At 71.2% G+C, this 44,618-nt stretch carries 44 protein-coding genes; 33 read left to right on the top strand and 11 right to left on the bottom strand.

Going from position 1 to position 44,618, the window contains the following annotated elements; translation table 11 throughout:
• Positions 1-125 precede the first annotated feature (125 nt).
• Both ACFE76_RS18015 and ACFE76_RS18010 read left to right on the top strand, forming a co-directional pair.
• On the top strand, positions 126-962 hold the full coding sequence (locus tag ACFE76_RS18015; RefSeq protein ID WP_375433161.1) for a spermidine synthase: 837 nt from the start codon (positions 126-128) through the stop codon (positions 960-962).
• 261 nt (positions 963-1,223) lie between these two features.
• Entirely contained in the window at positions 1,224-1,649 is a 426-nt protein-coding gene (locus ACFE76_RS18010; RefSeq protein ID WP_375433160.1) for a hypothetical protein, read from the top strand.
• Here the strand turns inward: ACFE76_RS18010 and ACFE76_RS18005 are convergent.
• Positions 1,641-2,801: a pyridoxal phosphate-dependent aminotransferase gene (locus tag ACFE76_RS18005; RefSeq protein WP_375433159.1), complete on the bottom strand. Its 1,161-nt coding sequence runs from the start codon at positions 2,799-2,801 to the stop codon at positions 1,641-1,643. The genes ACFE76_RS18010 and ACFE76_RS18005 overlap by 9 nt on opposite strands.
• Positions 2,802-2,839: 38 nt before the next feature.
• Between ACFE76_RS18005 and ACFE76_RS18000 the strand changes: the two genes are divergently transcribed.
• Genes ACFE76_RS18000 through ACFE76_RS17990 form a run of 3 tightly spaced genes read left to right on the top strand, consistent with a single transcriptional unit; the run spans position 2,840 to position 5,526 of the window.
• The gene (locus ACFE76_RS18000) at positions 2,840-4,312 is read left to right on the top strand and encodes an NAD-dependent succinate-semialdehyde dehydrogenase (RefSeq protein ID WP_375433158.1); all 1,473 of its coding nucleotides are present in this window, start codon (positions 2,840-2,842) and stop codon (positions 4,310-4,312) included.
• Positions 4,313-4,362: 50 nt separating this feature from the next.
• Entirely contained in the window at positions 4,363-4,776 is a 414-nt protein-coding gene (locus ACFE76_RS17995; RefSeq protein WP_375433157.1) for a VOC family protein, read from the top strand.
• A gap of 27 nt (positions 4,777-4,803) precedes the next feature.
• Positions 4,804-5,526 (top strand): class E sortase, encoded by a 723-nt coding sequence (locus ACFE76_RS17990; protein ID WP_375433156.1) that lies wholly within the window; start codon positions 4,804-4,806, stop codon positions 5,524-5,526.
• Between the two features lie 72 nt (positions 5,527-5,598).
• On the opposite strand, the gene ACFE76_RS17985 is transcribed toward ACFE76_RS17990, so the two are convergent.
• Positions 5,599-6,924 carry an aspartate aminotransferase family protein gene (locus tag ACFE76_RS17985; protein ID WP_375433155.1) on the bottom strand — a complete coding sequence of 442 codons (1,326 nt, stop codon included), beginning with the start codon at positions 6,922-6,924 and terminating at the stop codon, positions 5,599-5,601.
• 80 nt (positions 6,925-7,004) lie between these two features.
• Here ACFE76_RS17985 and pyrE point away from each other — a divergent pair, with 80 nt between their 5' ends.
• The 3 genes from pyrE (at position 7,005) to ACFE76_RS17970 (ending at position 9,459) form a co-directional block, all read left to right on the top strand.
• Positions 7,005-7,580 carry an orotate phosphoribosyltransferase gene (pyrE, locus tag ACFE76_RS17980; protein ID WP_375433154.1) on the top strand — a complete coding sequence of 192 codons (576 nt, stop codon included), beginning with the start codon at positions 7,005-7,007 and terminating at the stop codon, positions 7,578-7,580.
• Positions 7,581-7,678: 98 nt separating this feature from the next.
• Positions 7,679-8,497 carry a LemA family protein gene (locus ACFE76_RS17975; RefSeq protein ID WP_375433153.1) on the top strand — a complete coding sequence of 273 codons (819 nt, stop codon included), beginning with the start codon at positions 7,679-7,681 and terminating at the stop codon, positions 8,495-8,497.
• A gap of 8 nt (positions 8,498-8,505) precedes the next feature.
• On the top strand, positions 8,506-9,459 hold the full coding sequence (locus ACFE76_RS17970; RefSeq protein WP_375433152.1) for an aldo/keto reductase: 954 nt from the start codon (positions 8,506-8,508) through the stop codon (positions 9,457-9,459).
• Positions 9,460-9,496: 37 nt separating this feature from the next.
• On the opposite strand, the gene ACFE76_RS17965 is transcribed toward ACFE76_RS17970, so the two are convergent.
• Positions 9,497-10,156 carry a DedA family protein gene (locus ACFE76_RS17965; RefSeq protein WP_375433151.1) on the bottom strand — a complete coding sequence of 220 codons (660 nt, stop codon included), beginning with the start codon at positions 10,154-10,156 and terminating at the stop codon, positions 9,497-9,499.
• A 26-nt stretch (positions 10,157-10,182) separates the two neighbouring features.
• Between ACFE76_RS17965 and ACFE76_RS17960 the strand changes: the two genes are divergently transcribed.
• From ACFE76_RS17960 to ACFE76_RS17940, 5 genes are all read left to right on the top strand, one after another.
• Positions 10,183-10,818: a TrmH family RNA methyltransferase gene (locus ACFE76_RS17960; protein WP_375433150.1), complete on the top strand. Its 636-nt coding sequence runs from the start codon at positions 10,183-10,185 to the stop codon at positions 10,816-10,818.
• A 35-nt stretch (positions 10,819-10,853) separates the two neighbouring features.
• The gene (locus tag ACFE76_RS17955; protein WP_375433149.1) at positions 10,854-11,234 is read left to right on the top strand and encodes a VOC family protein; all 381 of its coding nucleotides are present in this window, start codon (positions 10,854-10,856) and stop codon (positions 11,232-11,234) included.
• Between the two features lie 718 nt (positions 11,235-11,952).
• Entirely contained in the window at positions 11,953-12,156 is a 204-nt protein-coding gene (locus tag ACFE76_RS17950) for a hypothetical protein (protein WP_375433148.1), read from the top strand.
• Between the two features lie 31 nt (positions 12,157-12,187).
• Entirely contained in the window at positions 12,188-12,400 is a 213-nt protein-coding gene (locus ACFE76_RS17945) for a helix-turn-helix domain-containing protein (RefSeq protein ID WP_375433147.1), read from the top strand.
• Between the two features lie 20 nt (positions 12,401-12,420).
• The gene (locus tag ACFE76_RS17940; RefSeq protein WP_375433146.1) at positions 12,421-12,990 is read left to right on the top strand and encodes a Clp protease N-terminal domain-containing protein; all 570 of its coding nucleotides are present in this window, start codon (positions 12,421-12,423) and stop codon (positions 12,988-12,990) included.
• Positions 12,991-13,063: 73 nt separating this feature from the next.
• Here the strand turns inward: ACFE76_RS17940 and ACFE76_RS17935 are convergent, their stop codons facing one another.
• The gene (locus ACFE76_RS17935) at positions 13,064-14,116 is read right to left on the bottom strand and encodes an SIS domain-containing protein (protein WP_375433145.1); all 1,053 of its coding nucleotides are present in this window, start codon (positions 14,114-14,116) and stop codon (positions 13,064-13,066) included.
• Positions 14,117-14,204: 88 nt separating this feature from the next.
• On the opposite strand from ACFE76_RS17935, the gene ACFE76_RS17930 reads away from it, so the two are divergent.
• The 9 genes from ACFE76_RS17930 (at position 14,205) to purB (ending at position 23,455) form a co-directional block, all read left to right on the top strand.
• Positions 14,205-14,978 (top strand): GntR family transcriptional regulator, encoded by a 774-nt coding sequence (locus ACFE76_RS17930; RefSeq protein WP_375433144.1) that lies wholly within the window; start codon positions 14,205-14,207, stop codon positions 14,976-14,978.
• Complete coding sequence (locus tag ACFE76_RS17925; RefSeq protein WP_375433143.1) at positions 14,979-15,506, top strand: hypothetical protein; 528 nt, start codon at positions 14,979-14,981, stop codon at positions 15,504-15,506. It begins immediately after the preceding gene.
• 105 nt (positions 15,507-15,611) lie between these two features.
• Positions 15,612-16,637: a class II fructose-bisphosphate aldolase gene (gene fbaA / locus ACFE76_RS17920; protein WP_375433142.1), complete on the top strand. Its 1,026-nt coding sequence runs from the start codon at positions 15,612-15,614 to the stop codon at positions 16,635-16,637.
• Between the two features lie 10 nt (positions 16,638-16,647).
• Positions 16,648-17,673, top strand: a complete 1,026-nt coding sequence (locus tag ACFE76_RS17915) for a magnesium transporter CorA family protein (protein WP_375433141.1) — start codon at positions 16,648-16,650, stop codon at positions 17,671-17,673.
• 67 nt (positions 17,674-17,740) lie between these two features.
• Positions 17,741-18,256, top strand: a complete 516-nt coding sequence (locus ACFE76_RS17910) for a DUF3151 domain-containing protein (protein ID WP_375433140.1) — start codon at positions 17,741-17,743, stop codon at positions 18,254-18,256.
• A 108-nt stretch (positions 18,257-18,364) separates the two neighbouring features.
• A complete protein-coding gene (locus tag ACFE76_RS17905) occupies positions 18,365-19,648 on the top strand; it encodes an adenylosuccinate synthase (RefSeq protein WP_375433139.1) in 1,284 nt (427 codons plus the stop codon).
• 59 nt (positions 19,649-19,707) lie between these two features.
• Positions 19,708-20,748, top strand: coding sequence for a LacI family DNA-binding transcriptional regulator (locus ACFE76_RS17900; protein ID WP_375433138.1), 1,041 nt, complete (start codon positions 19,708-19,710; stop codon positions 20,746-20,748).
• Between the two features lie 20 nt (positions 20,749-20,768).
• Complete coding sequence (gene purD / locus ACFE76_RS17895) at positions 20,769-22,022, top strand: phosphoribosylamine--glycine ligase (RefSeq protein WP_375433163.1); 1,254 nt, start codon at positions 20,769-20,771, stop codon at positions 22,020-22,022.
• A gap of 2 nt (positions 22,023-22,024) precedes the next feature.
• Positions 22,025-23,455, top strand: coding sequence for an adenylosuccinate lyase (gene purB, locus ACFE76_RS17890; protein WP_375433137.1), 1,431 nt, complete (start codon positions 22,025-22,027; stop codon positions 23,453-23,455).
• Positions 23,456-23,558: 103 nt separating this feature from the next.
• Here purB and ACFE76_RS17885 read toward each other — a convergent pair whose 3' ends face one another.
• Positions 23,559-23,744, bottom strand: a complete 186-nt coding sequence (locus tag ACFE76_RS17885; protein WP_375433136.1) for a PspC domain-containing protein — start codon at positions 23,742-23,744, stop codon at positions 23,559-23,561.
• 139 nt (positions 23,745-23,883) lie between these two features.
• On the opposite strand from ACFE76_RS17885, the gene ACFE76_RS17880 reads away from it, so the two are divergent.
• The 5 genes from ACFE76_RS17880 to purL are packed head-to-tail and all read left to right on the top strand — an operon-like array spanning position 23,884 to position 29,940.
• On the top strand, positions 23,884-24,753 hold the full coding sequence (locus tag ACFE76_RS17880) for a phosphoribosylaminoimidazolesuccinocarboxamide synthase (protein WP_375433135.1): 870 nt from the start codon (positions 23,884-23,886) through the stop codon (positions 24,751-24,753).
• Between the two features lie 9 nt (positions 24,754-24,762).
• On the top strand, positions 24,763-25,023 hold the full coding sequence (purS, locus tag ACFE76_RS17875; protein ID WP_375433134.1) for a phosphoribosylformylglycinamidine synthase subunit PurS: 261 nt from the start codon (positions 24,763-24,765) through the stop codon (positions 25,021-25,023).
• A complete protein-coding gene (purQ, locus tag ACFE76_RS17870; protein ID WP_375433133.1) occupies positions 25,020-25,703 on the top strand; it encodes a phosphoribosylformylglycinamidine synthase subunit PurQ in 684 nt (227 codons plus the stop codon). The genes purS and purQ overlap by 4 nt, the downstream gene beginning before the upstream one ends.
• Positions 25,703-27,652: a hypothetical protein gene (locus ACFE76_RS17865; RefSeq protein ID WP_375433132.1), complete on the top strand. Its 1,950-nt coding sequence runs from the start codon at positions 25,703-25,705 to the stop codon at positions 27,650-27,652. The genes purQ and ACFE76_RS17865 overlap by 1 nt, the downstream gene beginning before the upstream one ends.
• A 5-nt stretch (positions 27,653-27,657) precedes the next feature.
• On the top strand, positions 27,658-29,940 hold the full coding sequence (gene purL, locus ACFE76_RS17860) for a phosphoribosylformylglycinamidine synthase subunit PurL (protein ID WP_375433131.1): 2,283 nt from the start codon (positions 27,658-27,660) through the stop codon (positions 29,938-29,940).
• 24 nt (positions 29,941-29,964) lie between these two features.
• On the opposite strand, the gene ACFE76_RS17855 is transcribed toward purL, so the two are convergent.
• Positions 29,965-30,747, bottom strand: a complete 783-nt coding sequence (locus ACFE76_RS17855; protein WP_375433130.1) for a sugar isomerase domain-containing protein — start codon at positions 30,745-30,747, stop codon at positions 29,965-29,967.
• 34 nt (positions 30,748-30,781) lie between these two features.
• On the opposite strand from ACFE76_RS17855, the gene ACFE76_RS17850 reads away from it, so the two are divergent.
• Positions 30,782-32,125: a dipeptidase gene (locus tag ACFE76_RS17850; RefSeq protein WP_375433162.1), complete on the top strand. Its 1,344-nt coding sequence runs from the start codon at positions 30,782-30,784 to the stop codon at positions 32,123-32,125.
• Between the two features lie 68 nt (positions 32,126-32,193).
• Here ACFE76_RS17850 and alc read toward each other — a convergent pair whose 3' ends face one another.
• Complete coding sequence (alc, locus tag ACFE76_RS17845) at positions 32,194-33,276, bottom strand: allantoicase (protein ID WP_375433129.1); 1,083 nt, start codon at positions 33,274-33,276, stop codon at positions 32,194-32,196.
• 2 nt (positions 33,277-33,278) lie between these two features.
• Positions 33,279-34,649 carry an allantoinase AllB gene (allB, locus tag ACFE76_RS17840; RefSeq protein WP_375433128.1) on the bottom strand — a complete coding sequence of 457 codons (1,371 nt, stop codon included), beginning with the start codon at positions 34,647-34,649 and terminating at the stop codon, positions 33,279-33,281.
• 93 nt (positions 34,650-34,742) lie between these two features.
• Between allB and zwf the strand changes: the two genes are divergently transcribed.
• Both zwf and ACFE76_RS17830 read left to right on the top strand, forming a co-directional pair.
• Complete coding sequence (zwf, locus tag ACFE76_RS17835) at positions 34,743-36,242, top strand: glucose-6-phosphate dehydrogenase (protein ID WP_375433127.1); 1,500 nt, start codon at positions 34,743-34,745, stop codon at positions 36,240-36,242.
• 155 nt (positions 36,243-36,397) lie between these two features.
• The gene (locus ACFE76_RS17830) at positions 36,398-36,733 is read left to right on the top strand and encodes an Lsr2 family protein (protein WP_375433126.1); all 336 of its coding nucleotides are present in this window, start codon (positions 36,398-36,400) and stop codon (positions 36,731-36,733) included.
• 295 nt (positions 36,734-37,028) lie between these two features.
• Here the strand turns inward: ACFE76_RS17830 and ACFE76_RS17825 are convergent, their stop codons facing one another.
• The 3 genes from ACFE76_RS17825 to ACFE76_RS17815 are packed head-to-tail and all read right to left on the bottom strand — an operon-like array spanning position 37,029 to position 41,502.
• Complete coding sequence (locus tag ACFE76_RS17825) at positions 37,029-38,300, bottom strand: DUF6986 family protein (RefSeq protein WP_375433125.1); 1,272 nt, start codon at positions 38,298-38,300, stop codon at positions 37,029-37,031.
• Positions 38,297-39,748 (bottom strand): 8-oxoguanine deaminase, encoded by a 1,452-nt coding sequence (locus tag ACFE76_RS17820; RefSeq protein ID WP_375433124.1) that lies wholly within the window; start codon positions 39,746-39,748, stop codon positions 38,297-38,299. The genes ACFE76_RS17825 and ACFE76_RS17820 overlap by 4 nt, the downstream gene beginning before the upstream one ends.
• Positions 39,745-41,502, bottom strand: a complete 1,758-nt coding sequence (locus tag ACFE76_RS17815) for a CDP-glycerol glycerophosphotransferase family protein (protein WP_375433123.1) — start codon at positions 41,500-41,502, stop codon at positions 39,745-39,747. The genes ACFE76_RS17820 and ACFE76_RS17815 overlap by 4 nt, the downstream gene beginning before the upstream one ends.
• A gap of 75 nt (positions 41,503-41,577) precedes the next feature.
• Between ACFE76_RS17815 and purF the strand changes: the two genes are divergently transcribed.
• From purF to ACFE76_RS17800, 3 genes are all read left to right on the top strand, one after another.
• Positions 41,578-43,152 carry an amidophosphoribosyltransferase gene (gene purF / locus ACFE76_RS17810; RefSeq protein ID WP_375433122.1) on the top strand — a complete coding sequence of 525 codons (1,575 nt, stop codon included), beginning with the start codon at positions 41,578-41,580 and terminating at the stop codon, positions 43,150-43,152.
• Positions 43,149-44,219 carry a phosphoribosylformylglycinamidine cyclo-ligase gene (gene purM / locus ACFE76_RS17805; RefSeq protein ID WP_375433121.1) on the top strand — a complete coding sequence of 357 codons (1,071 nt, stop codon included), beginning with the start codon at positions 43,149-43,151 and terminating at the stop codon, positions 44,217-44,219. The genes purF and purM overlap by 4 nt, the downstream gene beginning before the upstream one ends.
• Before the next feature lie 129 nt (positions 44,220-44,348).
• Positions 44,349-44,546, top strand: coding sequence for a DUF3073 domain-containing protein (locus ACFE76_RS17800; protein WP_375433120.1), 198 nt, complete (start codon positions 44,349-44,351; stop codon positions 44,544-44,546).
• The last annotated feature ends 72 nt before the right edge of the window (positions 44,547-44,618 follow it).

The following is a 44,618-nucleotide window of genomic DNA, read 5'->3' as shown; positions in this document are numbered from 1 at the left end:
CACTCATGATCAACACCTCTCAGTCAGGTGTTGCACCAATTCCTTGAATCTGAGGGCTCATCCCGGCCCGAAATGGGCTTCTCGGGGTCGATTCTCAGGGCGACTGCCGGAAGAGGGGCGGCAGCGTGAGCGGCGACCTCGTGCTGCGAACCGGCGAGAACGAGGCGGTGCTGGTCCGCGACCGGCTGTACCCGCAGGCCTACACCCTGCAGGTCGGCCGGACCGACCAGTCCTACGTCGACCTCGACGACCCGCTCCGGCTGGAGTTCGACTACGTCCAACGGATGGCCGACGTGCTCGAGAGCATCGCGCCGGCCGGTGAGCGGTTGGGCGTCGTGCACGTCGGCGGGGCGGCTCTCACGCTGCCCCGCTACGTCGCCGTCACCCGGCCCCGGTCGGCGCAGGTCGTGCTCGAGCCCGACGGCGAGCTGACCGCTTTCGTCCGCCAGCACCTGCCGCTGCCCAAGCAGAGCGGCATCAAGGTGCGCGACACCGACGGTCTCGCGGGGATCGCGGCCCTACGTAACGCGTACGCCGACGTCGTGCTGGTCGACGCCTTCGCCGGGGCGCAGGTGCCCGCCGAGCTGACCACCGACGCCTTCTTCGCCGACGTCCGCCGGGTCGTCACCGAGCGCGGGATCTTCATGATCAACATCACCGACCGCGGCCCTTTTGCCTACGGGCGGCGGGTCCTGGCGGGTGTCCGGTCGGTGTTCCCCGACGTGGTCTGGTGCACCGAGCCGTCGACGATCAAGGGCCGACGGTTCGGGAACGTGATCATCGTCGGTTCGGGCCAGCCCCTGCCGCTGATCGAGATCGCCCGCCGGGCCGGCAGCTCGCCGTACCCGTACCGCGTGCTGCACGGGCCGCGGCTCGACCAGCTGCAGGCCGGTGCGGCCCCCTTCACGACCGCCGACGCCCAGCCGTCGCCCGCGCCCCCGGCGGACCTGCTGTTCGGCTGATACCGGTAGCCCCCAGCGCCTACGCTGGAGCGCATGTCGCAGGGGCCAACGTCACCGGTTGCTGGGCCGTCGCCGTCCGGGCCCCCGCAGTTCCAGCCCCCGCCCGCCCCGTACGGCCCCGCCTCCTACGGGCCCGCCTCGTACAGGCCAGCCTCCTACGGCCCACCGCCCGCGTACCCCGTGGTCCCCGTGCCCTGGGTGCCGGCCCCGGTTCCGTACCGAGGAGTTTCCGCAGCTGACGGCCCGCCGCAGCGGCCGGCGGTGGTCGCACTCGCCTGCACGCTCGCGGTGGTCGCCTCGCTGCAGTGGATCTGTGGCCTCAGCCTGCTCTGGGTGGCCGCGGCCGTCGGGTCGAACACCTTCGACGCCGCCGGCGACAACGGCGCCGTCTTCCACATCCTCAGCCGCTTCGAGTACCGGATGATCGACGGTCTCGCCGTGCCGCTCTACCTTTTCCCGCTGGCGTCGCTCGTCACCGGCTTCCTGGTCCTCAGCCGGCGCCCCTGGGCAAGGCTCGCGCACACCGTCGTCGGGTTGGCCGCGCTGGCTTGGGCAGCGTGGTGGCTGCAGGACAACCTGCTCTGGTGGTTCAGCGCCGCCTGGTACGTCGTGGTCGGCTGCCTGGTGCTGTGGACGCCCGGCGCCACGGCCTGGTACCGCTGGCGCGAACAGTCACGGTCAGCGTAGGCGCGCCAACCGAGCGACCGCCTCGTCCAGAACGCCGTCGGCCTTGCAGAACGCCCACCGCACGTACGGCCGGCCGGCCTCCACCCGGTCGTAGAACACGGCGTGCGGGATCGCGACCACCCCGCAGCGGTGTGGCAGCTCGCGGCAGAAGGCGACCCCGTCGTCGTAGCCGAGCGGTCGCACGTCGGTGGTCAGGAAGTACGTGCCCTGGGAGATCGCGGGCGTCAGCCCGACCGAACGCAGCCCGGCCGCGAGCCGGTCGCGCTTGCCCTGCAGCGCCAGCCGGTTGCCCTCCACCCAGGCCTCGCCCTCGGTCAGCGCCCGGGCTACCGCCGGCTGGAAGGGCGCCCCGGAGACGAAGGTGAGGAACTGCTTGACCGCGGTCACCTCGGTGACCAGGTCGGCCGGGCCGAGCGCCCAGCCGATCTTCCAGCCGGTCGCCGAGAAGGTCTTGCCCGAGGACGAGATCCGGACCGTCCGCTCACGCATCCCCGGCAGGGTGGCCAGCGGCACGTGCTCGGCGTCGTCGTAGACGAGGTGCTCGTAGACCTCGTCGCAGACCACCAGGACGTCGTGGGCGATGGCCAGCCGGGCCACCTCGGCCAGGTCGGCGTGGTCGAGGACGGTCCCGGTCGGGTTGTGCGGAGAGTTGATCAACACCAGCTTGGTGCGGTCGGTGAGCGCGGCCGCCAGCTCGGCGTGGTCGAGCCGAAAGTCCGGTCCGAAGAGCCCGACCCCGACCAGGCGGCCGCCGGCCAGGGCGACCGAGGCAGCGTAAGAGTCGTAGAAGGGCTCGAGCGCCACCACCTCGTCGCCCGGGTCGACGAAGGCCAGCATCGCCGCCGCGATCGCCTCGGTGGCGCCGGTGGTCACCAGTACCTCGGTCGCCGGGTCGTACTCGAGTCCGTAGTGGCGCCGGCTGTGGTCGGCGATGGCCTGCCGCAGCGGGGCGATGCCGCGGGCCGGTGGGTACTGGTTGACCCCCGCCGCGATCGCCGCCCGCGCCTCGTCGAGCATGAACGCCGGTCCGTCGGAGTCGGGAAAGCCCTGTCCGAGGTTGACCGAGCCGGTCTCGAGCGCCAGCGCCGACATCTCGGCGAAGATCGTGGTGGTCGACGACGCAACCCGGTCGGCTTTCCACCGTGAGGCCATGGCAAGCACCTTATCCAGCCTCGCTACAGTCTTCAGACATGTCGGAATCCTCGGAACGCTCACTGCTGGAGTCAGTCCCCGACGGGCTGCTGATCGGTGGCGAGTGGCGACCGGCCGCATCCGGCCGGACGCTCGCCGTCGAGGATCCGGCGACCGGAGCGGTGATCAAGACGATCGCGGACGGCGGGGTCGCGGACGGTGCCGCCGCTCTGGACGCCGCCGCGGCCGCCGGTCCGGCCTGGGCCCGGACCCCGCCCCGGGTGCGGTCGGAGATCCTCCGCCGGGCCTTCGACCTGGTGCAGGTCCACCGCGACGACCTCGCGCTGCTGATGACCCTCGAGATGGGCAAGCCGCTGGCCGAGTCTCGGGCCGAGGTGGCCTACGGCGGTGAGTTCCTGCGCTGGTACGCCGAGGAGGCGGTCCGGATCGCCGGTCGCTACGGCGTCAACCCCGAGGGCACCGGTCGGATGACCATCAGCCAGCACCCGGTCGGGCCGTGCTACCTGATCACGCCCTGGAACTTCCCGCTCGCCATGGCCACCCGCAAGATCGCGCCCGCGCTGGCCGCCGGCTGCACGGCGGTGGTCAAGCCGGCCGAGCTGACCCCGCTGACCACGCTCTACGTCGCCCAGCTGCTGGTCGAGGCCGGCGTGCCCGCCGGCGTCCTCAACATCGTGGTCACCTCGACCGCCGCCGAGGTCTCGGCCCCGATCATCGCCGATCCGCGGCTGCGCAAGGTGAGCTTCACCGGGTCCACCGCGGTGGGGAAGAAGCTGTTGACCCAGGCCAGCGAGAACGTGTTGCGGACCTCGATGGAGCTGGGCGGGAACGCGCCGTTCCTGGTCTTCGAGGACGCCGACCTCGACGCGGCGGTGGACGGCGCGATGCTGGCCAAGTTCCGCAACGTCGGCCAGGCGTGCACGGCCGCGAACCGCTTCCTCGTGCACGAGCAGGTCGCCGCAGAGTTCGCCGACCGGGTCACCGCCCGGGTGGCCGCCATGGCCGTCGGCCGCGGCACCGAGGACGGCGTCCAGGTCGGCCCGCTGATCAACGCGGCCGCCGTCGAGAAGGCCGAGGACCTGGTACGCGACGCCGTCGACCGCGGGGCTCAGGTCCGTACGGGGGGCCAGCGGATCGACCGGCCGGGCACCTTCTACGCCGCCACCGTGGTCACCGACGTCCGACCGGGCAGCGACATCATGCGCCAGGAGATCTTTGGACCGGTGCTCAGCGTCTCGACCTTCACCGACGAAGCCGAGGCGATCCGGCTGGCCAACGACACCGAGTACGGCCTGGTCGGCTACGCCTTCACCCGCGACGCCGACCGCGGGCACCGGCTGATCGACGGGCTCGAGACCGGCATGATGGGCCTCAACGTCGGGGTCATCTCCAACGCCGGCGCGCCGTTCGGCGGCGTGAAGCAGTCCGGGGTCGGCCGGGAGGGTGGCCTCGAAGGCATCCACGAGTACCTCTCGACGAAGTACACGCTGAGCCCCGACCCCTACCGCTGACCCCGGTCCTTGGCGGTGGGGAGGAGGATCAGCCAGCGCATACTGACAGCGTGCCGATCCCCACGACCGCCTACGCCCACGTTCGTCTCACCGTCACCGACATCGACCGCTCCCGGGCGTTCTACGACGACGTCTTCGGCCTGCCGGTGGCCTACGAGCTGCCCCCCGAGTCCGACGAGGCGACGCGCGAGCAGCTCGGCTTCCTCTTCGGCGGCGTGATCTACCACCTGGGTGACTCCCTGCTCGGGCTGCGGCCGGTCGCGACCGACGACTTCTCCGAGAACCGGACCGGGCTGGACCACGTCTGCTTCGCCGTCGGCTCTCACGCCGACCTGGTCGACGCCGTCACCACGCTGGATGGGCGCGGCGTCCCGCACGGGGGCATCAAGGACATCGGTGCCGGCTACATCCTCGAGTTCCGCGACCCCGACAACATCGCCCTGGAGCTCTTCGCCCCCAAGTGACCCCCGTGCCGGTGGGAGGATGACCGGGTGAGCCCTTCCCCCACGGGCGCCCGCCGCCGGCTGGACGCCTCCGACCGCCCGCGGTCGCGACGCCGCCCCTCGACCCTCCTGGTCGTCGGACTGGTGCTCCTGACCGCCGGGTTGGGGTGCCTCGGCTGGGTGGTCTACCAGTACGTCGGGACCAACGTCGTGGCCGAACGGTCGTTCGACACCCAGCGCCAAGACCTCAAGAGCCGGTGGACCGAACCCAGCGTCAGCCCGAGTGCCAGGCCCTCGGCCCGGTCGGCGGCACCGCGGACAGCCGATCCGGGCCACGCGGCCGCACTGCTGCGGATCCCGCGGTTCGGCGCCGACTACGAGGTGCCGATCATCGAGGGCACCACCCTCGACGACCTCGCCAAGGGAGTCGGCCACTACAGCGGCACCGCGGGACCCGGCGGGCTGGGCAACTTCGCGCTCGCGGGGCACCGGGTGACGCACGGCCAGCCGTTCGCGCACCTGCTGGAGCTGGACCAGGGTGACCAGGTGATCGTGGAGACCGCCGCGGCCACCTACACCTACGTCCTCGACACCGCTCCGCGCGACCTCACCGTGACTGACACGGCCGGCTGGGTGCTCGATCCGGTGCCGGGCGAGCCGGACGCCACCCCGGGCCGTTCCCTGCTCACGTTGACGACCTGTCAGGACCTCTTCCACTCCCCGGACCGCTCGGTCGCGTTCGGGCACCTGGCCAGCACGCAGAATAAGTAGCCGCTGGGGGTCAGCGGAACAGCGGCCCGGACGCGGCGGCGTCGAGCCGTACCGTGACCGACCGCGCGGAGGTCACACGACGGCGCCAGGAACAGCCGAGCCCGGCTGCTGATCCTGCTTGCAGGTCGTGATGGCCTCGTCGAGGATGCTGATCGCGATGTCGATCTCGTCGGTGGTGATCGACAGCGGCGGGGCCATCCGCAGGCAGTTGGTGGTCGTCCCGTCGCCCTTGACGATGTTCATCGACAGCCCCAGCCGCAGGCACTCCGCGGTCACCGCCGCTCCCAGGGCGCTGGCCGGCTCCTTGGTGTCGCGGTCGGTGACCAGCTCCACCCCGACGAGCAGACCGCGGCCGCGGACGTCGCCGATCTCCTCGTGCCGCTCGGCCAGCCCGTGCAGCTGAGCGAACAGGTAGTCACTCATCCGCCGCGCCCGCCCGACGAGGTCCTCCTCGGCGATCACGTCGAGCACGGCGAGACCGGCTCGGGCCGGCATCGGGTCGGAGACGTGGGTGGTGAGGTGGAAGAAGCCGTTCTCGTGCGCCTGCTCCTCGATCTCGGCACTGGTGATCGTGGCGCCCAGCGGGATCCCGCCGCCGAGGGTCTTGGAGACGGTGAGGATGTCGGGGACCACGCCTTCGTGCTCGAACGCGAACATGTCCCCGGTCCGGCCGAAGCCCGTCTGGGCCTCGTCGACGATGAGCAGCATTCCCCGCTCCTCGCACTTCTCCTTGGCGCGGGTCAGGTAGCCGTCCGGCAGCGGGATGATCCCACCGGTGGACAGGACCGGTTCGACCACCATCGCCGCGAGCTGGCCGACCGAGGCCTGGTCGACGGTCTCGAAGCCCACGTCCAGGCACAAGGTGTCGCAGCGGTTCAGGCAGTGCCGGATGGGGCATCGGTACTCGTACGGCGCCGGAATCGCGAAGCTGCCGGGCATCATCGGCCCGTAGCCCCGGTGGCCGACGGTGTAGGTGAGCGACCCCGTACCGGCGAGCAGGCCGTGGAACGCGCGCGTCAGACCCACCATCTCGAACTTGCCCGTGTAGGACTTCGCCAGCCGGAAGGCCAGCTCGTTGGTCTCCGAGCCCACGTTCAGCAGGATCGAGCGCATCAGGGGCGGCGGCAGCAGCTCGGCCAGCCGGCGGGCGAGCTCGAGCACGTCCTCGTTGAGCATCCACGAGTTGAGGTGGATGACGCTGTTCAGCGACTCCTGCACCGCCGCGACGATCCTGGGGTGGTTGTGGCCGAGCGTGGAGCTGATCTGCCCCGAGGTGAAGTCGAGGATGCGACGACCGTCGGTCGTCTCGACCCAGGCCCCGAGTGCCCTGGCGACCACAAAGGGCGCGAAGTCCCCGGCGTAGCGGATCAGGTACTTCTCGCGCTCGTCGTGGGACACCATCAGCTCCTCGTGTGATCGGTACTGAGCAGCGTAGAGGCGCGGGAATCCTGTCGGCGCCAAGCACTAGAGTCCGCGGCATGGCCGAGACCACCCCACCCCCCGAACCGGACCAGTCAGACCGTGACCGGCTCGTCGCGCTCATCCGGGCCCTGGCCGTGGTGCACGGCGAGGTCACGCTGTCCTCAGGCCGGACCGCCGACTACTACGTCGACCTACGCCGGATCACCCTGGACGGCGAGGCCGCCCCGCTGGTCGGTCGGGTGCTGCTCGACCTCGTCGCGGACTGGGAGTTCGACGCGGTCGGGGGGCTCACCCTGGGCGCCGACCCGGTGGCGGAGGCCATGCTGCACGCCACGGCGGCGGTCGGCGGCCGGCTGGACGCGTTCGTGGTCCGCAAGGAGGGCAAGGACCACGGGCTGCAGCGGCGGATCGAGGGCTCGCCCGTCGAGGGCCGCCGCGTGTTGGCCGTCGAGGACACCAGCACGACCGGAGGTTCGGTGCTGACCGCGGTCGAGGCGCTCCGCGAAGCCGGCGCCCTCGTGGTCGGGGTGGCGGTCATCGTCGACCGGGACACCGGCGCCCGGGAGCGGGTCGAGGCGGCGGGACTGCCCTACCGGTACGCGGTGTCGGCGGCCGACCTCGGCCTCGGCTGAGCGCCCGGAGGCTCCGGACGCGTGACCCGCCCAGGCACTACTGTGGAACCGCCCGACGGCTCCTGTGAGCCGGTACCCCGCCTCGGCAAGGAGATCTGATGGGCACCGCCATCATCTTGATCGTCATCCTCGTGGTGATCGTCGTCATTCTGGCCCTGGTCGCGATAGGCTCCTACAACGGCTTCGTGAAGTCGCGGAACATGATTCAGGAGTCCTGGCGGCAGATCGACGTCGAGCTCAACCGGCGTTACGAGCTGATCCCCAACCTGGTCGAGACCGTCCGGGCGTACGCGGCTCACGAGCGCAACACCCTCGAGGACATCACCCGGCTGCGCAGCCAGGCCCAGTCCGTCGCCCAGACCGACGGGGCGCTGCCCAGCCAGCAGCGGGCCGACGTCGAGGAGCAGCTCTCCGGTGCCGTCCGCAACCTGATCGTCAGCGTCGAGGCTTATCCCGACCTGAAGAGCAACCAGAACTTCCTCGAGCTGCAGCGTCAGCTCGCCGAGACCGAGGACCGGATCGCCGCCGGCCGCCGCTTCTACAACGCGAACGTGCGGGTCTACAACACCAAGGTCGAGTCGGTCCCGTCCAACCTGATCGCGAACACGTTTCACTTCGAGAAGGCCACCTACTTCGAGGTGAACGACCCGTCGGTCCGGCAGGCGCCTGGGGTGAGCTTCGGCGAGATCGCCTACCGCGGCGACCCGCAGCAGGGTCAGCTGCCGCCGCAGCAGAGCGCGCCGCCCGTCCAGTTCGGCACCGGGAACGGTCTGCCCGACCCGCAGCAGCAGTACGCGACCCCGCCCCAGAACCAGCAGCCGACCCAGTACCAGCAGCCGTCGCAGAACCAGCAGCCGCCAGCCCAGGGCGGCTACCAGCCGCCGCAGACCGGGAGCTACCAGCCCCCGCAACAGTGAGGAACACCATGTCCGACATGACGTATCGCCAGCTCGGCCGGTCCGGGTTGACCGTGTCCACGGTCGGTATCGGCTGCAACAACTTCGGCGCCCGGATGGCTGATGAGGACGTGCCACGGGTGGTGCACGCGGCGATCGACGCCGGCATCACCCTGTTCGACACCGCTGACGTCTACGGCAACCGCGGCGGTTCCGAGACGTTGCTCGGGAGGGCGCTGCAGGGCGTCCGCGACCAGGTCGTCGTGGCGACCAAGTTCGGTGCGGACATGGGCGGCAGCAACGGTCCTGACTGGGGTGTCCGCGGTTCCCGGCGTTACATCCGGCTCGCGGTCGAGAACAGCCTGCGCCGGCTGGGCACCGACTGGATCGACCTCTACCAGATGCACGTCCCCGACCCACGAACCCCGGTCGAGGAGACGTTGACCGCGCTGACCGAGCTGGTCGCTGAGGGCAAGGTCCGATACGTCGGTTCGTCCAACTTTGCCGGCTGGCAGGTCGTCGACGCCGACTGGATCGCTCGGACCGGCCACCTCGCCGGGTTCGTCTCGGCCCAGAACGAGTACTCCTGGCTCAAGCGAGAGATCGAGTCCGAGCTGGTTCCCGCCCTGCAGCGCACCGGGCAGAGCCTGCTGCCCTACTTCCCGCTGGCCAGCGGGCTGCTGACCGGCAAGTACAAGCGCGGCCAGTCCGCGCCGGAGGGCACCCGCCTCGCGGCCCGGGCGGAGACGCTGGAGTCCGCCGACTTCGACACGGTGGAGGCGCTGGAGAAGCTTGCTGCTGATCGGGGTGTCTCGCTGCTGGCCCTCGCGATGGGCGGCCTGGCCGCGATGCCGACCGTCGGCTCGGTGATCGCCGGCGCCACCAAGGTCGAGCAGATCGAGCAGAACGTGACCGCCGGACTCTGGGAGCCGACGGCTGAGGACCTCACGGAACTCAGCACGCTGACCCGACCCGCGCCCTGAGCCTGTCGAAGGCCTCGAAGAGGTAGCGCGGGGAGGTTCAGGCAGCCGTGACCGCCGCGCGGCGGTTGCGGCGGCGGTGCAGCAGGAACTCGACGGCCATCGGGATCAGCGACACGGCCACGATCAGGATCAGGACGGCGTCGATGTTGTTCTTGATGAAGCCGATGTTGCCGAGGTAGTAGCCGAGCGTGGTCACCCCGACCGCCCAGAGCACCCCGCCGATCGCGGTGTAGGTGATGAAGTGCCGGAAGCTCATCCGGCTCACCCCGGCCACGAGGGTGACGAAGGTGCGCACGATGGGAACGAATCGGGCCAGGATCAGCGCGCGGCTGCCGTAACGGGCGAGGAAGAGGCGGGTCTTCTCCACGTACGAGGGCTTGAAGATCTGGCCCAGCAGCCCGCTGCGTTCGCGGAACAGGGGTGGACCGATCAGCCGGCCCAGCAGATAGCCACTGACGTTGCCCAGCACGGCCGCGAGGGTGAGCACCGTGCAGACGAAGACCATCGAGTGGTCGATCGTGCCCAGGGCCACGAAGATCCCGATGGTGAACAGCAGCGAGTCCCCGGGCAGGATCGCAAACAGTCCGCATTCGGCGAAGATGATGAACGCGACGCCCCACAGCGCGTACGGGCCGAGCCAGTTGATGATCACCTCGGGGTCGAACCACGAGGGCAGCAGCAGGGGCGTCAGGGTCACGGTGGAAAACGGTACCGTCGATCACTGTGGGTTTCCTGAGCGAGGACGAGGTGACGGCCGCCGCGGGACCGGGCGTTGGCCCCCATCCGAAACCCTGGCCGGACGACCCTCGCTACGACCTGGAGCTGCTGGCGGCGGGCGACCACCGCAACGTCGTGGACGCCTACCGCTACTGGCGGCTGGAGGCGATCGTCGCCGACCTCGACACCCGTCGCTTCCCGTTGCGGGTGGCGATCCAGAACTGGGAGCACGACTTCAACATCGGCTCGATGGTCCGGACGGCGAACGCATTCAACGTCGCCGGGGTGCACATCGTCGGCCGGCGCCGCTGGAACCGCCGCGGCGCGATGGTCACTGACCGCTACCTGCACGTCGAGCACCACCCCGACGTGGACGATTTCGGCCGCTGGCTCGGTGAGCACGGCTACGTCGCGGTCGGCGTGGACAACCTGCCCGGCTCGACCCCGCTGGAACAGACGCCACTGCCGGAACGGGCGTGCCTGGTCTTCGGCTCCGAGGGCCCCGGCCTGACCGAGGAGATGCTCGCGCTCTGCGGCTCGCTGGTCGCGATCACCCAGTACGGGTCGACCCGCTCGCTGAACGCCGGCGCTGCGGCGGCCATCGCGATGTACGCCTGGTCGACGCGCTGGGCCGGAGACTAGACCGCTGCGTCACGGGTTGTGCGACGCTTCCGGTCATGCCTGCCACGCCAGCCACCACCCTCGCCGCGCTCACCGTTGACTGTGCGGACGCCAAGGCGATGGTCCGGTTTTACCGGGACGCTTTCGACGGCAGTGCCGATCCGGACCTTCCCGGTCTGGACTGCGTCCGCGTTGACGGTCTGCTCGTCCTCTTCCGCGAGCTTGACGGCTGGGAACGACCTACCTGGCCCGGCTCACACATCCAGATGCATCTTGAGATCTTCGTCGACGACCTCCATCGAGCAGCGGCCCGACTCGTCGGGCTCGGGGCGGGCAGACCAGCGGAGCAAGACCCGGCGAACCCGGACCTCGTCGTCCTCACCGACCCCGCTGGCCACCCCTTCTGCATCTCCGAGCGGTCCACCCCTGCATCCTGAGCCCCGCATGGCCTTGCCGCCAGCTTCGTGAAGCGTCCGCAGCAGGCTCCCCAGGGTTAGTCGGGGACTCGGGTGAGCTCTCGCTCGACAGCTCTCCGGATCCATCGGGAGACGGATCGGTCAGCGGCAACAGCGCGGTCGCGCAGCTGTTGCAACACGTCCTCCGGGAACCGCACGAGGATGGGCGCGCTGAGCTTTGCTCGACGTCGTACGCCAGGAGCTGCGGCTGCTGGTTGACGGGGTCGGCGTAGAAGTCGCGCTCCTGCTCGGGTGTCGTGTGCGGTGCGTTCTCTTCATCGGTCCTCCCGATTAACGGCGAGCAAGCTGCTCGCTGGCGATGTGACAGCCGATTGGTCGGCACCGGCGAGGGGCGTCCGACCGCGATGGCGCGAGCGGCACGGTCAGTATTCGACCGCCGGTCGCAGCCACCATCAGCCAGTGAGCCGCGGCTTCGCGGGGTAGAAGATCGGTTCGCTGACCCAGACGTCGGCCACCTCGCTCGGGGTGCTTGAACAAGTGAGCTGCTTGTCGGATCTCGAAGGGCCAGCCGTCGTCGGGGGCGTCGACGTCGAAGAGGTTCACGAGGCCCATGTCGTCCTACTACATGCGACTACAGATCCTCATGAATGCGTCGATCCGACCCAGCAGAGGTACCTCGTGCGCTGCCTACTGGTACGACTCATCGTCAGCCGAGCTTGCTGACGATGAGGGTGGGCCGTTGCCCGGCACCCGCGAGGCTTTCCTGCTGCCGAAGGTCGTCTTCACGACCCCCTACGCCAGCGGAGACTGCTGCACACCAGATCTACCGTGGGGCGAGCTCCCGATTCAGGACATCCTCGCCAGCAGCACCAGACTGTCCGCGTCCGACACGCTCGATGTCGAATTCATCAGCCGAGACGACCTGACCGTCAACAAAGGTTGACTTCTTACCTGCGTCAACCTAAGGTGACGATATGGCCCCCGCTTCCAACACCGTCGACGACAGCACCAGCTCCGATCCCGCGGTTGGGCTGCGGGCCGTCGCCGCTCTGCGCCGCCTCGTCGAGCAGCTGGAGGACCTCCAGGTCGCGAACGCCCGCCGGCTCGGCTGGTCGTGGAGCGACATTGCGGCTGCGCTCGGCGTCACCAAGCAGGCCGCGCACAAGAAGCACGCCACCCGCACCTGATCTGCGAGAGAAGAGGACCCATGTTCGAACGCTTCACCACGGCTGCCCGTGGGGCGGTCGTCGGAGCCCAGGGGCACGCTCGCGCCGTCGGGCACACCGAGATCGGCGCCGCGGACCTGCTCGCTGCCGTGCTCGTCGAGCCGGACGGCGTCCCCGCCCGTGTCCTAGCCAACCTTGGGGTGACCGACGTGGCCGGGGTCGCGACCGCGGAAGAGGTCTTCGACGACGCTGACGCCGCGGCACTCAGCGCCATCGGCGTCGACCTCGACGCGGTCCGGCGCCGGGCGGAGCAGACCTTCGGTCCCGGCGCCTTCGACCGGCGCAGCCGGCAACGGCCAGGACTCTTCGGTCGCCGAGCGGGAGCGGGACACCTGCCCTTCAGCCGTGAGGCCAAGTCGTCGCTGGAGCTGGCCCTGCGCGAGGCCGTGAGCGAGCACCACCGCTATCTCGGCCCCGAGCACCTGTTCCTCGGCCTGCTGGCCACCGAGCAGGGGACTGCGCTGCGGGTGCTGGCTCGGCTCGGCGTGACGGCGGACCGCGCGACCTTGCGCCGACTGGTGTTGGCCGAGATCGCCCGCCACGCGGCCTGACCCAACGCCGACTTGTCAGCAGCGGTGGTCGCCGGGGCGGCCACACACGCTGACAGGTCGGGGGGGGGTGGGCTTAGTCGGTCTGGGTGACCTTTTTCAGGCCGCGGGGGGCGTCCGGATCGAGGCCGAGACGACGGGCCAGGCGTTCGACCAGCAGCTGCCCGGGGATCACCAGCGCTAGTGGGGCGAGCAGCTCCGACAGGGCCGGACCCGGCATCGCCAGGTCGCAGGCGGCCCGGAACGAGGCGTCGCCGCCGATCCCGAGCACGGGACTGCCGGCCGCGCGTACGGTCGCGGCGAGGTCCACCAGCCCTGGTAGCGTCGGGCCGCTCGGGCCGGCGACCAGCAGCGTCACCAGTGAGGCGTCGACGATCGCGATCGGGCCGTGCTTGAGGTCGGCGTAGGAGAGTCCGCGGACCGGCCGCAGGCAGGTCTCCTCCAGCTTGAGCGCTACCTCCAGCATCGTCCCGAAGGCGAGCCCTCGGCCGCTGGCCAGCACCTCCTCGGTGCCGGCGAGCCGGTCGACCATCGCGTCCAGCGCATCGTCGGGGAGCAGCATCTGTTCGGCCTCGGCCGCGACGGCCGCAAACTCGGCGTCCAGCCTGCCGGGCACCGGCGCGAGCGCGTCCACCGCGACGGCCAGCGCCGCGACCTGGGTGGTGTAGGTCTTGGTCGCCGGTACGGCGAGCTCCGGCCCGGCCTGGGTGACCAGGGCCACGTCGGCACCGAGCGCGAGCGGTGAGCCGGCGACGTTGGTGACGGCAACCGTCGCCGCCCCGCACTCCTTGGCCCAGGCGAGCGTCTCCACGATCTCCGCGGTCGCCCCGGACTGGCTGACCGCGATCGTGACGGTGTCGCTGAGGTCGAGCTTGGCGGCGTACAGGGTGGCGACCGAGGGCGCGGCCAGCGCCCCGGCCATCCCGGCATGCACCTCGGCAAGATAGCGACCGTAGGTCGCGGCGTTGTCGCTGGAGCCGCGTGCGATCAGCAGCAGCCGGCGGCGGCCGCGGGCGAGCGCGGTGATCTCGCTGCGCTGCGGCAGCAAGGTGTCCAGCGTCTGCGCGATGGCCGCGGGCTGCTCGGCGATCTCGCGAGCCATCTGGGTCAGTGCTGCGCCCTCGGGCATCCGTGGCCTCTCGCTCGTCCGAACTCCGGTGGTCTGCACTGGTCTACTATGCACACCAGTAGGGGAGCAGCCCAGAATAGGATGAGCATTGCAGCAGAAGCTCAGCCGTGGCGACTTCGGCACGTACCGGCTCGACCGACCGTTGGCGCCCGCCACGACCAAGCGCGCCCAGGTCCGCGGCATCCTCGAGACCCTCATCGACACCGAGCTCAACCCAGGCGACGCGATCCCGTCCGAACGTGCGCTCGTCGTCCGGCTCGCGGTCAGCCGGGTGACGGTCCGGCAGGCGATCGCCGACCTGGTGGAGACCGGGGCGCTCGAGCGGGTGCACGGCAAGGGCACCTACGTCACCGGCCCGCAGGTCGACTCGCGGCTGCACCTCACCTCCTTCTCCCGCGAGATGCGGGACCGCGGCCTGGTGCCGGCGACGGTCGTGCTCGCGGCGAGCGAGGAGGCGGCCGACGACGACGTGGCGTACGCGCTGCGGATCCGGCCCGGCCGGCCGGTCGTCCGGGTCGAGCGGCTGCGGACCGCGGACGGCACACCGATGGCGTACGAGGTGGGGCAGTACCCGTCCTCCTTGTTCCCAGGCCTGCTGCAACGTGAGCTGGGTGCGCTCTACGACGTCTTCGCCAGCGAGTACGGCGTGGTCGTGACCAGCGGCGAGCAAACGGTTCGCGCGGAGTCGGCGGATGCGTCCCAGGCGCGAGTGCTCGGTATCGCCAAACGCGCGCCGCTGCTGGTCCAGGAGCGGGTCACCTACGCCGGCGACCGGGTGATCGAGCTGTCCACCTCGTGGTACCGCGCCGACCGCTACCGCATCCACATGGCCATCACCCCGCGCGGAGCCCGGGAGAACTGAGTGAACGCGATCGAAGAGCTGGTCGTCCCGTACGACCCGACCGAGCTGGTGGCGGCCGTGGACCGGCGACGACGCACGGTGCGCTCCCGGCTGATCAGCCTGGGCATCACGGTGGTGATCCTGGTGCTGCTCTACGCGTTCGGGGGCACCCGGCTGCAGGGCGCCGGCTTCCTCGCTGTCTACGGGCTGGCCCTGGTCGTCTCGCTCGCCTGGTTCGTCGGCTCGCTGCTGATCTACCTGCGCGTCCGCAGTGAGCTTGGTACGCTCGGCTCCGGCACCGCCGTCCGGATCGGTCGGCCCGGCGTCCAGGTCGCGGGCGTCTTCGCCCCGTGGTCGGAGGTGGCGGCGCTCGTGGTCGTGTCCGGCGGACTGGCGCGCAGCCCGCGGCTGGAGCTGCGGCGCACGACCGGTGAGGCGGCGTCAGTAGCGCTCAACCAGATCGTCGTGCACCCCGCGACGCTGGACAGCACGGCCCGTGCCTACTCCGCCGGTCGGCACGGCGTCGACCTGACGGCCCTGGAGAGCTGAGGGGCCTGGAGAGCGCAGGGGCCTGGAGAGCTGAGGGCCGAGGTTGCGGACCCGGCCAGCTTTGAGAGACTGAGCTCATCACCGACCACCCGTAGGAGAACACCCATGCCCATCGCCACTCCCGAGGTCTACGCGCAGATGATCGACGCGGCCAAGAAGGGCTCGTTCGCCTACCCGGCCATCAACGTCAGCTCCTCGCAGACCCTCAACGCCTGTCTGCAGGGCTTCACCGAAGCCGGCTCCGACGGCATCATCCAGGTCTCCACCGGTGGTGCGGAGTACGCGTCGGGTCCGACGATCAAGAACCAGGTCACCGGCGCCGTCGCCCTGGCCGCGTACGCCCACGAGGTGGCCAAGAACTACCCGGTCAACGTCGCGCTGCACACCGACCACTGCCCCAAGGACAAGCTGGACGGCTACGTGCGGCCGCTGATCGCCATCTCGCAGGAGCGCGTCGACCGCGGCGAGAACCCGCTCTTCCAGTCCCACATGTGGGACGGTTCCGCCGTGCCGGTCGAGGAGAACCTCTCGATCGCGCACGAGCTGCTCGCCCTGGCCGCCAAGGCCCGGATCATCCTCGAGATCGAGGTGGGCGTCGTCGGTGGCGAGGAGGACGGCGTCAGCCACGAGATCAACGACAAGCTCTACACCACCGTCGAGGACGGCCTGCGCACCATCGAGGTGCTCGGCACCGGCGAGCACGGCCGCTACATCACCGCCCTCACCTTCGGCAACGTGCACGGGGTCTACAAGCCCGGCTCGGTCAAGCTGCGCCCCGAGGTGCTCAAGGACATCCAGGAGCAGGTCGGCGCCAAGATCGGCCAGGAGCGTCCGTTCGACCTGGTCTTCCACGGCGGCTCGGGCTCCACGCTCGAAGAGATCCGCGCAGCCGTCGACTACGGCGTGATCAAGATGAACATCGACACCGACACCCAGTACGCGTTCACCCGCCCCGCCGCCGCGCACATGTTCAACAACTACGACGGGGTGCTCAAGGTCGACGGCGAGGTCGGCAACAAGAAGGCCTACGACCCCCGCGCCTGGGGCAAGGCGGCCGAGGCCGGCATGGCCGCCCGGGTCATCCACGCCTGCGAGGACCTGCGCAGCACCGGCACCTCGCTCAACGCCTGAGGCTCATCGGGTGTCCATCGCCGTCACCTCGGGCCCCGTCCCGCTCAACCGGGTGTGGTCGCGCGGCAAGGTGGTGGCTGACGACCTCACCGGGGACAACCTCAGTGACGTGCTGCAGCACGACTCGGAGGCGTCGGCCTGGTGGGTGCTGCCGCGGGACCACGACTACGGCGTGGCCGAGCTGCGCGACGTCGCCCACGCCCTCGACCTGGACGACCTGGCGATCCGGGACCTGCTCGCCGACGACGGCCGGGCCAAGTTCGAAGCCATCGGCGGCGCCAGGCTGGTGATCACCAACTACGTCAGCCACGACGTCGGCCGCCAGCAGGTCACGTCGGAGCCGATCTCGATCATCGCCACCGACCGGGCGCTGATCTGCCTGGTCGGGGAGGGCCGGTTCGCACCGGGCCGGCTGCTGCGCGACCACGCCGACGAGCTCGCCGAGGGCGGGGTCGAGGCCGGGCTGCAGCTGCTGGTCGGGGAAGTCATCGGCACCTACGAGGCCGCCGCCCAGTGGCTGGAGGACGCCGCGGACGAGCTGTCGGACGTGCTCTTCGACGAGCAGCGCGCGCTGGTCAAGAACGAGCAGTTGCACGCCTTCCGGCTGCGGACGGCCCTGAGCCAGCTGCGCCGCTCGACCGAGCCGATGCGCGCGGTGCTGTCGGACCTGGTCGACGAGCCGCCGCCGGCGCCCAAGGGCAAGCGGTCGCACCCCACCCGGACGGCCCGGCAGTGGCGGGTGATCTCGGAGCGGCACACCCGGGTGGCCAGCTCCGCCGATGCGCTCCGCGAGGTGCTCAGCTCGGTGTTCGACACCAGCCTCGCGCTGGCCGACCTGCACCTGAACTCGATCATGAAAAAGCTGACCGCCTGGGCCGCCGTGATCGCCGTACCCACCCTGGTCACCGGTTTCGTCGGGATGAACGTGAGCTTTCCCTTGGACGGCACGTCTGCGGGCTTCTGGCTCACCCTGGCGATCATGATCATCTCCTCGGTGATCTTGTACGTCGCCTTCCGCCGCCGGGACTGGATCTAGCCCGATCTAGCCCAGATCTAGCCCGCCGCTTGCTCGGCCGGTCAAAGGGCCCACTTACATTGGGGGGATGACCGAGACCCACCGCAACCTGCTCGCCACCCCGGGCGGCGGCCCCGCGCCGACCCTGCTGCCCGAAGACCCGGCCGCTGCCGAGCTGGCCGGCGCGGACCGCGCGCACGTCCTCGACGTCGTCCGCCGGCATCCGTCGTCGAGCGTGTGCTGGGCGGTGCTGGCCGAGGAGGCCCTCGCGGTCACCAGCCTCGAGGGCGACCTGGCCGCCTACGCGTACGCCCGGACCGGCTACCACCGCGGCCTCGACGCCCTGCGGCGCGCCGGCTGGCGCGGGACGGGACCGGTCCCGTGGGAGCACGGGCCCAACCAGGGCTTCCTCCGGGCGCTGTGGGCGCTGGCGCTCGCTGCCGAGCGGATCGGGGAGTCCGAGGAGTACGAGCGTTGTGCCCAGCTGCTCCGCGACTCCTCCGAGGAGGGGTATGCGTTCCTGAACGCAGCGACGACCACTAGCCTCACCCGAGGGTCTGGCCCCGGCGCGTTCGATGGCGACAGTTCCCGACGAGTTCGCTAGAGTTCCGGGGTAAGAGTTCCTGCGGACCCGGCTGCACGTCAGCCACGGTGAACGGCGCAGGGGCTTCACTCTTTTCCTGCGCGGTGACGCGTGAAGGGCGGCGATCACATGCCGGGCATTGTGGTGGTAGGCGCACAGTGGGGCGACGAAGGCAAAGGCAAGGCCACCGACCAGCTCGGTGACCGGGTCGACTACTGCGTGCGTTACTCCGGCGGAAACAACGCCGGGCACACGATCGTGGTGAACGGCGAGCGTTACGCGCTGCACCTGTTGCCGTCGGGGATCCTCAATCCCAGGTGCGTGCCGGTGATCGGCAACGGGGTCGTGGTCGACCTGGACGTGCTGTTCGAGGAGATCGACGGGCTGGCCGCCCGTGGCGTGGACGCCTCCGGGCTGATGGTCTCGGCCAACGCTCACGTCATCACGTCCTACCACCAGGTGATCGACAAGGTCAGCGAGCGGTTCCTGGGCAAGAACCGGATCGGCACCACCGGCCGGGGGGTGGGCCCGGCCTACTCCGACAAGGTCAACCGGATCGGGATCCGCGTCCAAGACCTGCTCGACGAGAGCATCCTGCGAGACAAGGTCGGCGCGGCCCTGGAACAGAAGAACTACCTGCTGGTCAAGGTCTACAACCGGCGCGCGATGGACCCGGAGCAGGTGGCCGACCACCTGCTGAGCCACGTCGAACGGCTCGCCCCACACATCGTCGACGTCAGCCGGGTGCTGAACAAGGCGATGGACGCCGGCGAGGTGGTGCTGTTCGAAGGCGCCCAGGCCCACCACCTCGACGTGGACCACGGCACTTACCCCTACGTCACCTCCTCCAACCCGGTCGCCGCCGGGGCCTGCGTCGGGACCGGCGTCGGCCCCACCCGGATCGACCGGGTGGTGGGCATCGCCAAGGCGTACACCACGCGGGTCGGCGAGGGGCCGATGCCGACGGAGCTGCTCGACGCGGACGGCGAGCGGTTGCGTACCGACGGCGCCGAGTTCGGCACCACGACCGGCCGGCCGCGGCGCTGTGGCTGGTTCGACGCGCTCGTGGTCGAGACCGCAGCCAAGGCGAACGCGTTCACCGACATCTTCTTGACCAAGCTGGACATCCTCACCGGCTGGGAGTCGATCCCGGTCTGCGTCGGCTACGAGGTTGGGGGCGTCCGGCACGACACCATGCCCATCTCGCAGGCCGACTTCGCCCGCGCGGTGCCGATCTATGAGGAGCTGGACGGGTGGGAGGAGGACATCAGCGACTGCCGGTCCTTCGACGACCTGCCCAAGAACACCCAGGCCTACGTCAACCGGCTCGAAGAGCTCTGCGGCGCCCGGATCTCCGGCATCGGCGTCGGTCCGTCGCGCGAGCAGTCGATCCTCATCCACGATCTTCTCTAGCGTCGGGGGACGCTGACCACAACTGCCGGTGATCGCGGCACTCGCAGGAGGCGAGAACGATGGCGCGCAAGGCCACGGCGCAGGACGTCGCTGATCTCGCGGGTGTGTCGCGCAGTGCCGTCTCGCTCGTGCTCAACGGGCGCGCCTCGGGCCACATCAGCCTCGAAAAGCAGAAGGCCGTCTTCGCTGCCGCGGCCCAGCTGAGCTACACCCCGAACGCTGTCGCGATCAGTCTGCGCAGCCAGCGCACCCGCACCATCGGCGTGCTCACCTGGTCCTCGCACGCGGCGCTGCCTGATCCGATCCTGCGCGCCGCGCGGCTGCGGGCGCACGAGGACCAGTACCTGTTGCTCCTGATGGACACCGGAGGCGACGCCGACCGCGGACAGCGCCAGCTCGAGACGCTGCGCGACCGCCAGGTCGACGGCTTCCTGGTGGTCGCCCCCGACATCACCCACTACGAGCCGTCCGAGCTGCTGCTGAGCCTGCCGACCGTGCTGCTCAACTGCGTGGACCCCGAGGGCGGCCTCACCAGCGTCGTCGCGGACGAGGTCGAGGTCGGCCGGTGCGGTGCGGAGGTACTTCTCGAGCAGGGCCACCGGCGGGTCGGTCTGCTCACCGGCAGCCTGGGCGACCTGCACGTCGCTCTCCGGGTGCGCGGTGTCGGGCAGGCGTTCGTGGGTGCGGGACTGAGCCCGCCGACCCCGGTCGTGGCCGGCAGGCAGATCGACGACGGCTACCGGGCTGCGTCCCAGGTGTTGGGGGAGCCCGACCGGCCGACCGCGTTCATCTGCACCGCGGAGCGGTTGGCGGTCGGTGCGGTGCTGGCGGCGGCGGAGCTCGGTGTCCCGGTCCCGGACGCGCTCTCCCTGGTCAGCCTCGAGGACGCCGAGGGCCTGGCCCCCACCCTGGTGCCCCCGCTGACGTCAGTGCACCGGCCGTACGCGGCCATGGCCCAGGAGGCGGTCGCGCAGCTCGTCGCGCGGTTGGCCGACCCCGTGCCGGCCGAGGTGCGCCAGCTGCTGTTCCACTGCCAGGTGCATCACCGGTCGTCGGTCGCGCCCCCCGGCGAGGCCGGGGGGAGGCCGGCGTCCCGGTAGGGTCTGGACACGTGGTCGAGGTGCAGCGCGTGCTGGTGGTTGGGTCGGGTGGCCGGGAGCACGCCCTGGCCTTGGCGCTCAGCCGCGACGCGGCCGTCAGCGAGGTGCACGTCGCCCCGGGCAACCCGGGGACCGCGGCCGTGGCCACCAACCACCCCGTCGACCTGCTGGACGGACCGGCCGTGGCTGCGCTGGCCGTCCGCCTCGCCGTCGACCTGGTCGTGATCGGTCCCGAAGCGCCTCTGGTCGCTGGCGTGGCCGACGTCGTCCGGGCGGCCGGTGTCGCCTGCTTCGGCCCGTCCGCCGCCGCCGCGCAGCTCGAGGGCAGCAAGGCCTTCGCCAAGGACGTGATGGCCGCCGCAGGTGTTCCCACCGCCCGCGCCCACGTGTGCACGACTGCCGCGGAGGTTGCCGCCGCGCTCGAGGACTTCGGCCCGCCGTACGTGGTCAAGGACGACGGGTTGGCCGCCGGCAAGGGCGTGGTGGTGACCCACGACCGGGACGAGGCCGTCGCGCACGCCGCCGGCTGCGACCAGGTCGTGGTGGAGGAGTTTCTGGACGGGCCCGAGGTGAGCCTGTTCGCCGTCACCGACGGGAGATGCGTCCGGGCGCTGCAGCCGGCGCAGGACTTCAAGCGCGTCGGGGACTCCGACGCCGGCCCCAACACCGGCGGGATGGGCGCCTACACCCCGCTGCCGTGGGCGCCGCTCGACCTGGTCGCCGACGTGACCGCCACCGTGCTGCAGCCGACCGTCGACGAGCTGGCTCGCCGCGGCACCCCGTTCGCCGGCCTGCTCTACGCCGGGCTGGCCCTGACCGGGCGCGGGGTGCGGGTGATCGAGTTCAACGCCCGGTTCGGCGACCCCGAGACCCAGGCCCTGCTCGCCCGGCTCCAGACCCCGCTCGCCGGGCTGCTGCACGCCGCCGCCACGGGGACGCTCGCCGGCCACCCCGAGCTGACGTGGAGCTCCGACGCCGCCGTCGCGGTGGTGCTGGCCGCCGGCGGCTACCCCGGTACGCCGCGTAGCGGAGACGTGATCAGCGGGCTCGACGACGAGGTCGCCGGGACAGCCGTGATCCAGGCCGGCACGGCCACCGACACCGAGGGCCGGGTGGTCAGCGCGGGCGGTCGGGTGCTGGCCGTGGTCGGCACCGGCGCCGACCTGACCGCCGCCCGCGAGGCCGCGTACGAGCGGCTCGGAGGCCTGCACCTGGCCAGTTCCTTCTACCGCACCGACATCGCCGCCAGCGCGGCCGCAGCCGAGAGAAGTTGATCATGGTCGTCCCCAACGTCCTGGCCAGCCGGTACGCCTCCGACCAGATGCGCCTGGTCTGGTCGGCCACGAACAAGATCATCGCCGAGCGCCAGCTCTGGCTGGCCGTGCTGGCGGCCCAGCGTGAGCTCGGAGTTGATCTTGGTGCGGATGATCTTGATGTCGTCGTGTCGGCGTACGAGTCGGTGGTGGACCACGTCGATCTCGACAGCATCGCCAACCGGGAGCGGGTCACCCGGCACGACGTGAAGGCGCGGATCGAGGAGTTCAACGCGCTCGCCGGCTACGAGCAGGTGCACAAGGGAATGACCTCCCGCGACCTCACCGAGAACGTGGAGCAGCTGCAGATCCTCACCTCGCTGGGGATCGTCCGCGACCGGGTCGTCGCTGCGCTGGTCCGGCTCGCCGCGCTGGCGACCGAGTACGCCGACCGCCCGATGGCGGGACGGTCGCACAACGTCGCCGCCCAGGTCACGACGCTGGGCAAGCGGTTCGCGACGGCCGCGAACGAGCTGCTGATCGCGTACGCACGGCTGGAGGAGCTGATCGCCCGCTATCCGCTGCGCGGCATCAAGGGGCCGGTCGGCACCGGGCAGGACATGCTCGACCTGCTGGGTGGCCACGAAGCCCGACTCGCCCAGCTCGAGAGCACGGTGGCCGACCACCTGGGCTTCGCGCAGGTCTTCGTCAGCACCGGTCAGGTCTATCCGCGCTCCCTCGACTACGACGTGGTGACCACGCTCGCCCAGGTCGCGGCCGCCCCGTCGAACGTCGCGACCTCGATCCGGCTGATGGCCGGTGCCGAGCTGGTCACCGAGGGTTTCCGGCCCGGCCAGGTCGGGTCCAGCGCGATGCCGCACAAGATGAACACCCGCTCGTGCGAGCGGGTGAACGGTCTGTCGGTGGTGCTGCGCGGCTACGTCAGCATGATCGGCGAGCTGGCCGGGGACCAGTGGAACGAGGGCGACGTCTCCGACTCGGTGGTCCGCCGGGTGGCGCTGCCCGACGCGTTCTTCGCCCTCGACGGGCTCTTCGAGACCTTTCTCAGCGTGCTGGACGACTTCGGCGCCTTCCCGGCGGTGATCGAGGCCGAGCTGCAGCGATACCTGCCGTTCCTGGCCACCACCAAGGTGCTGATGGCCGCGGTGCGGCACGGGGTGGGCCGGGAGACCGCGCACGAGGTGATCAAGGAGCACGCGGTCGCGGTCGCGCTAGGGATGCGAGAGTCGGGGGGGACCAACGACCTGCTGGACCGGCTGGCCGGCGACGAACGCCTGGGCATCAGCCGCAACGACCTCGACGCCGCGCTGGCCGACCCGATGGAGCTGACCGGCACCGCGGGGCTCCAGGTGGCGGCGCTCGCGACCCGGATCGCCGAGATCGCGGCGGCGCACCCGGCAGCCGCGGCGTACGCGCCGGGCGAGGTGCTCTGAGCAGTCCCCCTATTTTCTACGTCGACCGAAGGCGGGTCGACGGCCGCTGAGCGCGGCTGGGCCAGGCTGCGCTCCGGTCGAGGCAAGTTTTGAGGGGGGTGCCTCAGTACTCCTGGGGGATCAACAGCCAGCCGGCGAGGTAGATCAGGATCTGCGGACCGGGCAGCAGCATGCTGATGAGGAAGATTACCCGGACGACGCTCGGGCGGATGCCGAAGCGGCGTCCGATGGCGGAGCACACCCCCGCGATCATCCGGTCGGAACGGGGGCGGGCCAGGGTGGTCGACATCGATCGGTCCTCTCGTCGTGGTCCCTCCACGATGACGTAACGCCGGTCCACCGACCAGAGCAGTGCTGGGTCAGTCCGGGTGCGAGTCAGGGATGGACGCGAGGCTCCCCTGAGAGCGACGGCTGGCAGGATCGGCGGCATGGACGAGTTGTCGGTGGACCTGCCCCTTGTGCACGCGGGCAAGGTCCGTGAGCTGTACGCCCTCGGCGAGGACCGGCTGCTGATGGTGGCGTCGGACCGGATCAGTGCGTTCGACTTCGTGCTGGAGCCGGGGGTGCCGGACAAGGGCCGGGTGCTCACCCAGCTGTCGCTGTGGTGGTTCGCCCAGCTCGGCGACCTGGTGCCCCACCACGTGCTGTCCACCGACGTCCCGGCGGCGGTCGCCGGTCGGGCCGTGGTCTGCGAGCGGCTGGACATGCTGCCGGTCGAGTGCGTGGCCCGCGGCTACCTGACCGGGTCGGGCTGGCTGGAGTACCAGGCGTCCCGGACGGTCTGCGGTGTCGCGCTGCCCGACGGGCTGGTGGACGGCTCCCGGCTGCCCGAGCCGATCTTCACCCCCGCCACCAAGGCGGCGCTGGGTGAGCACGACGAGAACGTCGACTTCGCCACCGTGGCGGCGACCGTCGGCGCCGAGACGGCCGCGGCGCTGCGCGACCTCACCCTGGCCGTCTACGCCCGTGCCGAGGGCATCGCCCGCGACCGCGGCCTGGTCCTCGCCGACACCAAGGTCGAGTTCGGCCGCCGCCGCGACGGGACGATCGTGCTCGCCGACGAGGTGCTCACCCCCGACTCGTCCCGCTTCTGGGACGCGGAGACGTGGCGGCCCGGCCAGCGGCTGGACTCCTTCGACAAGCAGTACGTGCGCAACTGGCTGCTGGACGAGTCGGGCTGGGACCGGCACTCCGGGCAGGCGCCGCCGGCGCTACCCGACTCGGTGGTCGCCGCCACCCGGCAGCGCTACCTGGAGGCGTACGAGCGGCTCACCGGCTCCCCGCTGCCCGCCCGTTAGGATCGGGGCATGGCGCGAGTGGTGGTCGACGTGATGCCGAAACCCGAGATCCTGGATCCCCAAGGCAAGGCGGTGACCGGTGCCCTCGGCCGGCTGGGCTTCACCGGGCTCTCGGTCCGCCAGGGCAAGCGCTTTGAGATCGAGGTGGACGGTGAGGTCACCGACGATCGGCTCGCCGAGATCCACCGGGCCGCCGAGACCCTCCTGGCCAACACGGTGATCGAGGTCTTCGACGTCCGGCTGGAGACCCCCACGGCGGCGGCAGTGTGACCGCACCTCGGATCGGCGTCGTCACGTTCCCCGGCTCGCTCGACGACGTCGACGCGCTGCGGGCGGTCCGGATCGCCGGCGCGGAGCCGGTCCCGCTGTGGCACGGCACGGCCGACCTGCAGGGGGTGGACGCGGTGATCCTGCCCGGTGGCTTCTCCTACGGCGACTATCTGCGCTGCGGCGCCATCTCGCGCTTCTCCCCGGTGATGGGTGAGGTCATCGACGCCGCGAACTCAGGTGTGCCGGTGCTCGGCATCTGCAACGGCTTCCAGATCCTCTGCGAGGCCCATCTGCTGCCCGGCGCACTGATCCGCAACGACGTCCGGACCTTCGTCTGCGTCGACCAGGAGCTCGAGGTCACCGGCACCGACACGGCCTGGACCAGCGACTTCACCCCCGGCCAGCAGGTCACCATCGTGCTCAAGAACGGCGAGGGCGGCTTCGTCGCCGACGCCGACACCCTGGACCGGCTCGAGGGCGAGGGCCGGGTCGTCTTCCGCTACCGCAACGGCAACCCGAACGGCTCGTACCGCGACATCGCCGGCATCAGCAACGAGCGCGGCAACGTCGTCGGGTTGATGCCGCACCCCGAGCACAACGTCGACCCGCTGACCGGACCCACCACCGACGGGATGGCCTTCTTCACCAGCGTGCTGAGCGTCCTCTCCGCTCGGGTCTAGTGAGTCGGCGCTGGATCGCGGTCCTGCTGCTGCTGGCCGGGGTCTTCGCCGGCCTGCGCGGCGTGCACGCGCTCGCCGAACCGGCGGTGGAGTCCGCCATCGTCACCGACCAGGTCGTGGTGGTCGGGGTGACCGGTCGGACCGGGCTGACCGCCGTGGACCGCACCGTCCTGCAGGGCCACCTCGACGACGCCCAGGTCGGGTCGGTCAGCATCCGCCCCCGCGACCTTGGCGCCTGCGCCGCCGCCGGTTGGACGACGTTGGGCGCGGGACGCCGGGCGGCGGTCGGCGACCTCTGCTCGCCCACCGTGGCCGACGACCGGGTGGCCGACTGGCCGGCGCGGCAGGCGGCCGCAGCCGCGCGTCGCGGCGACGCCCAGCTGGGCACCCTCGCCGGCTCCGTCCAGGGCTGTGTGGCGGCCGTCGGGCCGGCAGCCGCGTTGGCGGCCGCCCGGGCGGACGGGAAGGTGCCCGGCTACCGGACCGTCGACCAGTTCCTGGCCGAAGGCTTGAAGACCGGCTGCCCGACCACGCTGGTGGACGCGGGTGCGGCCACCGACGAGGTGATCACCCGGCTCGCGGCTGACCCGACCCGGACGCTGATCGTCACCGGGGTGGGGCCGGCTCCGGGCTCCGACGACCCGAGCCTGCAGGTGGTCTACCGGCTCGGCACGACCTTTCCCGGCTGGGCCACCTCCGCCAGCACCCGGCGCGAGGGGATCATCACCCTCACCGACCTGACCCGGACGCTGATCGACCACGACCGGCGATCGGGTGCGGGCGTGCCGGAGACCGTCGACGGCTCGCCACTGTCCGTGGACCCGGCCACGCTCACCGTGCCCGCGGTCGAGCGGCACCTGGCGGCGGTCCGCGCCCTGTCGGACTCGGTGCTCGTCGGCTACGGGATTCTCCTCGGGTCCGGCGCCGTCCTGGTCGTGCTCGCGGTCGTCTCGGTGCTGCGGCGGCGCTGGCGCCTGCCGCGGCTCGTCTGCACCTACGGCAGCATCCTGCCGGCGGCGATGATGCTGACCGGCGCCGTGCCCTGGTCGGAGGCGTCCTACCCCGGGCTGGTGCTGGGGGCCACGGTGCTGGGCTGGTCGGTGCTGCTCACCGCGGCAGCCCTGCTGCTGGCCCGCCGGCTCGTCGTACCGGCCGTCATCGCCGGCGCTGCCCTGGTCGTGGCGGCGTACACGGTCGACGCCGCGCTGGGCGGCCCGATGCAGCCGGGCTCGATGTTCAACTCGCGGCCGATCTTCGGCCTGCGCTGGTACGGCTTCGGCAACGTCACCTTCGCCGCGTACGCGACGGCCGGGCTGTTCCTGGCCGGCTGGATCGCCCGGCGCTACCTGGTCGCCGGTCACCGCCGGGCGGCGGTCGTGGCGGTGGCCGTGATCGGGTTCGGCATCGTCATCTGCGAGGGCTGGCCCTCGATGGGCACCGACTTCGGTGGGGTGATCGCGCTGACGCCACCCGTTCTCTGGCTGCTGCTCGTGCTCAGCGGAGCCCGGATGACCTGGCTGCGGCTGCTGGTCGTCGGGCTGAGCGCGGTGGTCGCTGTCGGGGCGATCTCACTGCTGGACTGGTCCCGCGGTCCCGACCGGCGCAGCCACCTGGGCAACTTCGTCCAGCGGGTCATCGACGGTGACGCCGTCGACGTGGTCAGCCGCAAGGCCGTGGCTGCGGCCGAGACCTTCGTCAGCCCGCTCGGAATTCCCACGATCCTGGTCGGGGCGGTCGTCTGGGTGCTGATCTTCCGGTACGCCTTGTCCTTCCTGGGCCGAGACCTGTCGACGCTGCGGCCCGTGCTGGTCGCGCTGCTGGCCACCGGGGTGCTCGGGACGCTGCTCAACGACGGCGGTGCGAGCGTGTTCCTGGCCCTGACCGGCGTGGTCACGGTGACTATCGGCTGGTTCTTCTTCGACCGGCTCCTCGAAGGGCCGGTACCCTGACGCCCGTGGTGGACACCGTTGACAACGCCTCCCGGACCCCCGACCTGGTCCAGCCGTGGGCCGAGCTGGGGCTGACCGAGGACGAGTACGGGCGTATCCGCGAGATCCTCGGCCGGCGGCCGTCTTCCTCCGAGCTGGCCATGTACTCGGTGATGTGGTCCGAGCACTGCTCGTACAAGTCCTCCAAGGTGCACCTCCGCCGCTTCGGTGAGCTGAGCCAGGAGACCCCGGCCGGTCGGCTGCTCGCGGGCATCGGTGAGAACGCCGGCGTCCTCGACATCGGCCAGGGCTACGCGGTCACGTTCAAGATCGAGTCGCACAACCACCCCAGCTACGTCGAGCCGCACCAGGGCGCGGCGACCGGCGTCGGCGGCATCGTCCGCGACATCCTGGCCATGGGCGCCCGGCCGGTCGGGGTGATGGACTCGCTGCGCTTCGGCCCGCTCGAGGAACCAGACACCGCGCGGGTGCTGCCCGGGGTGGTCTCCGGCGTCGGCGGTTACGGCAACTGCCTCGGCCTGCCCAACATCGGCGGTGAGGTCGTCTTCGACCGCAGCTATCTCGGCAACCCGCTCGTCAACGCGCTCTGCGTCGGCGTGCTGCGGCACGAGGACCTGCACCTCGCCAAGGCCACCGGCGCCGGCAACGCGGTCATCCTCTACGGCGCGGCGACCGGCGGCGACGGCATCGGCGGCGCCTCGATCCTCGCTTCGGAGACCTTCGATGCGACCCCTGACGGATCGAGCAAGGGGCCGTCCAAGCGGCCCGCCGTTCAGGTCGGCGACCCGTTCATGGAAAAGCTGCTGATCGAGTGCACGCTCGAGCTCTTCGCGGCGGGCGTGGTCACCGGCATCCAGGACTTCGGTGCGGCCGGCATCTCCTGCGCCACCTCCGAGCTGGCCGCGGCCGGCGACGGCGGCATGCACGTCGAGCTCGACCGAGTCCCGCTGCGCGACTCCTCGTTGGCCCCGGAAGAGATCTTGATGAGCGAGTCGCAGGAACGGATGATGGCCGTCGTCGAACCGGCCGACGTCGACCGCTTCCTCGAGATCTGCGCCAAGTGGGACGTGCAGGCAACAGTCGTCGGCGAGGTGACCGAGGACGACCGGCTGGTGATCGAGTGGCACGGCGAGACGATCGTCGACGTCGACCCGCGGACCGTCGCGCACCAGGGTCCGGTCTACGAGCGCCCGTACGCCCGGCCGGACAGCCAGGACCAGCTGCAGGCCGACGGGGTGGCCGGTCTGGCCCGGCCGACCACCGGGGACGAGCTCGCGGCGACCCTGCTGCAGCTGGTCGCCTCGGCCAACCTCTGCGACCTCTCCTGGATCACCAACCAGTACGACCGCTACGTCCGCGGCAACTCCGTGCTCGCGCAGCCGGAGGACGCCGGGATGCTGAGGATCGACGAGGAGACGGGGCTCGGCGTGGCGCTGGCCACCGACGGCAACGGCCGGTTCGCGCTGCTCGACCCGTACGCCGGGGCGCAGCTCGCCCTGGCCGAGGCGTACCGGAACGTCGCGGTGACCGGCGCCCAGCCGGTGGCGGTCTCGGACTGCCTCAACTTCGGCTCGCCCGAGGACCCGGCCGTGATGTGGCAGTTCACCGAGGCGATCCGCGGCCTCGTCGACGGCTGCCAGGCGCTCGGCACGCCGGTCACCGGCGGCAACGTCAGCTTCTACAACCAGACCGGCCGGACGGCGATCCTGCCGACGCCGGTGATCGGCGTCCTCGGTGTGATCGAGGACGTCACCCGGCGGGTGCCGGTCGGGTTCGCCGCGGCCGGGGACGCCGTGCTGCTGCTGGGCGACACCCGCGATGAGCTCGACGGCTCGGCCTGGGCCGGAGTGGTGCACGACCACCTCGGCGGTCGTCCGCCCGCGGTCGACCTGGCCCACGAGGTACGGCTGGCCTCGCTGCTGGTCACCGCCGGTCGGGACGGGCTGTTGGCCAGCGCCCACGACCTCGCCGACGGCGGCCTCGCCCAGGCCCTGGTCGAGTCGTCGCTGCGCCGCGGGCACGGGGTCAGGGTCGCGCTGCCGGACGGCTCTGACCCGTTCGTCTGGCTGTTCTCCGAGAGCGCCGGCCGGGTGCTGGTCTCGGTCCGCCCCGACCAGGTCGCTGCCCTGACTGCGCTAGCCGCCCAGCACCAGGTACCGCTGCACCCGCTCGGTCAGGTCAGCGCTTCCGACGACGCGGCGCTCGAGGTCGACGGCCGGTTCACGCTGCCGCTCAGCACGATCCGCGAAGCCTGGTCGGCGACCCTGCCGGCCGCCCTCGGCTCCTGAACACCCGGACAAGTCCGGGAGAAGCTAGGGTCCGCCGGACTTGACCCGGCTGCCGTAGCGGGCGCGCAGCCGGTCGTTGTGGGCGTCGCCGCCGGGGATGTTCGCCGAGATCAGCACCGGCACCTCCTCGTCGGCCGCGAGCAGCAGGCCGCAGACCTCGGTCACCAGCAGCTGGGCGATCAGGGCACTGGTCACCGTGGAGGTGGCGAGCACCGCGCCGCGCTCCTCGCCGTCCGGGCCGGGGGGCAGCGGCAGCTCGGCGTCGCCGAAGACCCCGCGGTTGTCGATCACCACGTCGGCCAGCTCGAACAGCCGGAGCCCGCTGGGGTGCCGGGAGGTGATCGCGGACGTGTGGGCCATCGAGGTGACGGCGACGAGGGCGTGGCCCCGCTCCTTGACCAGCCGGGCCAGCTCGACCGTCGAGCCGTTGCCGCCGGAGTTGGAGCAGATCAGGAAGACGTCGGTCGGCCGGATGTCGTGCACGGCCAGTAGCTCCGCGGCCAGGCCCGGGTCCCGTTCGAGGTAGGGGTCCATCACCTCCTGCGGCGACCGGTCGCCGTAGAAGGCGAGGTCGGTGATGCTGATCTTGTTGGCCGGCACCAGACCGCCGGCCCGGCCGGCGATCTCCATGGCAAAGCTGCGCGAGTGCCCGGTGCCGAAGACCTGGACGATCCCGTCGGCCCGCAGCGACGCCACGACCAGGGCCGCGGCAGCCGCGATCGCCTCCTGCTGGGTGTCGACGACGGCATCGAACGCGGCGCGCAGCACGGCGGCTGCGGTCTGTTGGCTGACCGGGCGTTGACTCACCGCGACCTCCTCGGCGGGGCCCTTAGGATGGGCGATCGTGACCTTGAGCGAGACAGTACGCGCGCAGCAGCCGTCCGTGTTGGCCGACCTCGCGCGACTGGTGGCGATCCCGTCGGTCAGCGCCGACCCGGCCCGCGCCGACCAGGTGCAGGCCACCGCCGCGGCGGTCGTGCAGCTGCTCACCGACCTCGGCTGCCCCGACGTACGCCAGGTCCAGGCCGGCGGCGGGCACCCGGCGGTGATCGCGCGCTTCCCGGCTCCTGCCGGTCAGCCGACGGTCTGCCTGTACGCCCACCACGACGTCCAGCCCGAAGGTGACCCCAGCCTCTGGTCGAGCGACCCTTTCGAGGCGACCGTCCGGGGCGACCGGCTGTTCGGGCGGGGCACCGCCGACGACAAGGGCGGTCTGGCGGTCCACCTGGCCGCGCTCCGGGCCTTCGACGGCCGGCCACCGGTCGGGGTCACGCTCTTCCTCGAGGGCGAGGAGGAGGTGGGGTCGCCGACGCTGGCCCAGCTGCTGGCCGAGAACCGGGAGCAGCTGGCCGCCGACGTCTTCGTCATCGCCGACTCCGCGAACTGGGAGGTCGGGACGCCGGCGTTCACCACTTCGTTGCGGGGTCTCGCCGACTGTGTCGTCGAGCTGCGCACGCTCGACCACGCCGTGCACTCCGGCTCCTACGGCGGCGTGGTTCCGGACGCACTGACCACCCTCTGCCGACTGCTGGCCACCCTGCACGACGAGCAGGGCAACGTGGCCGTGGCGGGGCTGGCCACCAGCACGCCGCCCGACCTGGACTATCCCGAGGACCGGCTGCGCGCGGAGTCCGGCCTGTTGGACGGCGTGCAGCAGATCGGCACCGGCACCGTCGTCGAACGGCTGTGGTGCAAGCCCGCCATCGCGGTGATCGCGCTCGACGCCACTCCCGTCGACCGGGCGTCCAACACGCTGGCGCCGGTGGCCCGGGCCAAGATCAGCCTGCGGGTGGCCCCCGGCGACGACGCGCGCGCCGCCACCGAGAAGCTGATCCTCCATCTTCATGACCATGTTCCCTACGGTGCCCAGCTGGAGGTCACACCCGGCGACAGCGGCGAGCCCTCCACGATCGACTTCGCCGGCCCGTACGCCGAGGTGGCCCGGCAAGCGTTTGCCACGGCATGGGGCGTTCCGCCGGTGTTCCTCGGTCAGGGCGGCTCGATCCCGATGGTCGCCGACTTCGGCCGGGCTTTCCCCGCCGCGACGATTCTGGTCACTGCCGTGGGTGACCCCGACACCCGGGCGCACGGCGCTGACGAGTCGCTGCACCTGGGCGACTTCGCCGCAGCCTGTGTGGCGGAAACCCTGCTGCTACAGGGCATTGCCGACCTCCACCGCAGCTGAACCCCGACTTGTCGGCAGCTGAGGGTGCTGGAAACCCCTCAGCGTCTGACAAGTCGGCTCCCCGCAGGTCAGACCTGATCGGCGGGTAGGGCCTCCCGCGGGGCCGTCGGCATCGTCTCCAGGAACTCCCGGTGGGACTCGGGCAGCCGGTCCCGGAAGCGTTGGTAGAGCTGCTCCCGTTCGCCCTGAGCCAGCTCGCCGAAGCAGCGCAGCCGGCTGAGCCCGCCGTCGGGATAGACGTCGAGCCGCAGGTGCGTCGCCGGCCGGCGGCCGTCGACGAGGAACCGGTGCCGGGTGTCGACCAGGACCGCGATCTTGGGCACGACCTCCCACCACGCCGACGGTTCGGTCACCGGCCCCGCCTCGGCGTCGGCCGCGCTGATCCGCACCCAGCCCGGTGCGTTGCCGATGAAGTAGGACGTGTCGACCTCGATCAGCGTCGGCTCCCCACGGGCGGCGAGCCCGAAGACGGCCCAGTCGTTCCCCGGACCGCGGCGCCGAGCGTTCTCCCAGCCCTCGCCCATGATCCGAGCCCGGCTGGCCAGGATGAGGTTCTCCGGCGTCGAGTAGAACGCGTCGGAGGTGCTCAGCAGCCGACCGCCGTTCTCCAGCGCCAGCAGGTCGACCGTCGTCGTCAGGTAGCGGGGGTCGAGCACCACCTCGCCGTGCACCCGAAAGCGGGAGACCCCGCCGTCGGGATAGATCGACAGCCGGATGTGGGTCCAGCGCCGGTCGCTGCTGACGGCGTAGGAGTTCTCGGTGTCGCCCCGGCACGGCGACTGGTCCACGATCGTCGTCCAGGTCAGCGAGTCGAGGACCGAGGCGTCGGGGTAGCCCTCGACCGAGGTGGCCTCCACGCTGATGAAGGGCGGGTAGTTGCCCTTGAAGAAGGCCGTGTCGACGACCACGCCGTGCACGATGCCGGGTACCCCGAGCCGGACGATGGCCCAGTCGTGCCCGGGCTCGCGCCGCCGCCGGGTCTCCCAGCCGTCGTAGATCTTGCCCGTGTGCCCGAACTCGTCGACCACATACCGCACCGGTAGCGGCATGATCAAGTTCTGCCGCGGGGCGAACAGCTCGTCGTTGGCGCTGACCACGCTGCCGGCGAGGGCACGGGAGGCGAGGTCGGGATGGGACGTGAAGTCACGCATGCTCATTCCCCGTCCCGCACCAGCAGCTGGCCGGCCGGTTGGCCGGTGACCGGGCGGCCGGCGAGGTAGGTGGCCCGGACGACCCCGTGCAGCGTGACGCCGTCGTACGGCGTGACCGGGTTGCGGTGCTCGAGCTGGTGGGCGTCCACGGTCTGTTGCTCCTCGGGAGCGAAGACGGCGAGGTCGGCGGCGTAGCCGACGGCGATCCGACCCTTGCCCGCCACCCCCACCAGCTCGGCCGGTCCCCGGGACATCCAGCCGAGCACGTCGCCGAGCTCGTGGCCGCGGGAGCGGGCGCCGCTCCAGATCAGCGGCAGGCCGAGCTGCAGCGACGAGATACCGCCCCAGGCGGCACCGAAGTCGCCCTGGTCGAGCAGCTTGAGGTCGACCGTCGACGGGGAGTGGTCGGAGACCACGACGTCGATCACCCCCTCAGCGAGCCCCTGCCACAGCAGCTCGGCGTTCGCCGCGTCGCGGACCGGCGGACAGCACTTGAACTGGGTCTGGCCGTCGGCGATCCGTTCGGCGGCCAGCGTCAGGTAGTGCGGGCAGGTCTCGACGGTGAGCCGGACGCCGTCGGCGCGGGCCGCGGCGATGGCCGGCAGGGCGGCCGCGCTGGACAGGTGGACGAGGTGGGTGCGGCAGCCGGTCGTCCGGGCGGCCTCGATCACGGTCTCGATGGCGGCCGTCTCCGACTCCGGGGGTCGCGACCCGAGGAACTCCGCGTAGTGCACGGTGTGCGGTACGGCGTGCGCGGCGATCAGGTCCGGATCTTCGGCGTGCACGATCAGCAGGCCGTCGAAGGCGGCGATCTCGGTCATGGCCGCCCGCAGCTGGACGGGGGAGAGCGGGAGGAACTCGGGCACTCCGGAGTCAAGCAGGAAGCACTTGAACCCGAACACCCCCGCCTCGTGCAGCTCGGCCAGGTGGCCGAGGCTGTCGGGAACAGCGCCGGCCCAGAAGCCGACGTCCACCGCGCACTGGCCGGCGGCCGCCGCCTGCTTGACCGCCAGGGCGTCGACACTGGTCGTGGCCGGGACCGAGTTGAGCGGCATGTCGAGCACCGTGGTCACCCCGCCCGCCGCGGCCGCCCGGGTCGCCGTCGCGAAGCCCTCCCACTCGGTCCGGCCGGGCTCGTTCACGTGGACGTGGGTGTCGACCAGGCCGGGGACGAGCACCTCGTCCTCGGCGAGCTCGATCACCTGGTGCCCGGTCGTGGGAGCCCAGTCCGAGACGGACTCGACGGTGACGATCCGCCCGTCGCTGACCGAGACCCGGCGCAGGAGGATCCCGTCGTCGGTCAGGACCCGGCCGGAGAAGACGAGGTCGACGGTCCGCGACGGATGCTCGTTGTCGGTGCTCACGATGCTCACGATGCTCATTCTGTCCTGCCCGGGTCACCCCGGCATGTCTCCGGGTGAGGACCCTCTGTTGTTGACGGGCTCCCGAGATGCAAGCATCTGACCGTGGTCACCAACCTCGCCCAGACGATCGCCTACCCTGCGCCCGGTTCGCGCCCTTCGCGGAACGGCCTCGAGGTCTTGCAGCCGCACGTCATCGTGCTCTTCGGAGCGACCGGTGACCTGTCACGCCGCAAGCTGCTGCCCGGACTCGCCCACCTCGCGCTGTCCGCGCTGGCCCCTGACATCCAGATCATCGGCACCTCGCTAGAGGACCTCTCGGAGGACGCCTTCCGCGAGATGGCCCTCCATGCGGTGAACGAGTTCACCCACCATCCCCTCACCGAGGGCCAGTGGGCCGAGTTCGCGCAGCGGCTGACCTACGTCCCCCAGTCGGCCGGGCCCGAGGGCCTGGCCGAGGCCGTCCGGACCGCCGAGGAAAAGCTGGGCGGCACCGTCGGCCGGCTGCACTACCTGAGCGTGCCGCCCGCCGCCGCCCCTGCGGTGATCAACACCCTCCGCTCGGCCGGTCTGGTGGAGCGTTCCCGGGTCGTGATGGAAAAGCCGTTCGGCACCGACCTGCAGAGCGCGATCCTGCTGAACGACCAGGTGCACCAGACGTTCCGCGAGCGCCAGATCTTCCGGATCGACCACTTCCTCGGCAAGGAAGCGGCGCAGAACATCCTCGCCTTCCGCTTTGCGAACGGACTGTTCGAGCCGATCTGGAACCGCAACTTCATCGACCACATCCAGATCGACATCCCCGAGACCCTCGGGCTGGACCGCCGCGCCGGCTTCTACGAGGCCACCGGGGCGTACAAGGACATGGTGGTCACCCACCTCTTCCAGGTCCTGGCCTTCGTCGCGATGGAACCGCCGACGGCCCTGGAGCCGCGCGCCATCAGCGAGGAGAAGAACAAGGTCTTCCGCTCGATGCTGCCACTGAACCCGAACGAGGTCGTCCGCGGCCAGTACAGCGGCTATCGGCTGGAAGAGGGCGTGGCCCGCGACTCCGACACCGAGACGTTCATCGCCCTCAAGGCGGGGATCGACAACTGGCGCTGGGCCGGTGTGCCGTTCTACTGCCGCACCGGCAAGCGTCTCGCCGAGGGCCAGCGGATCATCTCGATCGCCTTCAAGGAGGCACCCAAGTCGATGTTCCCGGGAGGATCCGGGGTGGGTGCGTCCGGTCCCGACCACCTGACCTTCGACCTGGCGGATGAGTCAAAGGTGTCGTTGTCGTTCTACGGCAAGCGCCCGGGGCCGGGGATGAAGCTCGACAAGCTGAGCATGCAGTTCTCCACCCAGGAGACCGACCGCGCCGGTGACGTCCTCGAGGCGTACGAGCGGCTGATCATGGACGCCATGCGGGACGACCACACCCTCTTCACGACCGCTGAGGGCATCGAGAGCCTGTGGGAGCGGTCGGAGCCCCTGCTGCGGAACCCGCCGCCCGTGAAGCCTTACGCACCCGGGTCCTGGGGTCCGAATGCCATTCACCAGCTGGTGGCGCCGCACGCATGGCGACTGCCGTTCGAGCGTACTTGGCGGACCAAGCGCAGCTGAGTAATAGTTTCGGCATCGATGCGGTGTCGCATTCTGTCCCTGGTGGATTAGCCTCAAGATTTGCTCAAGTTGGCCGTTTGTGATTTGACGCGTCAACCTTGGTCCCTACACTTTGAGACGTCAGGGTGACTCGGGGCATAGAAAGGGCTATGACAGTGGCGCAGAAGACCATCGTCAAGACGTATGACGACTTGGACGGCAGTGAAGTCGACGGGGACGGCAAGAGTGTCTCCTTCTCACTTGAAGGAACGTCCTACGAGATCGATCTGAGCAGCAAGAACGTCGAGAAGCTGCGCGAGGACTTGCGGGTCTACGTCGAAAAGGCCCGGCGCGTCACCGGGCGTTCCGCTCGTGGCTCGGCCCGTTCGGCGGAGCCGACGCCGATCGACACCAAGGCCGTGCGGGCCTGGGCCGAAGAGCAGGGACTCGGAGTTTCGACGCGGGGCCGGCTTTCCACGGAGCTGATCGAGCAGTATCGCGCCGCACACTGACTATCAATATGCTCGAATTTGATAACCCAGTGCACGAATACCAGCGGTGCCTGCACTGACCGGGTTCGGGAGTGAGCAGCCACCCCCGTTGACGTCGGACCTGGCTGCCGCCATTCCCCGGCCGGTTCCCCCAGGCCGAACTCCCGCGATTCCCCTACGGCTGCGCTCTGCGGGAGCGATCCCACGGTTCTCTTGACGCTCGGGTTCGACTCCGGTCCAAGGTCGGCATTCGCCCGACACCGTTCTCCCATTCGCCGGTGATCGTGCAGTCGAGGCAATAGCCTCGCCGGTTCGCTCAGCCCACGCGGCGGGCCGCGAGGGCGGCGACGGCGTCCGGGTCGACCCTCGTCAGCTCGCGCACCTCCGCCGCCGAGACGGCCCCGCAGCGCATCCCGCGCAGCAGGAAGGCCGCGAGCGCCTGCGCGGTCGCCGGCTCGTCCAACACGGCGCCGTCAGCTCCGCCCGGGCCGGCCAAGTAGCGGCCGAGCCGACCGCCGAGCGACCCGAGGTCGGTGCGGAAGAACAAATAGGTGGCCAGGTAGCGGGTCGGCAGCTGGGCCGGGTGCAGGTCCCAGCCCTGGTAGAAGCCGCGCTCGAGGGCCCGCCGCACCAGCCGTGCGTGTCGAGCCCAGCCGGCGTGCACCGTCGCCCGGTCGCCGCTCGGCACCAGGTTGGTGGAGCCGTCGCTGACCCGGACCCCGGTACCCGCCGCGGCCAGCTGCAGCACCGCCTTGGCGTGGTCGGCGGCCGGGTGGTCGAGGGCCTGGAACCCCCCGGCGATGCCCAGGGCGGCGGTGTAGTCGTAGGTACCGAAGTGCAGGCCGGTGCAGCGCCCGTCGGCCGCCTGCACCATCCTCGCCACCCCGGCGGAGCCGTCGGGCAGCAGCACGGCCTGCGGCGTCTCCACCTGGATCTCGAAGCGCAGCGCACCCGCCGCCAGGCCGTAGCCGCGTTCCAGCCGCTCGCAGACGTCGACCATCGCGGTCACCTGCGCCACCGAGGTCACCTTCGGCAGGGTGACCACCCAACCCTCGGGCAGGGCGGTCTCGGCCAGCAGCGCGCCAAGGACCAGATCGAGGCTGCGCAGCCCACGACGGCGGGTGCCACCCTCGAGGGACTTGAAGCGCAGGCCGAGGTACGGCGGTGCGGTCCCGCCGCGGACGGCCGCCGCGATCGCCCGTCCGGCCGCGACCGCGTCGACGTCCTCGACCTCGTCGGGCCGGGACCCGTACCCGTCTTCCAGGTCGACCCGGAGGTCCTCGATCGGTTCAGAGGCCAGCTTGGCCACGACGGCGTCCCACACCGCAGCCACCTCGGCCTCGGGCCAGCCCAGGACGGCGGCCAGGTGAGCGGGACCGGGAGCGTCCTTGGCCAACGCGGCCTGGGCGGCGGCGCCCCACCGCGGCGCCAGGTCGGCAGTGAAGCGGTCCGCGGGGACGTAGACGGTGTGCACCGGCTGCCGGTCGGTACGGTCGCCGGGATAGCAGGCCAGCCGCTCGGAGTCGGCCGGGGCCAGCGCAGCGTCCACGGCGGCGAGGTCGGCCGGGCCGAGGACCGGCGGGCTCACGCGACGCGTCCGGAGGTCGGCCTGTCCTGAGCCTGTCGAGGGGTCGAGGGCGCGAAAGAGGTTGCCCGCCCGGCGCGGGAGGCCAGCTCGCGGCTGGCGGTCAGCACGTCGGCGGCCAGCTCCTCGGCGTCGACGCTCAGCACGACGTCACGCTCGACCACCCGCTGGCCGTTGACCAGCAGCAGCTCCAGCGGCGGCTGCGCGCCCAGCACCAGCGCGGCCACCGGGTCGGCCACGTCGACGTGGCCCAGGCCGTCCAGCCGCCAGACGGCGACGTCGGCGAGCTTGCCCACCTCCAGTGACCCGATCTCGTCCTGTCGGCCGAGCACGCGGGCGCCGCCCGTCGTCGCCATGTCCAGGGCGTCGCGGACACCCAACGCCTGAGGACCGCCGCGCGCCCGCGCGAACAGCAGGGCGTGGTGGGCCTCCGCCCAGAGCGAGCTGGCCTCGTTCGACGCGGCGCCGTCCACGCCCAGGCCCACCGCGACGCCGGCGTCGCGCAGGTCGCGGGCGCGGGCGATCCCGGCGCCGAGCCGGGCGTTCGACGACGGGCAGTGGGCCACGCTGGTCCCGGTCGCCGCCAGCCGCGCGATCGAGGCGTCGTCGAGGTGCACGGCGTGCGCGAACCAGACGTCGGGCCTCAGCCAGCCGAGGGAGTCCAGGTACTCCACCGGCGTCCGCCCGAAGTGGTCACGGCAGAAGTCGTCCTCCTCGGAGGTCTCAGCGAGATGGGTGTGCAGCCGGACGCCGTACCGCCGGGCCAGCTCGGCCGAGGCGGTGAGCAGCTCGGCGGTCACCGAGAAGGGGGAGCAGGGTGCCAGGGCGATCTGCAGCATCGATCCCGGCGACGGGTCGTGGTGGGTCTGGATCGCCGCCTCGGAGGCCGCCAGGATCGCGTCGAGGTCCTCGACGACGTCGTCGGGCGGCAGACCGCCGGCGCTGACGCCGAGGTCCATCGACCCCCGGGTGGGGTGGAACCTCAGCCCGACCTGCCGCGCCGCCGCGATCTCGGCGCCCAGCAGGTCGCCGCCGTGGCGAGGGAACACGTAGTGGTGGTCGGTGCTGGTGGTGCAGCCGGACCGGGCCAGCCAGGCCAGCGCTCCGGTCGCCGCGGTGGTGGTGAGGTCGGCGTCCAGGCCGGCCCAGACGGGGTACAGCGTCCGCAGCCACTCGAACAGCGTCCCGTCGACGGCCCAGCCGCGGGTGATCCACTGGAAGAGGTGGTGGTGGGTGTTCACCAGCCCCGGCGTGACCAGGCAGCCGCTGACGTCGACGACCGCCGCGTCGGCGTGCTCGGCCGGCAGCGGGCCCGATCCGACCGCCACGAGCTGGTGGCCGTCGAGCACCACGTAGCCGCGCGTGTGCTCGGTCCGGAGGTCGTCGTTGGTGGCCACGTAGCCCCCGGTGAGGGCCGTCCGGACGGCCGGGGTCGTCAGTGGGCTGCTCACTTCTTCCCCGCCACGATCCGGCCGGCCGCGCGCAGGAACTCATCGGCTGCGTGGGCCCCGAGCTCGTCGCCGAGGCAGTAGCTGCGGTAGGCCAGCCGCTGCTCGGCCAACGGGTCGTCCTCGAGGAGGTCGTGCAGCGACTGCTCCAGGGTGGACAGGTCCTGCTCGATCACGTAGGAGACCCGGGCCATCGCGAACTCCTTCCGGAACTCCTCGCCCGGCCACCGCACGGCCACCATGGCGATGGGCTTGCCGGAGGCGAGGAAGTCCGACGCGACCGAGGAGACGTCGGTGACCAGCGCGTCCACGGCATTGACGCAGTCGGCGACGTCCCACTCGCGCTCGGCCCGCTCGCCCCAGACGTGCTGGCGGCCGTACTCGCTCTGGTCCGCGGCGAGCCGGGCCTGGACCCGGCGACAGACCGCGGCGTCGGTCGGGTCCTGATAGCTCAACGGGTGCGGCCGGAAGACGACGGTCGCCCCGTGCCCGAGCAGCCCGTCCACGATCCGCTCGGCCAACGGCAGCGAGGAGTAGTTGGTCTTGGGCCGGCCGCCGCGCCAGGTGGGCGCGTAGAGCACCGTCCGCGGCTGACCGGGTGGCGGCGGGGTGTCGCGCACCTCGATCCGCTCGACCTGTGGCCGGCCGACGCGGACGAACTTGCGGGCGGGGATCGTCACCTTGTGGGCGGCGTAGCGGTCGACGCCCTGCTGGCCGCAGACGAACACCCTGTCGAAGGCCGAGTGCTTGGGGCTCCAGTTGGCGGACTTGTCGGAGTCGCCGTGGTTGAGCCAGCAGTGGGTGAGCTGCTCGAACTGCAGGAAGTGGGAGTTGCGGACGTCGCCCTGGACGTAGAAGGCCGCCTTCATCGAGCTGACCACGCAGGTCTCGAGACCGCCGACGCTGCCCCGGGTCCGCGGCACCACGACGGGTGCGGAGGTCAGGGAGGCGATCGTCGGGACGGTCACCGCGTTGCGGGTGATGACGATGAAGGGGACGCCCAGCCGCTCGAGGTAGGGCAGCCACATGCCCAGCTGGTAGCGCGCGCCGACCACGGCCGCGTAGTAGACGACGAAGGCGGGCTGGTACCGCTCGATCGCGGCCCGCAGACCGGTCGCGGCCCGGGTGGCCACCACGTTGGCGCGCGCCGCCGCTCCGAGCTGGACGGCGACCGAGGCCAGTACCAGCACCGCGACCACGAGGTAGAGCCAGCCAGGACCCGCGACCGCGGCGAGCACGGCTCCGATGCTCAGCTGGGCCGCGCTGGCCCACACCACCGCGCCCGGCGGGAACGGCGGCTCGGGGACGGGCTCGACGCCGGGTAGCTGCACCGCCACCTGCTCGGTCTTGGCCAGGGAGACCCGCAGCGAGGTCTCGGACAAGACAGCGAGCAGCCCGAGCCCGGTGGCCGGCCAGATCCAGCCGGCTTCGTCGGGGCGGCGCAGCACGAGTGCCGCGGCCACCGCGACCAGCAGCACCAGCCGCGGTCCGGCCAGCGAGCCGAGGAAGGGGGTGGACTGGCGGCGGGACGCCTGGCGCAGCAGCCAGCCGGTGGTGACCAGCGCCACCACGCCGGCCACTACCCCGATCAGGCGTCCGACGCCGCCTGAGGGCGCGAAGATCAGCACCACGGCGAGGACCGCTCCGACCTGCGTCGCGTTGGCCAGCGCCAGCTCGACCACCTTGGACAGCGCTGTGCCGACGACCGACGACCAGCCGCGCAGGCTCACGCCTCGCGGCGGTGGTGGGTCAGGCATGACGAGAAGGGTAATGGGCTGGGCGCCGGAGGTTCGGAAGCGGTGCGGCCGAGCCGTACAGGTTACGCTGCGGTAGTGCCACTTGCTGACGGGCTCCTGAACCACGATCTCGATCCCGCCGACCGCGGCCCCCAGGACGCCTGTGGGGTGTTCGGGGTCTGGGCTCCGCACGAGGAGGTCGCCAAGCTCACCTACTTCGGCCTGTACGCGCTGCAGCACCGCGGCCAGGAGTCCGCGGGCATCGCGGTCAGCAAGAGCACCGCCCGGGGCGCCCAGATCATGGTCTACAAGGACATGGGTCTGGTCTCGCAGGTGTTCAACGAGGCCACGCTGGAGTCGCTCGGGAACGCCCACCTCGCCGTCGGGCACTGCCGCTACTCCACCACTGGCGCGAGTGTCTGGATGAACGCCCAGCCCACCTTCCGCTCCACCGCCTCGGGCGGCCTCGCGCTGGCCCACAACGGCAACCTGACCAACACCCTCGAGCTGCAGGAGTGGCTGCACCAGCGCGACGACTCGGCTGAGTCGCTGCTGCCGGGGGTGCTGTCGCACGAGGCCACCACCGACACCTCGCTCGTCACGGCGCTGATGGCCACCTACCCGGGGCTGAGCACCGAAGAGGCGGCGGTCGAGGTGCTGCCCCGGCTGCGCGGCGCGTTCAGCCTCGTCTTCATGGACGAGGAGACCCTGTACGCCGCCCGCGACCCCCAGGGCATCCGGCCGCTGGTGCTGGGCCGGCTGGAGCGCGGCTGGGTGGTCGCCAGCGAGACCGCCGCCCTGGACATCGTCGGTGCCTCGTTCATCCGCGAGGTCGCCCCCGGCGAGCTGCTCACGATCGACGGTGACGGCCTGCGGTCGCGCACCTTCGCCGCCCCGGAGCCCAAGGGCTGCCTGTTCGAGTACGTCTACCTCGCCCGGCCCGACACCATGATCTCGGGCCGCCGGCTGCACTCGGTGCGGGTCGAGGTGGGCCGGACGCTGGCGCGTGAGTTCCCGACCGACGCCGACCTGGTCATCCCGGTGCCGGAGTCGGGCACCCCGGCCGCCATCGGCTACGCCGAGCAGTCGGGCATCCCCTACGGCCAGGGCCTGGTCAAGAACTCCTACGTCGGCCGCACGTTCATCCAGCCCAGCCAGACCATCCGTCAGCTCGGCATCCGGCTCAAGCTCAACCCGCTGCGCGACGTGATCGCCGGCAAGCGGCTGGTCGTGGTGGACGACTCGATCGTCCGCGGCAACACCCAGCGCGCGCTGGTGCGGATGCTGCGCGAAGCCGGCGCCGCCGAGATCCACGTCCGCATCTCGTCCCCGCCCGTCAAGTGGCCCTGCTTCTACGGCATCGACTTCGCCTCCCGTGCCGAGCTGATCGCCACCGGCCTCACCAGCGACGAGATCTGTCGGTCGATCGGGGCGGACTCCCTCGGCTACGTCTCCCTCGACGGCCTGGTCGCCGCCACCGAGGTGGGCAAGGACGCGCTCTGCCGCGCCTGCTTCGACGGTGTCTACCCCGTCGAGCTGCCACTCAGCGAACGGTTGGGCAAGAGCGTCCTCGAGGACGCCCACTCCCGCAACGCCGCCCGGACCGGTGATGACGGTCTCGAGACCGCGACGGTCGGCGTCGGCGCCGCGGACGCACTCTCCCGACCGTGAGCAGCGAGCAGACGGCGTACGCCGCCGCCGGGGTCGACATCGCCGCGGGGGACCGCGCCGTCGAGCTGATGAAGGAGTGGGTCGGCAAGACCCGCCGGCCGGAGGTGCTGGGCGGGATCGGCGGCTTTGCCGGGCTCTTCGACGCGAGCCGGATCGCCGGCATGGCGCACCCGGTGCTCGCCACCTCGACCGACGGCATCGGCACCAAGGTCGCGATCGCCCAGTCGATGGGCGTGCACGACACCATCGGCTTCGACCTCGTCGGCATGGTGGTCGACGACCTGGTGGTCTGTGGGGCCGAGCCGCTGTTCATGACCGACTACATCGCCTGCGGCAAGGTCGAGCCGGAGCGCGTCGCCGCCATCGTCAAGGGGATCGCCGAGGCGTGCGCCGTCGCCGGCTGCGCGCTGCTGGGCGGAGAGACCGCGGAGCACCCCGGACTTCTCGGCCCCGAGGAGTACGACGTGGCCGGCGCGGCGACCGGCGTCGTGGAACGCGACCGCATCCTCGGTGCCGACCGGGTGGTCCCGGGCGACGTGGTGCTGGCCCTGGAGTCCTCGGGCCTCCACTCCAACGGCTACTCCCTGGTCCGGCACGTGCTGCTCGGCCGGGCCGGCTGGGCGCTCGACCGCGACGTGCCCGAGCTGGGTCGCACCCTCGGCGAGGAGCTGCTCGAGCCCACCCGCGTCTACGCCCTGGACTGTCTGGCCCTGGTCGATACGGTCGAGGTGCACGCCATGAGCCACGTCACCGGCGGCGGCCTCGCGGCCAACCTGGCCCGGGTGGTGCCGAGCGGCTGCGCGGTGACGATCGAGCGGTCGAGCTGGAGCCCGGCGCCGATCTTCGGCCTGGTGCAGGAGATGGGCGGGGTCTCCACCGCCGACCTCGAGGCCACGCTCAACCTCGGCGTCGGCATGGTGGCGGTGCTGCCGGGCGATGCCGTCGACGCGGCCATCGCGCTGCTCGCGGGCCGCGGGCTGCGCGCCTGGGTCTGCGGTAGCGTCGCCCCGGCCGAGACCACCACAGGCGGCGGCGTGCACCTGGTCGGCCAGCACCGACAGGGTTAGGGGTGGCGGGCCCGGGTGAGCCCTGCTTTGCAGCCTGCGACCCATTGGGTAGCATCGTGCGCACGACAGCTTATTCATCCTGAGCCGCGGCCGAGCCGCTGGCAGACAATGCGAGGGGGTCGACCCGATATGGGGCGCGGCCGTGCGAAGGCAAAGCAGACCAAAGTGGCCAGGGAGCTGAAGTACCGGTCGTTTGACACGGACTTCACGTCGCTGGAGCAAGAGCTCCGGGGACCGGAGGGGCACGAGGTACCTCCCGCGTACGCCGACCTGGCTGACGAACGGGTCGAGGACGACGGCTACGAGGACTTGCGCAAGTCTGGTTAACCCTGGTTAACCCTGGTTAACCCCAATACCGTTCAGTTAAGATCACATTGGTGTAGTTTGGGTGCATGCCGC

The organism is uncultured Friedmanniella sp., assembly GCF_964244005.1.
Taxonomy (GTDB): domain Bacteria; phylum Actinomycetota; class Actinomycetes; order Propionibacteriales; family Propionibacteriaceae; genus Microlunatus.
The sequence above is the reverse complement of the archived record's forward strand: the minus strand, read 5'-3'. Positions and strand labels throughout refer to the sequence as shown.

Bases quoted from the DNA above. Each gene is read 5' to 3' on its own strand.
- ACFE76_RS18005 (WP_375433159.1), bottom strand. From the start codon at position 2,801: ATGGCCTCACGGTGGAAAGCCGACCGGGTTGCGTCGTCGACCACCACG.
- ACFE76_RS18000 (WP_375433158.1), top strand. From the start codon at position 2,840: ATGTCGGAATCCTCGGAACGCTCACTGCTGGAGTCAGTCCCCGACGGG.
- pyrE (WP_375433154.1), top strand. From the start codon at position 7,005: ATGGCCGAGACCACCCCACCCCCCGAACCGGACCAGTCAGACCGTGAC.
- ACFE76_RS17975 (WP_375433153.1), top strand. From the start codon at position 7,679: ATGGGCACCGCCATCATCTTGATCGTCATCCTCGTGGTGATCGTCGTC.
- ACFE76_RS17970 (WP_375433152.1), top strand. From the start codon at position 8,506: ATGTCCGACATGACGTATCGCCAGCTCGGCCGGTCCGGGTTGACCGTG.
- ACFE76_RS17955 (WP_375433149.1), top strand. From the start codon at position 10,854: ATGCCTGCCACGCCAGCCACCACCCTCGCCGCGCTCACCGTTGACTGT.
- ACFE76_RS17945 (WP_375433147.1), top strand. From the start codon at position 12,188: ATGGCCCCCGCTTCCAACACCGTCGACGACAGCACCAGCTCCGATCCC.
- ACFE76_RS17940 (WP_375433146.1), top strand. From the start codon at position 12,421: ATGTTCGAACGCTTCACCACGGCTGCCCGTGGGGCGGTCGTCGGAGCC.
- ACFE76_RS17935 (WP_375433145.1), bottom strand. From the start codon at position 14,116: ATGCCCGAGGGCGCAGCACTGACCCAGATGGCTCGCGAGATCGCCGAG.
- fbaA (WP_375433142.1), top strand. From the start codon at position 15,612: ATGCCCATCGCCACTCCCGAGGTCTACGCGCAGATGATCGACGCGGCC.
- ACFE76_RS17910 (WP_375433140.1), top strand. From the start codon at position 17,741: ATGACCGAGACCCACCGCAACCTGCTCGCCACCCCGGGCGGCGGCCCC.
- ACFE76_RS17905 (WP_375433139.1), top strand. From the start codon at position 18,365: ATGCCGGGCATTGTGGTGGTAGGCGCACAGTGGGGCGACGAAGGCAAA.
- ACFE76_RS17900 (WP_375433138.1), top strand. From the start codon at position 19,708: ATGGCGCGCAAGGCCACGGCGCAGGACGTCGCTGATCTCGCGGGTGTG.
- purB (WP_375433137.1), top strand. From the start codon at position 22,025: ATGGTCGTCCCCAACGTCCTGGCCAGCCGGTACGCCTCCGACCAGATG.
- ACFE76_RS17885 (WP_375433136.1), bottom strand. From the start codon at position 23,744: ATGTCGACCACCCTGGCCCGCCCCCGTTCCGACCGGATGATCGCGGGG.
- ACFE76_RS17880 (WP_375433135.1), top strand. From the start codon at position 23,884: ATGGACGAGTTGTCGGTGGACCTGCCCCTTGTGCACGCGGGCAAGGTC.
- purS (WP_375433134.1), top strand. From the start codon at position 24,763: ATGGCGCGAGTGGTGGTCGACGTGATGCCGAAACCCGAGATCCTGGAT.
- alc (WP_375433129.1), bottom strand. From the start codon at position 33,276: ATGCGTGACTTCACGTCCCATCCCGACCTCGCCTCCCGTGCCCTCGCC.
- ACFE76_RS17815 (WP_375433123.1), bottom strand. From the start codon at position 41,502: ATGCCTGACCCACCACCGCCGCGAGGCGTGAGCCTGCGCGGCTGGTCG.
- ACFE76_RS17800 (WP_375433120.1), top strand. From the start codon at position 44,349: ATGGGGCGCGGCCGTGCGAAGGCAAAGCAGACCAAAGTGGCCAGGGAG.